We start from the raw sequence: 55,464 nt of genomic DNA on the forward strand, positions 1-55,464 counted from the left end.
GGACGGACCGACGCTGCTCGCGCGCCGTTTCCAGCCCGACGTGGTGCAGATGCCCTGCAATATCCTCGACCAGAGGCCGGTCACCGAAGGCGTTCTGAGCGACCTCGCCGGGATGGGCGTCGACGTCCATGTCTCGTCAGTGTTCGCGCGGGGCCTGTTGTTCACCAACCAGGAAAACCTGCCGCCGCATCTGGCCGATCACGGCATCGCCCTGTCGCGCACCCGGCGGCGTCTGGCCGAGGCGCGGATCGATCCGATGCAGGCGGCGCTCGCCTTCTGCCTCGGCCTGCCGCCGGCCGCCGCCGTGGTCGCGAGCGTCGCCTCGGCCGCCGAGCTGCGCGCGGTCCTGGCCGCCGCCCACGCCCCGCGCCCCGACCTGGACTGGGACGCCCTGGCCTTCCAGGAGCCGGCGGTGCTGAGCGCGGGATACCGCCAGCGGGTCGCGGCCTGATCCTGCCCCGACGGGGGAGGAATAGCTTGAGCCGACGCGGACGATCCGTCACCCTGACGGGACGTCATGAACGCCCCCCTCTCCCATCCGCCGAAGACCGAAACGAGCGCCGCTGATCAAGGCGCCGTCACGCCCTTCATGGCCCAGTATCTGGCGGCCAAGGCGTCGCAGCCGGATGCGGTGCTGTTCTTCCGCATGGGGGATTTCTACGAGCTGTTCTTCAGGGACGCGGAGCTGGTGGCGGCGGCCATCGGCCTGACCCTGACCAAACGGGGCAAGCATCTGGGCGAGGACATCGCCATGTGCGGCATGCCCCACCATGCGGCCGAGGGTTATATCGCCCGGCTGATCCGTCAGGGCTTCCGCGTGGCCATCTGCGAACAGATGGAGGATCCCGCCGAGGCGAAGAAGCGCGGCTCCAAGGCCATCGTCCGGCGCGACATCGTGCGGGTGGTGACGCCGGGCACCCTGACCGAGGATTCGCTGCTGGACGCGCGCGGCGCCAACCGGCTGGCGGCCGTGGCGATCCGGCGGGGTCGGGCGGCCGTGGCGGTGGTCGAGCTGTCGGCCGGGGCGGTGGACTGCGTCGCCTGCGACCTCGGCGACCTCGGTGCGACCCTGGCGGCCTTCCGGCCGTCGGAGGTGCTGGTCACCGACAAACTCTATTCCGATCCCGGGCTGAAGGGCGCGCTCGACGGGTCGGGCGGCGTGGTCCAGGCGCTGGCGTCCGCTGTCGCCGAGCCGGCGGCGGCGGGCGGTCGGGTGGCACGCCTCTACGGCGTCGCCTCGCTGGACGGATTCGGGGCCTTCGAGGAGGCGGAGGTCTCGGCCCTGGGCCTCATCGCCGCCTATCTGGAGACGACCCAGGCCGGCAAGGTCCCGGCCCTGTCCCCGCCGCGCAGGTCGGGCGAGACCGGCTTCCTCGCCATCGATCCGGCGACGCGGCTGAGCCTTGAGATCGACCGGACCCAGAGGGGCGAGCGCGAGGGCAGCTTGCTCGCCTGTCTCGACCGGACGGTGACCTCGGGCGGGGCGCGGGCCCTGGCCGAGCGGATCGCCCGGCCGCTGCGGAATCCGGTCGAAATCAATCATGGACTGGATGCGGTCGAATGGCTGCTGGAGCGGCGCGCCCTGCGCCGTGATCTGCGCGACGGACTGAAGGCCTCGGCCGATGTGGCCCGCGCCGTGTCGCGACTGGCGCTCGGACGCGGCGGCCCGCGCGATCTGGCAGGAATTCGCGCCGGATTGACCATCGCCGAGGCGCTCGCCGGCCTGTTCACCGTCTCGCCCGACCCGTTGACGGGGCCGCCCGCGCGGATCGTCGGCTGTCTCGACCGGCTGACCCTGTCGCCCGATCTGGCCCGGCTGATGCTCGATCTGGCCGAGGGGCTGGCCGAGGACCCGCCGCATCTGGCCCGCGACGGCGGCTTCGTGAAGCCGGGCTTCCGGCCGGAGCTGGATGCGGCCCGGACGCTGCGTGACGACAGCCGCCGCGTCGTCGCCGATCTGGAGGCCCGGGCCGTGGCCGACAGCGGCGTGCCGTTCAAGGTCCGGCACAATGCGGTGCTCGGCTATTTCCTCGAGACCACAGCCAAACACGCGGAACCCCTGTTCCGGGCGGGGCCGGAGAGCCCGTTCATCCACCGTCAGACCCTGGCGGCCCAGGTGCGGTTCACCACGGTCGAACTGTCGGAGCTGGACGCGAAGATCAGCCAGGCCGGACACCGGGCCCTGGCCATGGAGGGCGAGACCTTCGAGGTCTGGTGCCAGACTGTCCAGTCACTTGCCATGCCGTTGCAGGCCGTGGCCGACGCCCTGGCCGAGCTCGACGCCACAACCGCCCTGGCCGAATGGGCGGAAGAGGTCGGGGCTGTGCGGCCGGTGGTGGACGATTCGAAGGTCTTCGTGGTCGAGGCCGGGCGTCACCCTGTGGTCGAGGCGGCGGTGAAGCGGGCGGGCGATCCGTTCACGCCCAACGACTGCAAACTGGACGGGGACGGCGTCGGCTGCGCCCGCCTTTCGATCGTCACCGGGCCGAACATGGCCGGCAAGTCGACCTTCCTGCGCCAGAACGCGCTTCTGGTGGTGCTGGCGCAAGGGTCCTGTTTCGTGCCGGCGAAATCGATGCGGCTCGGCGTTGTCGACCGGCTGTTCAGCCGGGTGGGCGCCGGAGACGATCTGGCGCGGGGCCGCTCCACCTTCATGATGGAGATGGTCGAGACGGCCGCCATCCTGACCCAGGCGACGCCGCAGAGTTTCATCGTCCTGGACGAGATCGGGCGCGGCACGGCCACCTATGACGGCCTGGCCATCGCCTGGGCCTGCGCCGAGGCCCTGCACGACGTGAACCGGTCCCGCACCCTGTTCGCGACCCACTACCACGAGCTGGCCCGGCTGGAGGAGCGGCTCGACCACGTCTGCAACCTGTCCATGAAGGCCAAGGAGTGGAACGGCGAACTGGTCTTTCTGCACGAGGCGGCGCCGGGGGCGGCGGACCGGTCCTACGGCGTCCAGGTGGCCAAGCTGGCAGGGGTGCCTCCGGCCGTGGTCGCCCGCGCGCGGGCCGTGCTCGACCGGCTGGAGACGGAGAAGGCGGCGCAGGGGCGGCTCGATGACCTGCCCCTGTTTGCCGTGATGGAACCGGCGGCCCCGGCGCTGAAATCCGCCGTGGATGAGGCGGTGGCCGCGCTGGATCCGGATGCGCTGACGCCGAGGGAGGCGCTCGAGGCACTCTACCGGCTGAAGGGACTGGCGACGTGACCCTCTCCTTTGCCTTCGTCATCCTCCGGCAAGCCGCTCTTGCAGCGCGGACCGGGGGAGGCGCCGAAGGCGATCTTTTCAGCCACGATGCCGGCAGCGTTGTCCGCGACAGGTTCGCGCTCTCGCGCGCCGGAGGATGACGACAGTGGGTGACGCCCTCGACGCCCGTCTCAACGCCATCGTGTCCGGCCCGGGCGTACGGCCCGCCGTGGCGGCGGTGCTGAAAGCCCACTACGACGCAGCGCGCGAGAAGATCGCGACGAAACTGGCCAATGGCCTGCCGGGTGTGGAGGTGGCGCGGCTGTATTCGGCGGCGGCCGACGAGCTGCTGACCGCCCTGTGGCGGTTCACGACCGAGACCCTCTATCCGTCGCACAATCCGACCGAGGCGGAGAAGCTCAGCCTGATCGCCGTCGGCGGCTACGGCCGGGGGGTGCTGGCGCCCTTTTCGGATCTCGACCTCGTGTTTCTGCGGCCGTGGAAGACGACGGCCCGGACGGAGACGGTGGCGGAGTTCATGCTCTACGTCCTGTGGGACCTGGGGCTGAAGGTCGGGTCCTCGGCGCGGTCGGTGGACGAGGCCCTGAGCCTGGCCCGGTCCGACATGACCATCCGCACGGCCCTGCTGGAGGCGCGGCCCCTGGCGGGCGACGACAGGCTGACCGAGGACTTCCTCTGGCGCTTCCGGGGCATGGTCACCAACGCCGATCCCCGCCCCTTCATCGCCGCCAAGATGGAGGAGCGTGAAACACGCCATTCCAGAACGGGCGCGGTCCGTTATCGCGTCGAGCCGAACATCAAGGACGGCAAGGGCGGGCTGCGCGACCTCAACACCCTGTTCTGGATCGCCCGGTCCCTGGCGCCCGAGAGCCCGCTGGGCGCGCGGGTGCTGGACGAGCTGCTGACGCCGCGCGAGCGACGGACCTTCGAGGAGGCGTTCGACTTCCTGTGGCGGGTGCGGGCGCATCTGCATCTGGCGGCGGGGCGGGCCGAGGAGAAGCTGACCTTCGACCTCCAGCCGGAGGTGGCGCGGCGGATGGGCTGGCGCGGTCGCGGCGACGAACCGGCGGTCGAACGGTTCATGCGCCGATATTTCCTCGTCGCCCGCGACGTCGGCGCCCTGACCCGGGCGATGAGCGCGACCCTGGAGGCGCGCCAGCAGAAGAAGACGATGAGCCTGTCGCGGCTGATCCCGGGCCGGAAGCGGAACCTCGGCGTCGAGGGATTCATCGAGGACGGAGGGCGGCTGTCGGTGACGGGACCCGAGGTGTTCGCCGGGGACCCGGTCAAGCTGCTGACCCTGTTCGTCTGCGCCGATCAGCACGACCTCGACGTCCATCCGCACGCCTTCTCAGCCGTCACCCGTTCGCTGGCCCTCGTGACGCCCAGGCTCAGGCGCGATCCGCGCGCGACCGCGGCCCTGTTGCATGTGCTGGCGCACGGCCAGAGGCCCTATCGTGCCCTGACCATCATGAACGAGGCGGGACTGCTGGGCCGGTTCCTGCCGGAATGGGGCCGGATCGTCGGCCAGACCCAGTTCAACATGTACCATGCCTATACGGTCGACGAGCACACGCTCCAGGCCATCGGCATCATCAACGACATCCAGCGCGGCAAGCTCAAGGACGACCATCCCCTGGCGACCGAGGTGATCCATCTGATCGCCGACCCGGAGGCCCTGATGCTGGCCATGTTGCTGCACGACGTCGGCAAGGGCGGGGAGCGGGGGCAGCTGGAGGACGGGGCCATCGCCGCGCGCAGGGCCTGCGAACGGCTGGGCGTCGATCCGCGGCGGATCGAGATCGTGGTCTGGCTGGTGCGGCACCACCTGGCCCTCAGCGACTACGCCCAGAAGCGGGATATCTCCGATCCGGCGACGGTCCAGGCCTTCGCCGAGCTTGTCGGTGATCCGGAGCGGCTGCGGATGCTGCTGGTCCTGACCGTGGCCGATATCCGGGCCGTGGGGCCGGGGGTGTGGAACAGCTGGAAGGGTCAGCTGATGCGCAGCCTCTATGCGGCCGTCGAGGCCCTGTTCCGGGGCGAGGACATCCAGACCGTCGATCCCCTGGCCGAACACGCCGACCTCGTCGCCCGGGCCCTGGAAGGCGGGGCGGCGGTGGAGGCCCGGACCTGTGTCGCCGGGCGGATCGAGGAGACGACGGAGATCGCGCTGGCGGCCCGTGACCGGCCCGGCCTGTTCGCCGATCTGGCGGCGGTCCTGGCGGCTGCAGGCGCCGATGTGACCGGTGCGCGGGTCGCGACGGCCGCCGACGGCACGGTGCTGGACGTCTTCCAGGTCCAGGACGGGGCCGACCAGCCCTATGGCCAGGCCGAGCCGCGGCGGCTGAAATCCCTGATCGCGGCGCTGGAAGCGGCGGCGAGGGGAGAGACCCCCGTCCAGCCGCCCGCCATGCCCCGGTCCTCGCCGCGCCGGGCCGTGTTCGATGTGCGGCCGGTGGTGATGATCGACAATGCGGCCTCGGCCGACGCCACGGTGATCGAGGTCTCGGGCGCCGACCGGCCGGGCCTGCTGGCCGAGCTGTCCCGCACCCTGTCCGACCACGACCTGTCGATCCGCTCGGCCCATGTCGCCGGCTTCGGCGAACGGGCGGTCGACAGCTTCTATGTCACCGATCGCAGCGGCCGGAAGCTGAAGTCCGACGGCCTGCTCGACGACGTCCATGCCGCGCTGGAGGCCGTGCTGGACCGCGCGCCCGAAGCGCCCGAGGGACGCCGGATCACCGCCGCCCGGGCCAGCGCGCGCGACGTCTCGGACCTGCGGCCGAGGAAGCCCGTTTCGCCCGCGCCGGAAGCGCGCTAAGCGCAAGGTCTCCCCGATGTCCTGCGTGAGCGCCCGCCTGTGAGTCTCGCCCGAAACGCCCTCGTGCAGGCGACCCTGACCCTGGGCAGCCGCATCCTGGGGTTCGCCCGGGATCTGGCCCTGTCGGCCAATTTCGGCCAGGGCGCGATGATGGACGTCTGGTCCACGGCGCTCATGCTGCCCAACATGTTCCGCCGGCTGTTCGCGGAGGGGGCCTTCGCCCAGGCCTTCGTGCCGATCTACGGCGGGGTGCGGGCCCGCGAGGGCGAGGAGGCAGCCGCCGTCACGGCCTCGGAGGCGCTCAGTTTCATTTTCGCGGTCGTGGCCGGGTTCTGCATCCTGGCCCAGATCGCCATGCCGTGGCTGATGCCCTGGTTGCTGTCGGCCTATCGCGACGATGCAGGGGTGATGCATGTCGCCACCGTCGCCGCCCAGCTGACCATGCCCTACCTCGCCTGCATGACCATCGCGTCTTTGCTGTCGGGCGTGCTGAACACCTCGGGCCGTTTCGCCCTGTCGGCGGGCGTCCCGGTCTTTCTCAACCTCTGCACCCTCGGGCCGCTCGTGGCCCCGCTGGTCCTCGACATCGACGAGACGGCGCTGATCTATGCGGTGACCCTCGCCGTCACCGTCTCCGGCGTGATCCAGGCGGGTCTGCTGTGGTGGGGCGTCCGGCGCCTCGGCATCCGGCTGAACCTCTCCCTGCCCCGGATGACGGAGGGCGTTGCGCGGACGCTGAAGCTGGCCATCCCGGGCGTGCTCGCCGGCGGCGCCCTGCAACTCAATTCCGTCGTCAGCCAGCTGCTGACCGGCTCGAACGAGGGCGCCCGTTCGGTGCTCTACAATGCCGACCGCCTGTACCAGCTGCCGCTCGGCCTCGTCGGCGTCGCCATCGGCCTGGCCCTCGTGCCCCGGCTGACCCGGGCCTTCGTCTCGGGCGACCACGAGGGCGGACGTCGCACGCTGGACGACGGCATCACCCTGTCGATGGCCTTCACCCTGCCGGCGGCCGTGGCCCTGTTCGTCATCCCCTTCTTCATCATCGACGCGACCGTGACACGCGGCGCCTTCACCAGCGCCGACGCGGCCCGAACCGCCGACGTGCTGCGCCAGTTCGCCTGGGGCGTCCCGGCCTTCGTCCTCGCCAAGGTGCTGACCCCGCCCTTCTTCGCCCGTCAGGACACGCGACGGCCGATGATCTTCTCCGTCGCCTCGGTCGGGGTGACCGTGGCCCTGGGCTCGGCCCTGTTCTTCGGCCTGCAGGCCGCGGGCATGGACGGGGTGCTGGGTCTGGCCGTCGCGACCAGCGTCTCGGCCTGGGTCAATGTCGGCCTTCTGGGCGGGACCCTGCTGCGCGAAAAGGCGTGGAAATTCTCCGGCCGGTTCATATCGAAATTCCTGCGCGTGCTTGCGGCCAGCGCCGTCATGGCCGCCGTGCTCCTGCCCGCCAGCCTCTGGTACCGCGACCTGAGCCAGCTGCTTCTGGCCAAGGAGATCGCCGTGATCGCGGTCTGCGGGGTCGGCGCCCTTGTGTATGGCCTCTGCCTCGTGCTTTTCCGCGCCGTGAGCGTCTCCGAGCTGAAGGCGACGCTGAGACGTGAACCCGGGGCCTCGACCCTCGCCGGACTGGATTGATGACTGACGCCTCCCCGACCGTTCCCGCCTACAGCGGCCCGCGCCGCATCCTCAGCGGCATCCAGGCGTCCGGCGCCCTGCATCTGGGCAACTATCTGGGCGCCCTGAAGCGGTTCACGGCGCTGCAGGAGTCGGGCGCGCCCTGTTTCCTGTTCGTGGCCGACATGCACGCCATCACCGTCTGGCAGGATCCGGCCCTGCTGACGGCCCAGACGCGCGAGATCGCGGCCGCCTATATCGCCTCGGGTCTCGATCCGGCGACGTCGACCATCTTCCCCCAGTCGGCCGTGCGTGCGCATGCCGAACTGGCCTGGGTCTTCAACTGCGTCGCCCGGCTCGGCTGGCTCGACCGGATGACCCAGTTCAAGGAGAAGTCGGGCAAGCACAAGGAACGGGCCTCGGTCGGCCTCTACACCTACCCCGTGCTCCAGGCCGCCGACATCCTGCTCTACAAGGCGACCGAGGTGCCGGTCGGCGAGGACCAGAAACAGCATCTGGAGTTGACCCGCGACATCGCCGGCAAGTTCAACACCGATTTCGACGCGCCCGGCTTCTTCCCCCTGCCCGAACCCCTGATCCAGGGCCCGGCCACGCGGGTCATGAGCCTGCGCGACGGCGCGGCCAAGATGTCCAAGTCCGATCCCTCGGACCAGTCGCGCATCAACCTGACCGACGACGCCGACACGATCGCCGCCAAGATCCGCAAGTCCAAGACCGACATGGGCGTCATGCCCGAGCCCGGCGAGAGCCTGGACGACCGGCCCGAGGTCAAGAATCTGATCGCCATCTACGCCGCCCTGTCGGACCAGACGCGCGAACAGGTCACGGCCCAGTTCGCCGGCCAGGGCTTCGGCGCCTTCAAGCCGGCCCTGGCCGATCTGGCCGTGTCGTCGCTGGCCCCGGTCACCGCCGAGATGCGTCGCCTGATGGACGACCCGGCCGAGATCGACCGTGTCCTGAAGGACGGGGCCGAACGCGCCACCGCGATCGCCGACCCGGTGGTGGCCGAGGTCAAGAAGATCGTGGGCTTCTGGCAGGGCTGAGGTCAGCGGGTTTCGGACCCGGCGTCGCGGGCGGGGCTGACCCGAAATCGCCGCTGCGCTAAGGCGTGACCATGAGCCATCCGCTGGACCGCGCCGTGTGGAACGCCCTGACGACCCGGTTGTCGGGCTTCGTCACGGCCGACAGCGACGTCCGCGCCGTGCGCATCGATCCGGAGGTGGGGATCTTCGTCTCGGGCGCCGATGCGGGGTCCGGGACGGTTAGGGCCATGGCGGACCTGGCCCTGCGCCATCCGGGGGCGGGGATGGTCGAGCGGACCGGCGGCCCTATGGACGCTTTGGACCTGCCGGGCGTGGAGGTCATGAACCGTGTTCCTCTGGTCCAGATGGTCTGTTCGGCCCTGACGGCAGGCGGTCCCGACCTTGTTTTCGAGACCCTGACCGAGGCCGATGCGCCCGAGATGCTGGCGCTGGCGATCCTGACGAAGCCGGGTCCGTTCCGGTCGAGGACGCGACGGCTCGGACCCTTCATCGGGGTCAGGCATGAGGGGCGGCTGGTCGCGATGGCGGGGCGGCGGTTGCGGGTCGACGGCTTCACCGAACTGAGCGGCGTCTGTACCCACCCCGATCATCGCGGCAGAGGCTATGCGGCCGGTCTGTCGCGGGCCGTGACGGGAGAGATCCTGGCGACAGGCGAGGGGGCCTTCCTGCACGCCTTCGCCGGGCACGATGCGACCATCGCCTTCTACCGCTCCCTGGGCTTCGAGGTCCGGGCGCCGATGACCTATACGATTCTCAAATAGCGGGAGGGCGACATGACCTACGACGCGACCATCGAGTGGACCCGGGGCGATCAGGCCTTCGTCGACAACAAATATTCGCGGGCCCACGTCTGGCGCTTCGACGGCGGGGCCGTGGTGCCCGGCTCCTCGGCCCCGGCCAGCGTACCCCTGCCCTTGTCCGACGCCTCGGCCGTGGATCCGGAGGAGGCCATGATCGCCTCCCTGTCCAGCTGCCACATGCTGTGGTTCCTCGCCCTGGCCGCCAAGGCCGGGTGGGTGGTCGACCGCTATGTCGACGCGGCCTCCGGAGAGCTGGATCGCAATCCGGAGGGGCGGCGCTATCTGGCGCGGGTGGCCCTTCGTCCGGTCACGACCTTCACCGGGACCGCGCCGGCCCAGGACGCGCTCGACGCCCTGCATCACGCCGCCCACGACCACTGCGAGATGGCCCATAGCGTCCGCGCGACGATCACGATCGAGGCGACGATCGGCTAGATCAGGTCCGGGCCTTCAGGAAGCCGACGAAGCGGCGGATCGCCTCCGTCGTGGCGTCGGGATCGTAGCGGACCTTCGGATGGGTCAGGCCCGGTTCGTCGAAGGCGTGGGTGGCGTCGACGATCCATTCCTCGATCTCCGAGCCGGCCTCGCGGGCGCGGTTCAGGACGCGTTCGTAGTCGGCGCGGCGGGCCAGATGATCCCGCGTCGGGAGGATGACCAGGGCGTCGAGGGCGCGGCGCCAGCGGAACCAGCGGCTCCGGGCCGGGAAGGCGACATAGGGATAGGGCATGAAGGCCCCGACGACGCCCGACAGGTCGGCGTTCGCCGGATCGGCGATCATCGCCTCTCCCCGCCTTTCGAGCTTCCCGGTCATCAGGTCCATGATGGCCCAGGCGCCATGGCTCCAGCCCGCCAGGACGATCCGGGCCGGATCGGCATCGGGCAGGGCCTTCGCAAAGGTCGCCGCGGCCATCACATCCCCTGCCCGCCTTCCGCCGCGCAGCAGAAGCCCGGTGCAGACGAAGGTGCGGACGAAGGCGTCCGACCAGCCGCGGGCGATGAAGCTCTCGACCGTCACCGCCATCCAGCCGACCCCGGCCGCCGCCTCGGCATAGCGATGCAGGTGGGATCGCACCCCGCCGCAGCCCGGGAAGATCAGGACGACGGGAAAGGGGCCTGATCCCTCGGGACGACGGATGACGAGCGACGGCTTCAGGCGGGCCCAGCGCTCCGCCAGGGTGTCCATCAGGCGGCGGCGGGAACCGGGCGGGGCGCGACGGCGACATCATCCAGCAGGGCGCGGAAGCGACGGATGGCTTCGCCGGTCAGGTCGGCGTCGTATTTCATCGGCAGGGCCGTCATCGGCTCGTCGAAACTGTGGGTGCCGGGCGCGATCCAGGTCTCGACCTCGGTGCCGCAGTTCCGGACCATGTCGTGGACCCGCTCGGCATTGCGGACAGTGGTCAGGTGGTCGTTCCGGGAGATGACCGCCAGCGTCTTCGGGCAGTGCCGCCAGGGCCGCATCCGGTTCAGGGCCGCCACCCCGACATAGGGATAGGCCAGGTAGGTCGCCTTCACGCCCGACAGGTCGGCGGTCTCCGCGTCCCTGACGCCCAGCGCCTTCGCCGGACCCGGATCACAGCTCATCGCCTCCATGATGCCCCAGCCGCCGTGGCTCCAGCCGGCGAGGACGATGCGGGTTTCGTCCACGTCGGGCCGGGCCGAGACGCCCTGGATCGAGGCGACGACGTCGCCGCCCCGCTCCCAGCCGCGCAGCATCAGGCCGGTGCAGACCGTGGCCATGGCGAACTCGCGCGACCAGCCGCGCGGGGCGTAGGAATCGACGATCACCGCGCGCCAGCCGGCCTCCCGGGCGGCTGCGGCGTACATCGGCAGATGACCACGCAGGCCGCCACAGCCGTGGAACAGGAGGACCGTGGGGCGCGGCCGGTCGTCGTCCGGGCCGACGACCTGGATGAAGGGCTCGAGCCTGGCCCAGCGGTCGGAGAGGGTGTCCATGAAGGCACCTTAAGCCGTCCCCTCTCCCGTTGGGAGAGGGCTTGAGCCTCCGGGAGCGCAGCGATCGGCCAGGCGAAAGGGTGAGGGTCGTGCGTCACCGGCGAGATCCGACCCTCATCCGTCTCGCTGCGCTCGCCACCTTCTCCCAACGGGAGAAGGAAAGCGACTTCAGTGCCGGAAGACGCGGACGCCGGTGAAGGCCATGGCGATGCCCTGTTCGTCGGCCGCGGCGATGACCTCGGCGTCGCGCATCGAGCCCCCCGGCTGGATCACCGAGGTGGCGCCGGCGGCGACCGCTTCCAGCAGGCCGTCGGCGAAGGGGAAGAAGGCCTCGGAGGCGCAGGCTGAACCCTCGGCCAGGGAATGGGCCAGTCCCTTGGCCTCTCCGGCCTCGCGGGCGCGGATGGCGGCGATCCGGGCGCTGTCGCGACGGTTCATCTGGCCGGCGCCGATGCCGGCGGTCTGGCCGTCCTTGGCGTAAACGATGGCGTTCGACTTGACATGCTTGGCCACGGTGAAGGCGAACAGCATGTCCTCGATCTCCTGCGGCGTCGGCTGGCGGCGGGTGACGATCTTGAGGTCAGAGGGCCGGATCAGGCTGCGATCGCGCGACTGGACCAGGAAACCGCCCGCGACGCTGCGGAAGACCTCGCCCGGGCCGTGCGGGTCGGGCAGGCCGTCGGTGATCAGCAGGCGCAGGTTCTTCTTGGCGGCGAAGACCTCCTTCGCCTCGTCGTCGGCGCCGGGGGCGATGACCACCTCGGTGAAGATCTCGGTGATGGCGCGGGCGTCGGCCCCGTTCAGCAGGCGGTTGACGGCGATGACGCCGCCGAAAGCCGAGACGGCGTCGCATTCCAGGGCGCGGGCGTAGGCCTCGCCGAGGTCCTTGCCGACGGCCACACCGCAGGGGTTGGCGTGTTTGACGATGACGCAGGCCGGGCTCTCGAATTCGGCGACCAGTTCATAGGCGGCGTCGGCGTCGGCGATATTGTTGTAGCCCAGCTCCTTGCCCTGGATCTGGGTCGCGTGGGCGACGCCGGGGCGCGCCTCTCCGGTGCGGTAGAAGGCGCCCGTCTGGTGCGGGTTCTCGCCGTAGCGCAGGGTCTGGGCGAGGCTGCCGGCGATCGATTTGCGGGCCGGGGCGGCGTCTTCCAGCTGTCCCGCGAACCAGCCCGAGACGGCGGCGTCATAGGCGGCGGTGCGGGCGAAGGCGCGGGCGGCCAGCTGCTTGCGCAGGGCCAGGGACGTCGACCCTGAGGCCTTCAGCGCCTCGACGATCAGGCCGATGCTCTCGCCGTCGACGGCGACGGCGACATAGCCGTGGTTCTTCGAGCCCGAACGGATCATGGCCGGGCCGCCGATGTCGATATTCTCGATCACCGCGTCGAACCCGGCGCCCGAAGCAACGGTTGATTCGAACGGGTACAGATCAATCCACACGATATCGATCGGGCCGATGCCGTGTTCGTCCATGGCCGCCCTGTGCTCGGCCGCGTCACGCACCCCCAGCAGGCCGCCGTGAACGACGGGGTGCAGGGTCTTGACCCTGCCGTCCATCATTTCGGGGAAGCCGGTCAGGTCGGCCACGTCCTTCACGGGCAGGCCGAACCCGGCGATGGCGGCGCGGGTGCCGCCGGTCGAGACCAGCTCCACGCCCGCCTCGTGCATCGCGCGCGCGGCGTCCTCGAGCCCGGTCTTGTCCGAGAGCGAGATCAGGGCGCGGACGGGCTTCACCGCGTCGGGGGCGGGGGGAAAGTCGGGGGCGGCGGGCATGGGGCGAATCCTGGGGGAGGGCGGATGCGCGCGCGTCTAGCACCGGTGACGCTGCGGGTCACCTTCGGTGACGGGAAACTAGACCCGGATGTCCAGAAGCTGGCCGAGGCGGGGCAGGCGGGGCGTCTCCGGCTCGCTGGTCCGTGCGGCCTGGCCTGTCGGGGCCTGGGGGCCGGGCGTTGTGGCCTGCACCTCGCTGAGCGCGGCGCGGAAGAAGGCGGCCTGGGCGGCCTTCACCTGCGCCGTCTGGCCGGTCGGCGTTGTGGCGGGCAGGGTCTGCGGAATGTCGGGCCGAATCGCGCTCATGCGAACAGGGTTAACGAAACCTGTCGAAAAAGGGTTAACGGGAAGGCCTTCAGCCAAGGCAGGGCTTCGGTGCGAAATCCAGGCCGCCTGCACTGGGGATCTGGACCCCGGCCTGCGCCGGGGTGCACGGTTGCAAGATTAGTTCGCGGCGTTGCGGCGGGCCTGGGCGTCTTCCAGTGTGGTGGCGGTCGGCAGGGGGCGCAGCGGCGCGTTCAGGGCCGAGGTCAGGCGCGCGACGTCCTGGTCGGTGAGCAGGGGGCCGGAGGCCTTGGCGACGATCCGGCCCATGGCGTCGACGGCGAAGCTCTCGGGGACGCCCGAGACGCCGAGGTCGAGGCCGGCGCGGCCCTCGCGGTCCACAAGGACCATGGCGAAGGGATCGCCCAGTTCGTCGAGGAAGGCCTGGGTCGCCTCGGGCTCGTCCTTGTAGGCGACGCCGACGACAGCGATCCCCTGCGCCTTCAGGGCCAGAAGGCGTGGATGCTCGAGGCGACAGGGCGCGCACCAGCTGGCGAAGACATTGACGATCATCGGCCTGCCCACGCCGGCAGTGCGGATGTCGACATTCTGAGGCCCGGCGACGCCGTCCTGAAGAATGGGCAGGACGGTTTCGGGCACGGTCTGGCCCACGAGGGCATCCGGTTTGAACGCGGGATCACGCTTAAGCGACCAGCCGATGAACAGGGCGGCGAGCGCGACCAGCACGACCAGCGGGATCACGGTCAGCCACCGGCTCATTGTGCCTGCCCTGCGGCGCCTTGCGTGACCTGAGGCCCGGCCTCGCCGTTGTCCTCCAGCCGCTTCAGCTCGGCCTTCCATCGGCGTGACGCCACAACGGCGCGGGCGACGACGGCGCCGAGCACGAGGACGCTGATGCCCCAGGCGGGCCAGACGAAGGCGGCGTAGGGGCTCATGTCGAGGTCGGGCATCGGCTAGGCCTCCATCGCCCTACGGGCGCGCAGGGTCTGGACCCGACGGCGGGTGATCTCGGTGCGGATCGCGGTCAGCCAGACGGCCAGGAACAGGGCCCCGTAGGCCGCCATCATGGTCAGCAGGGGGGCGAGGAAGACGGGATCGAGGCTGGATCCGCCCGCGCGCAACAGGGAGGCGGGCTGGTGCAGGGTGTTCCACCAGTCGACCGAGAACTTCACGATCGGCAGGTTGATCAGACCGACGAGACCGAGGACGGCGGCGGCGCGGGCGGCCTTCTGCTCGTCGTCAAGCGAGGCGCGCAGCGCCATATAGCCGAGGTAGAAGAGGAACAGGACGAGCACGCTCGTCAGCCGGGCGTCCCAGACCCACCAGGTTCCCCACATCGGCTTGGCCCAGACAGCGCCTGTAAACAGGGCGAGCGCTGTGAAGGCGGCTCCGGGCAGGGCGGCGGCGCGGGCCGCGGCGTCGGCCAGCGGATGGCGAAAGACGAGGGCGAAGAAGCTTGAAACGCCGAGCGCCGCATAGGCCGCGAGACCCAGGGTCGAGGCCGGCACATGCACGAACATGATCCGGACCGTGTCGCCCTGCTGATAGTCGCCGGGCGCCGCGAAACTGAGCCAGGTCCCGACAGCCAGCAGAACGGCCGCGATCGCCCACAGCACCGGCGTCAGCGGCCGGGTGAAGCTCATGAAACGGGCGGGATTGGCGAGGCCGAACATCGTCCGCGCGATTACGCGCCGCGGCGGGATGGAGCAAGCGCACGCCGGGTCGCGCCAACGAAAACGGGGCCGGGGCTTGCGCCCCGACCCCGTCAATCACTTGAAAAATCCGTGAAGGACTATTCAGCGGCCTTCAGCTGGCCGGCAGATTCCTTGCCGGTGCGACGGTCGCGTTCGACTTCGTACGAGACCTTCTGGCCTTCGTTCAGGCCGTTCATGCCTGCGCCTTCAACGGCCGAAACGTGCACGAACACGTCCTTGCCGCCGTCCGAGGGCTCGATGAAGCCGTAGCCTTTGGTGGAGTTGTACCATTTGACAGTGCCGGTAGCCATTTTAAGGACCTCCGTTAGCAGTTTGCATCAGGCAAGAGCGCCTGAAGCCTGTCGGGTCTGAATGGGATCGGCCAGAAACTCGGTGCGTTCGCAAAGAGAGAGGGCGTTACGCAGAGAGATCGACAGACGTCATATGGGCGCAAAACGCCCTGTGCACAACCTGAGTCTTGAGTCGCCCCGATTCAGGCCGGTCCCGGTCCGTCCTCGTCTTCGCTCCCATCCCCGGAATCGGTCGGGGCGGGCGCGCCCGCCTCGCCTTCCGGCGCGACATAGTGGGCGACGCAGAGCTTGCGCAGGGCGGAGGTCAGGGATCCGCCGTACAGGCGATCCTGGACGCGCTCATGGCCTTCCTGCTGCAGTCGGGCCTTGATGTCGCCGACGGTGCGGCACTCTCCGCTGCGGGCGAGTTCGTAGGCGCGTTCGAGGGTCGTCAGACGAAAGTTGTTACTCATGGTCAGGGAGATAGGCGCACCGACGCGGTTTTGCGAGACGGGTCGGACACGTCAGGCGTCGTGGCCACGCCTCAGCCTCCGGGCCACCGTCGTCGCCTGTCGCCGCGTGAAGGCGACGAGCTCGCGACTGCCCTGGGGCGCGCCTACCGTATCGGCCATGGTCGCGCCGCGCGCACCGATCGGCGCCCCGCGTTTCACGGTGGTGTCGATCGCCGTCTGATGCTCGATCTCGGCGTTCAGCTTGGCGCCCATCAGCACGACCTGAACCGACAGCCAGACCCACAGCAAAAAGCCCATCGCCGTCGCCAGGGGACCGTAGGAGTCCATGCGAACGAAGTTGGTCAGATACCAGCTGAAGGTGAAGGAGATCAGCACGCTGACTGTCGCGGCGAAGAGGGCGCCGGGGAACAGCCACCGCACCGTCGCGCCCGCCCGGCTGGGGCCGAAGCGATACATGGTCACCAGCGTCAGCACGTAGATGGCGAACAGCATCGGCCATCGCAGCGGAGCCAGGCGCTCCCAGTCGTCGGCCAGACCGAACAGCCCCAGCACGATCGGCACGCCGACCACGAGGGCCGCGCTGACCAGAACCGCTGCCAGGCCCGACAGGGTGAAGGCGAAACACAGCAGATTGTACTGGATGATGTCGCGCTTCTCGACCTCGTGATAGGCGACGTTGATGCCGTGAAACAGTGTCTTGATCCCGTTGTTGGCCGTCCACAGTGACAGGCCCAAAGTCCAGATCAGGGTGAAGGTCAGGTCCCGCGTCGAGCCTGCGGCCAGCCGGGTCATTTCCTGGGCCAGGAAGCTCGCGACGCTGGACGGCAGGAGGGCGTAGAGGAAGGCGACCCGCGCGGAGGCGTCGGCCGGGTCGGCGAACAGGCCGTAGACCGTGACGAAGGCCGCCAGGGTTGGAAACAGCGACAGCAGCATCAGGAAGGTGACGCCCCCGGCGACGAAGCCCACCTGATCGGTGAAATAGCCGTTGCCGACCCGCCAGCCGATGTCGAGCCAGCCCTTGTGCGGGATGTGTGCGGGACGTCGCGCCAGTCGCCCCCGACCCGGGTGCATGCTGTCGAACTCTTCGGGCGTCGGGGGTTGGGGCGGAGCCGCCCCGGCGCGTTCCGGCCGGAGCTCCAGGCCGAATCTGTGTCCCTGCGAATAGATCAGATGCGCGGCGCCCGCGCCGGCGGCCAGTCCTCCGATGATCGCGCCGATGAAGGCCCAGGGGCCAGAAAAAAGGGGGCGGCGCGCGGACGATCGGATCGGCGAGGGAAATTTCATCGGCGGGTCAACGGTCCAGCGGCGGGCCGTGTTCCGGCTGCAGTTCACCTTGCCTGAATTCGCGCGCTGGGGCACTGACCGGCCGTGGCCGAGACTTCTTCCGCATCCGTCGCCGCCCTGTACCGCCATCCGGTCAAGGGTTTCACGCCCGAGCCGCTGGAGCGGGCGGTGTTGACGGCCGGCCGGGCCTTTCCCGGCGACCGGCTGCGCGCGGTCGAGACCGGGCCGTCGGGCTTCGATCCCCGGGCGCCGGCCCATATCTCAAAGATGCGGTTCACTGTGCTGGCGCGCCTGCCGGAGATCGCGCGGGTCCGCACCCGGTGGGACGAGACGACCGATACGCTGCATGTGTCGAGCGAGGGCGCGCCGGACCTGTCGGTGAAACTCGGCGATCCCGGGGACGAGCGGCGGCTGGAAGCCTGGCTGACGGAATTCCTCGGCGAGGAGGCGACCGCGCCGCTGCGCCTGCTGGACGGAACCGGCCACCGGTTCATGGACGATCCCGCAGGGTCGGTTTCGGTGCTGAACCTGGCCAGCGTGCGCGACCTGTCCGGACGGCTGGGCGTGAGGGTCGACCCCTTGCGGTTCCGGGCCAATGTCTGGGTCGAGGGCTGGCCGGCCTGGGCCGAGAACGACTGGACCGGGCGCGACCTGACCCTGGGCGAAGCGAGGCTGACGGTGATCAAGCCGATCGTTCGCTGTGTCGCCACCCATGTGGACCCCGAAACCGGAAGCCGGGACATCGATGTGGTTTCCGCCCTTCAAGAGCTTTACGGCCACCGCTGGTGCGGCCTCTATCTTTCGGTCGGAACCGGCGGGACGCTGACCGTCGGCGACCGCGCGGAGCTTTGCTGAATGACGGACACCCACACCCTCGTCGCCGCCTGGAAGGCCGCCCAGGGCGAGCTGAAGGCTGCCCGCATCGACAGTCCGGCCATCGACGCACGCCTGCTGCTCGAGGCCGCGACCGGCGCCAGCCGGCTCGAGATACTCACGGACCCCCACCGGCCCCTGACGCCGGACCAGTCGGCGACCCTGGCCGGCTATGTCGAACGTCGCCTGCGCCGCGAGCCCGTGTCGCGGATCCTGGGCCGCAAGGGGTTCTGGAAGATCATGCTGAACGTCACCCCCGACGTGCTCAGCCCGCGTCCGGACACCGAGACCATCCTCGACGTGGCCATGCTGGCCTTCGAACCGGCCCAGGCCTTCAGCGTCATCGATCTGGGGACCGGATCGGGCGCCATCCTGCTGGCCGTTCTCGGTGACCGGCCGGCCGCGCACGGCGTCGGCACCGATATTTCGTCCGAGGCCCTGGCCGTGGCCAGGGAGAATGCCGCCAATCTCGGGCTGGATAACCGCGCGACCTTCCTGAGGACGGAGTGGGCCGCCGGGTTCGGCGACCACAGCTTCGATCTGGTGGTGTCCAACCCGCCCTATATTCCGTCCGACGACATTCCCGGTCTGGATCCGGAGGTGCGCGAGCATGATCCGATCCTGGCCCTGGACGGCGGCCCCGACGGTCTGCAGGCCTATCGCGACCTCGCCCCCGAGATCGCCCGCATCCTCAAGCCGGGCGGCACCTTCGCCGTCGAGATCGGCTGGGACCAGGGCGAGGCGGTCAAGGCCCTGTTCGAGGCGGCGGGGCTGGAGGAGGTGAAGGTGGTCAAGGACCTCGGCGACCGGCACCGTGTGGTCACCAACGGTCCGGATCCAAGAACGACGCCGATCCGCCAGTCCTAGTCCGGGGCTGATCCGAACAAACCCCTTGGAAACCGCCCCGGCGCGCGCTAAGTCCTTGGTTGTCTCCCTCCCTTCCGCATCTCGCTGAACCGCTCCAGGTCCAGCGACGCTCGGCCGGGACGCGCGTGAAGGTCGGCGGTGTCACTGCCAGCGGACCACGACGGGCGACAAAGGTCCTTCCGATCACATCGCCGCCGGGGATTGGCCCCCAAGCGAACCGGAACCACAGACAACCGGCCTGACACCCTCGCCATGTTCGCGCAGGGACACGCCAAACCAGCACGGTAAGCCTCGATGCGAGATTTCAAGGGCATGAAGCGTCAGCGCGGCCGCAACCGGAAACCCGGTGGCGGCGGCGGCAACGCGAATGCGGCGAACCCCAACCGTTCATGGGACTCGCAAGGGCCCGAGAACATCAAGGTCCGCGGCAACGCCCAGACCGTCTACGAGCGCTATCAGCAGCTGGCGCGCGACGCCGGCTCGTCGGGCGACCGGGTGCTGGCCGAGAACTATCTCCAGCACGCCGAACACTATTTCCGCGTCCTGCGCGCCCTTCAGCCGCAGCGCCCGGTGTCCGAGATCGCCGCGCGCGAACTGTCGAACCAGGGCTATGACATCGATTTCGAGGATGAGACCGGGGCCCAGGCCGCCGCCTTCCTTGCCGCGCAACAAGCTGCCGACCGCATCCAGCAGCAGAGCGACGCCCGCGATGCCGAGGCCGCCCAGGGCGCCCAGCAGCCGCGCGAGCCGCGCGAATGGACTCCACGCCCGCCGCGTGACGAGAACCAGAATCGCGACGGCCAGAACCGCGATCGCGAATGGACCCCGCGTCCGCCGCGCGACAACCAGAACCGCGATGGCCAGGACGGCCAACCCCGCGCCGAGGGCGAAGGCCAGGGCGAGGGCGGTCGACGTGAGACCCGTCGCGAACGCTGGGAGCGTCGTCGCGAGGAACGCAACCGTCGCTTCGAGGCCGAGGGCGGCACGCCCGACACCCGCACCTACGAAGAGGCCGAGGGCCGGTTCGAGAGCCGTTCCGACAGCGGTCGGCCGGAAAACGTCAGGGAGGGCGGCGACTTCATCGCCTCCACCGCGCCCGTGACCTATGTCCCGCCCGCAGAAGCCGCGCCGGTCGAGGCTGCGCCCGCGCAGGAAGAACGCCCCGCGCGCCGGACCCGCACGCCGCGCGCCGAGGCTCCGGTCGACACGACCCAGGCCCTGCCCGGCTTCCTGACCCGCTCGACGGCCCCGACATCGGCGCCCTCGGATGACGGCGAAACGCCCGCGCCCAAGCGCCGTGCGCCGCGCAAGAAGGCCGAGACTTCCGCCGACGGCGAATAGTCTTCCGGCTAGGGACAAACGCCGTCTGGCATTGGCTCTGGCCGGGCGCCGGATCGCGCCCTGGCCGACCGGGACAGCCGGCTAGGCTCGATCCAGCCGGGCGACGAAGAAGCCGTCGAGGCTTCCGGCCTCCGCCCACATCGAGGGCAGGATGCGGAGCCAGCCTTCGGGTGTCAGGGCCTCGGCCGGCGCGCCGACGGCGGCCGGATCGGCGGGCGTGGTCCGGAAGCCCGGATTGCGGCGCAGGAAGGCGATGACCTGGGTTTCGCCCTCTTCCCGCTCCAGCGAGCACACGCAATAGACCAGACGACCGCCGGGCGCGACGCGGTCGGCGGCCGCGTCGAGCAGCCGGTGCTGGACGTCGGCCAGTTTGGCGACCTCGGCCGGCTTGGTGGCGCGCAGGACTTCAGGATTGCGGCGCAGGGTGCCGGTCGCGGTGCAGGGCGCATCGAGCAGAACGGCGTCGAAGGTGCGATCGTCCTCCCAGTCCTCGCCGGGCGTGACGACGATCTCGGCCGTCAGCCCCGTGCGTTCCAGGTTCTGGCGCAGGCGACGCAGGCGCGGCTCCGAACGGTCGAGGGCCACGACGGTCGCGCCGCTGGCGGCCAGTTGCAGCGTCTTGCCGCCGGGGGCCGCGCACATGTCGAGCGCGGTCTCGCCGGCCTTCGGGGCCAGCAGGCGGGCGGGGACGGCCGCGGCCGCGTCCTGGACCCACCAGCCGCCGGTCTCGTATCCGGACCAGGTCGCGACGTCGCCCCGCACGCCCGAGCGGACAGTCCCGCCGGGCAGGACCGTGCCGTCGATGGTGTCGGCCAGGGCCTGGGCGTCCTCGCCGGGCTTGAGACTGAGGTCGGTCGGCGGTTCGTCGCGGGCCGCCAGGGCGATGGCGGCCAGGGCGGCCTCGCCATAGGTCTGTTTCCAGCGCGCGGCGATCCAGTCGGGGAGGTTCGACTCCGCCGTGGTCATGCCGGGGCCCTCGCGCTCGATACCGCGCAGGACGGCGTTCACGAGCGCCTTGTAGGGACGGGTCTTGGCGTCGCGTTCAGCCAGTTTCACGGCCGTGGAGACGGCGGCGAAGGCGGGAGTCTCCAGCACCAGGGTCTGGGCCAGGGAGACGCGCAGGATCGTGCGGACGGCTTCGGGCGGCGATTTCTGCAGGCGGCGGTTCATGATGGCGTCGATCTCGCCGAGACGACGCAGGGCGGCCATCGCCACGGCGCGGGCGAAGGCGCGATCCGGACCGGGCAGGCTCTTCAGTTCGGGCAGGGCCATGGCCTCGTCCAGCCCGTTGCGGCGCTCAAGGGCGGCGTTCAGCAGGACGCCGGCGGCGATGCGCGCCTCGACCCCGATGTCGGCTGCGCCGTCCGGCTCGGCAATCCGGGCGATCGGTTCCCGGCGGGGACCGCGCGCCTTGTCGGCCATGCGGCGCCCGCGGGCCCCGGAGTTCTTGCCCTTGGGGGTTCCCCCGCTCAAACCGAGACCTGCGTTCCGAGCTCGACCACGCGTCCGGGCGGGATGTGGAAGAAGTCGGTCGGGTTGGCCGCGTTGCGCATCAGGAAGATGTAGAGCTTGTCCTGCCACAGGGGCATCCCCTGCGACGCCGACGGCACGACCGAGCGGCGGCCGAGGAAGAAGCTGGTCGACATGATGTCGAACTTCACCCCCTGCTTGCGGCACTGGCTCAGGGCGCGTGGAACAACCGGGCTTTCCATGAAGCCGTAGCTGAGCGTGATCTTCTTGAAGTCGTCATTGATCGGCTCGATCAGGACGCGCTCGCTGTCGCTCACCCGCGGCCGGTCGGTGGTCCGAACGGTCAGGATGACGTTCTTCTCGTGCAGCACCTTGTTGTGCTTGAGATTATGCATCAGGGCGACCGGGGCGACGTCCGGGTCCGAGGTCAGGAAGATGGCCGTGCCGGGTGAGCGGTGCGGCGGTCGGGCGCGCAACATCTCGATCAGATCGGTCAGGGGCAGGCTGTCCTTCTTGGACTTGGCCGAGAGGATCTGGGACCCGCGTGTCCAGGTCCACATGATCAGCACCAGCACCGCGCCCAGCACCAGCGGCAACCAGGCGCCGTCGGGGATCTTGAGCAGGTTGGAGGTCAGGAAGACGCTGTCGATGAAGCCGAAGGGAACGAGGGCACCCAGGGTCGCCCACAGCGGCCATTTCCATTTCTTGGTGATGACCGAATAGGCCATCAGGGTGTTGATCAGCATGACCCCGGTGACGGCGACGCCATAGGCGGCCGTCAGGTTGTGCGAGCTCTGGAACACGAACAGCAGGGTGAGGACGCCCAGCATCAGGAAGGTGTTCACGGCGGGCACGAAGATCTGGCCGGCCTGGGTCTCGGACGTGAACCGGATGTCGATACGGGGCAACAGGCCCAGCTGGACGGCCTGCTGGGTCACCGAGAAGGCGCCCGTGATCACGGCCTGGGAGGCGATGACCGTGGCAATCGTGGCCAGGGCCAGCATCGGCCAATAGGCGAACTCCGGCACCATCGACCAGAACGGGTTCAGGGCCGCTCCGGGGTTGTCGAGGATCAGGGCGCCCTGGCCCAGATAGTTCAGGGTCAGACAGGGCAGGACGAAGCACAGCCATCCGGCGCGGATCGGCGCCTTGCCGAAATGGCCCATGTCCGCATAGAGCGCCTCGGCGCCCGTGACCGCCAGGAAGACGCTGCCCAGGATGATGAAACCCAGGAAGCCGTCATTAAGCAGCAGCATGACCCCGTAGTGGGGCGACAGGGCGCGCAGCACCGAGATGTCGTCGAAGATGTGGTAGAGGCCGAGCGCCCCCAGCGACAGGAACCACAGGGCCGTCAGGGGGCCGAAATACTTCGACAGACTGGCTGTGCCGCGCGACTGGACCAGGAACAGACCGATCAGGATGGCGGCGGCGATCGGGACGATGAAGGCGTCGAGCCGCGTGCCCACGCCCGGGGCGTCCTTGACGCCCTCTATCGCCGACAGCACGGAAATCGCCGGCGTGATGATGCCGTCGCCGTAGAACAGGGCCGCGCCGCAGACGCCGAGAATGAAGATCCAGGCGGACCGGCGGCCGATCGCATGGGTGGCGAGGGCCATCAGGGCCAGGGTCCCGCCTTCGCCCTTGTTGTCCGCCCGCATGAGGAAGATGACGTATTTGAATGTCACCACGATCATGAGGGCCCAGAAGGCCAGCGAAACCACGCCGATCACGGCCAGTTCGCCGCCGACGCCCGACTGGGCATGGGCGATGGCCTCGCGCAGGGCGTACAGCGGGCTGGTGCCGATGTCGCCGAACACGACGCCGATCGCGCCGATGGTGAGCGCCCAGAATCCGGCCTTGCCGGGCCCGTGGGGCACGGCATGGCCGTTGGATGCGGCGGTGATCTGATCAGGCGAGGCGGGGGGAGCGCCGTCACCGGGGGAAGCGTCCCCAGCCATGAATATCCTCCGGGCGCCGCAGTCGGCGGGCCCATCAAAGCGGAGGGCCTTTAGGCCCATTCCGCGGCTGGTTCAATCGCATGGAATCGGTTTGAGTTGCACCGTGTTCGTCGAGCCGACAGCCCGGATTTGTGAATCGCCTTCCCAGTGCCTACCTTGGGAACTGGAACCGGACGAAAATGTCAGACAGCCAACGCTTTCCCGTCGCCGCCCACGCCCTGGCCTATCTGGCCCACAAGGGCGCCTATGACGCTGCCCGGGCCTGTCCCAGCGCGATTCTGGCGGCCTCGGTGCCGACCAACCCGGTGGTCATCCGCCGGGTGACCGCCCTGTTGTCCAAGGCGGGCCTGATCGCGACCCGTCCCGGGGCCTCCGGCGGCTCCTGGCTGCTGCGCCAGCCGCAGGACATCCGCCTCGACGAGGTGCTGAAGGCGGTCAACGGTTGCGCCCACCTCGGCTCGCCGCCCGCCGGCGCCAAGGGCTGTCCGGTCGGGGAGCATATCCCCCGCCAGGTGGCCAAGGTCCTGACCCTGGCCGACGAGGCCGCGTCTGCGGCCCTGAGCAGGATCACCATCGCCGACCTGCTGGCCGAGACATCGACCGCCCTGGACGGGCTCGCGCCCCACCCGGCCTGTACCGAGGCCATCCGCGCCGCCGGCGCCGTGGCGGTCTAGATTTCGGGCCTGACGTGAGCCGGCGCACCCTTCTGATCACCGGCGCATCGGCCGGAATCGGGGCGGCCCTGGCCCGGGTCTATGCGGAAAGGGGCTGGGACGTGATCCTGACGGCGCGGCGTGAGGCGGCCCTGACCGCCCTGGCCGCAGAGATCACCACCACATGGGGCGTCACCGCGACCGTGATCCCCGCCGACCTGGCCGATCCCGATGCCCCCGCGCGACTGGTGGAGGCCATCGTGGCGCGCGGCCTGACGGTCGACGGGCTGATCAACAACGCCGGCTTCTCGCGGACCACAGGCTTCCTCGCCACCGACCCCGAGCAGCATAGGGCGATGGTCCAGGTCATGCTGTCGGCGCCGGTCGCCCTGTCGCGCCTGTTGCTCCCGGGCATGGTCGAGCGCGGGTTCGGGCGGATCATCAATGTCGCCTCGCTCGCCGGTCAGATGCCTGCGACCGGCGGCGACACCCTGTACGGCCCGATCAAGAGCTTCCTGATCAAGGCGTCCCAGGGTCTGTGGCTTGAGACGCGCGGGACCGGCGTCCACGTCACCGCCCTGTGCCCCGGTTACACATTGACCGAGTTCCACGACGTCAACGGCTCGCGCGAACAGGTGTCGTCCGCCTATCCCTCATGGATGTGGCAGACGGCGCGGCACGTCGCCCAGGTCGGCTATGTCGCCTGCGAGGCGGACCGGGCAAGGGTCACGCCGGGGTTCATGAACAACGTCCTCGCGGCCATGGGCAAGCTCTTGCCCGACAGCCTGGCCCTGAACATGGTCGCCGGCCATGCGAGGCGGCTGAAGCGGATCTAGGCTGTAACGCCGTCCGATCAGCCGCCCGCGTGTCGATCAGTGGGCCGGGGCCATCTTGTCGGCGGCCGGAGCCATCTTGTCAGCGGCAGGGGCCATGGCGCTGTCCGCAGCCGGAGCCATCGCGCCGTCGCCCGCAGGCGCCATCGCGTCGGCGGCCGGGGCCATGGCGCCGTCGGCCGCAGGGGCCATGGCGGAATCCGCAGCCGGCGCCATCGCGCCCTCGGTGGTCGGTTCGGTCTTGGTTTCAGCGGCAGGCTGGCAGGCGGCGGCCAGAAGCGCCACGGCGGCGACGGCGGTGCAGGTGACGACGGAACGGATGGACATGGAAACCCCTGAGATAAATGCCGGGGATCGATCCCCTGAGCCGACTACGACGCAACCCCGCCGGGGGTTACAGGGCGATGGGCAGGCCGTTGCCCGACAGCCCGGAGCTGAACAGGGTCGGCGGACATGCGGGGCTCTGAGCCGGATCTGACCGCTTCTGCTTGAGGCCGGACCCAAATCAGGCGCTAGCTTCGGCGTCATGACCTCATCAAGGGCGATCTTCGGACTGGTCGGCGCCGGCGGGCACGGTCGCGAGACCATGCCGTTCGTCCGGACCCAGATCGCCGCCCGGCCCGATCTGGGGGTCGACCCGGACCGGATCGTCTTCGTGGATCGCGAGGCCGGGCCGGACGTCGGCGGCCATCGTGTGATCAGCGAGGCGGAGTTCGTCGCCCAGGCCGGCGAGCGGCTGTTTGCGGTCGCCATCGGCAGGCCGGAGACCCGTCTGGCCGTCGCCGGGCGGCTGGAGGCGGCCGGCTGCCGCGCCCTGACCGTGACGGCCGCGACGGCCACGATCCTGGACAGCGCCCGCGTCGCCCCCGGCGCCCTGATCGCCCCCTACGCCCTGATCAACGCCGACGTTTCGGTCGGCCGGCACCTGATCGCGAACGTCCAGTCCAGCCTCGCCCATGACGCCGTGATCGGCGACTTCGTCACCCTGGGTCCGCGCGCCTGCGTCAACGGCGGGGTGACGATAGGCGACGAGGTCGAGATCGGTGCCGGCGCCCTGATCCGGCAGGGCCTGACGATCGGTGCAGGCGCGGTGATCGGCATGGGGGCGGTGGTCGTGAAGGATGTGGCGGCCGGTGCCGTCGTGGTCGGCAATCCGGCGCGGGAGATCACGCGATGAGCGTCTTCTTCATTGCCGAGGCCGGGGTGAACCACAACGGCGCGCTTGATCTGGCCCTGAAGCTGGTCGACGTCGCCAGGGCCGCGGGTGCCGACGCGGTGAAGTTCCAGACCTTCCGGTCGGGCGCCATCTCGGCGCCCGAGGCGCCGATGGCGGAGTATCAGAAGGTGCGCGACGGCGCGGTCAGCCAGTCGGAGATGCTGAGGCGGCTGGAACTGCCCGACGCCGACTTTGCCCGGATCGCCGATCACTGCCGTGCGACCGGCATCGAGTTCATGTCCTCGCCCTTCGACATCGACAGCGCCGCCATGCTGGCCGGGCTCGGCATGAAGCGATTCAAACTGGCGTCGGGCGAGATCACCAATGCCCCCTTCGTCCAAGGCGTCGCCCGTCTGGCGCATGAGGCCGGGGGCGAGGTCATCCTGTCCACCGGAATGAGCACCCTGGACGAGGTGGCCGAGGCGGCCGGCTGGATCGAGGCGGAGGGAAACCCGTCCCTGACCATCCTGCACTGCGTGTCCAACTATCCGGCCCCGGCGAAGGACGCGAACCTCAGGGCCATGGATACGCTGGCGCAGGCCTTCGGGCGGCCCGTCGGCTGGTCGGACCATACGCTCGGCGACGCCGTCTCCCTGGCCGCCGTGGCGCGCGGCGCGACGGTGGTCGAGAAACATTTCACCCTCGACAACGACCTCGCCGGTCCCGACCACGCCATGTCGATGGACCCGGACGGCCTCGCCCGGCTGATCGCAGGCATCCGGACAGTGGAGGCCTCCCTGGGCGACGGGATCAAACGGCCGGTCGAGGCCGAGCACGAGATCATGACCGTCGCCCGCCGCAGTCTTTTCGCGGCGCGGGACATCGCGGCGGGGGCGGCGGTGACGGCGGATGACCTGATCGCCCTGCGCCCCGGCGACGGGATCTCGGCGGCGCGGCACGCGACGGTGGTGGGCCGGACGGCCGCGCGGGCGGTGCGGGCCGGGACGAAGCTGACCGACGCCGACCTCGCCTGACCCTCAGTGGCCGCCGCTCGGGTACGGCGTCGTCACCGAGCCCGCGAACATGCCGGGCAGGGCCTCGCCCAGGCCCATGAGGATGAATTGAATCGCCAGGGCGCACAGGATCAGGCCCAGGACCCGCACAATGATGGCCAGGCCGACCTCGCCGAGGATGCGGCTGATCGGACCGGTCAGGGCGAAGCTGACGAAGGACACCAGGGCCGCCGCAGCGATGGCGATGAGGGAAGCGACCGTGCCCGCCGCGCCGATCTTTTCGGCCTCTCCGGCCTGGATGATGATGGCCGAGATCGCGCCAGGGCCGATCATCAGGGGTATGGCGAAGGGAACGACCAGCCGCTGGAACCGCCGGCGCGCATAGCCGCGCACATCCTTCAGATCGAGGGCCGCGTCCTTGTCGGCGAAGGTGGCGAGGAAGTCCTCGCGCGCCATGTCCAGACCCAGGAGCAGGAGCAGCACCCCGCCGGCGATGCGGAAGGCCGCCAGCGAGATGCCGAAGAACTGCAGCAGCCCCAGGCCCGTGAAGAAGAAGAAGGCGAGGAAGACCGCCGCGAACAGACAGATCAGGGCCGAGACCGAAACCCGCTGCCTCAGGGTCGCGCCTGCCGTGGCCGCCGCGAAGATCGGGATATTGCCGATGGGGTCGAGCAGGGCGAACAGGGTCACGAACAGGTTGACCCCCAGATCGAGCGCGTCCATTGCCTGTCCCCTAATTCACATCGCCAAACGCCGGTTCGCCGACGCACCCTGTGCGCCGGGTCTAGCCGGTCACGCGGAGCCCGTCGATGACCTCGCCTCTCCTGTCCGACCCGCGCCTGATCGTCGGGCTCGATCTGCCGTCAATCGAGGCGGCCCGCATGCTCGTCGAGCGGATCGGAAACGGGGTCGAGAGCTACAAGGTCGGGCTGACGCTGCTGGCCCGTCCCGGCGGCGTCGCCTTCGCCCACGAACTGCGCGCCATGGGCAAGATGGTCTTTCAGGACTGGAAGCTTCACGACATCGGCGCCCAGGTCGAGGGCGCGGCCCGCTCGGTGGCCGAGGGCGGCTGCGATCTGCTGACCGTCCACGCTGAGCCCCAGGTCATGCGGGCGGCGGTGAAGGGTCGGAGCGGCCATGCGACGAAGATCCTGGCCGTCACCGTCATGACCAGCCTGTCAGACGAGGACCTGAGGGAGATCGGCTATTCGGCCAGGGCCGCCGACCTCGTCGAGGCGCGCGTGCGTCAGGCGCTGGACTGCGGCGTCGACGGGGTGGTGTCGAGCCCGCTGGAGGCCGCCCGGGTCCGGGAGATCGCCGTCGAGGCGGGGCGTCCGGACTTCCTGATCGTCACGCCCGGCGTGCGTCCGGCCGGCGGCGACCTGGGCGATCAGCAGAGGGTCGCGACGCCCGCCGCTGCCCTGCAGGCCGGAGCGACCCATCTGGTGGTGGCCCGGCCGGTCATCGCGGCGGACAACCCGGTGATGGCGGCGGCCCTGATCGCCGCCGAGATGGACGGCGTCCGCTAGACCCTAGCCGCGCTCGCCCGGCTCCTGGCGATAGGGATAGCCCTCGCCGGTGTCGCCCGGAGGCAGATCGCCGTAGTAGTCCAGCGGTGCCTGGATATAGACCGGAGCCGGCTGATAGACCTGCGGCTCGGTATAGGTCGGTTCCGCATAGGCCGGCTGGCTGTACTGGATCTGCGGCGGGGCATAGACTTGGCCGTAGCCGCCCTGCTCGTAGGTGACAGGCTCCAGTGGCGCGGCGTGATAGGGGATGGGCGTATAGCGCGGGCCGTCGTCGCGACGTTCGGAGTAGCGGTCGCCGCCCTGATGGCTGTTCGAATAGCCGCCGGTGCTGCTTTCGCTGTAGCTCTCGTAGCTGCTGTAGGTCGAACCGCTCCGGCCACCCGAATAGCTCTGCTGATAGCCGTAACCACCCCCCTGGATGTCGGCATGGCCGTCATGCCCGTGCCCGCCCTGGCAGTTGCAGGAGGGGCGAGGCGGGGGAGGGGGCGCGGACGGTCGTCTGCCGCCGCAGTTGTCGTAGCAGGGCGCCGGGCGCAGGCCGCAGCACCGATCCGTGGTCACATAGCGGCGACCGAAGCCCTGGGCGACATAGCCGAACGGCCGGCTGGGGCCATAGCCGGGGCCGCGCACGACGACCGCATAGCCGGCGACGTAGCCATAGCCGCCACCCATGTCGACGCCGCCGCTGCCGTGGATGACCGAGCCGCCGTATCCGCCGCCACCCCGGATCGCGCCGACGTCATAGCCGCGGGCATTGATGTAGGCGCCGGCCCCCGCGCCGGCATAGGCGCCGGCGTTCGCATTGGTGTTTGCGTTGACGTTCACATTGATGTTGCCGCCGTAGTGGCCGCCGCCGGGATGACCGCCACCGCCCCCGGGATGGCCGCCACCGCCGCCGCAGCCTCCGCCGCAGCCTCCGCCTCCGTGGCCGCCGCCGTGCTGGCCCCCGCCGCCGTTTTCGCTCGCCAGGGCGGGCGACACGCCCAGCAGGACGAGGGCGGTCAGGATCGAGATGAGGGATTTCACAGGGCGGACTCCGGGACGTTCAAGTCCACCGTAGGCCGTCTCGCGTGGAAGGGTTCCGGATGCTCCAGAGGCGGGAGCAATCCGTTCAAGACGTGGTTAAATCTCGCTTTTCTGGCGTGAAGGTGGGTTCAACGGTCGTAGAGATAGGGCCCGGTGCCGCAGGAACAGTCTCGATCCGGATAGCGTCCATGGTCGGCGCCGCGCGGGGCGCGGTCGTCGTTATAGCCATAGACGTCATGGTAGCCGCGTCCGGGCGGACTGGACCAGCGGGTCCATTGGCCCGAGCGGTTGCTGTAGCCGTAGCGGCCGCCGCGATCATGGGTGTAGCCGTATCCGCCGCCATACTGGACGGGCGGTCGATAGGCGCGCGGGTCGCCGTAGCCGGAGCCGCCTTCGTAGCCCTGGCCGTAGCCGCCATATCCATGGGCGACCGGCCCTCCGTAGGGCTGTCCGTAGGGCGCGGGCCGGGCGGCATGGACCGGCTGGCCCCAGGTCTGGGCGGCGGCCGCGCCAGGAAGCGCGCTGGCGGCGAGAACGATCAGGGCGAGACGATGCATGAAACCCTCCGGCTGTACGAAAAGGTTAACACTGTTCGCCGGGATTCGTTCGCGTCTCAGAAATCGACGGCGAGGCCCTTCTTCTCCCAATCGCCGTATCGGGTCGGTTCGGGTCCGGTCGGGCCGCCGTGCTCGGTCGCAAGCTCGAGCGCCTCGGCGGCCGCACGGCGCTCGGCCGCCTCGGCCAAAGCGCGTTTCGCCGCCTCGCTCAGGACCCGTTCGGGCGCGGCTTCGACGGGGGCTTCGGGCGGCGTTTCAGGCGTGTCGGGCATGCGGACAGACATAATCCCGCCCGGCGCGTCGCGATAGGCCGCTCAACGCCACAGTCTCGCCCTTGCATCGCGGGGCGTCAGGCCCTTTAAGCGCCGCCAATCCCCGACAAACGCCGTCTCGCGAAGGACCTCCCCATGGCCAAAGCCTCCGACAAGCCCGTCAAGAAGGTCGTCCTGGCCTATTCCGGTGGTCTGGACACCTCGATCATCCTCAAGTGGCTGCAGACGGAATACGGCGCCGAGGTCGTGACCTTCACCGCCGATCTCGGCCAGGGCGAAGAGCTCGCCCCCGCCCGCGAGAAGGCCCTGAAGATGGGCATCAAGCCCGAGAACATCTTCATCGACGACCTGCGCGAGGAGTTCGTGCGCGACTTCGTCTTCCCGATGTTCCGCGCCAACGCCCAGTACGAAGGCGACTATCTGCTGGGCACCTCGATCGCCCGTCCGCTGATCGCCAAGCGCCAGATCGAGATCGCCCGCATGGTCGGCGCCGACGCCGTCTGTCACGGCGCCACCGGCAAGGGCAACGACCAGGTCCGGTTCGAACTCGGCTACTATGCGCTGGAGCCCGATATCCGGGTCATCGCCCCGTGGCGCGAGTGGGAATACCGCAGCCGCGAGGCCCTGCTGGACTTCGCCGAGAAGAACCAGATCCCGATCGCCAAGGACAAGCGCGGCGAGGCCCCGTTCTCGGTCGACGCCAACCTTCTGCACTCCTCCTCGGAGGGCAAGGTCCTCGAGGACCCGGCGGTCGAGGCCCCCGAGTTCGTCCACCAGCGCACCATCAGCCCGGAGGACGCCCCGGACAAGGCGACCGTCATCACCATCGGCTTCGAGAAGGGCGACGCGGTCTCCATCGACGGCGTGGCGATGAGCCCGGCCACGATCCTGACGAAGCTGAACGAACTGGGCCATGACAACGGCATCGGCCGTCTGGACCTGGTCGAGAACCGCTATGTCGGCATGAAGTCGCGCGGCGTCTACGAGACGCCCGGCGGCACCATCCTGATCGCCGCCCACCGCGGCATCGAGTCGATCACCCTGGACGGCGGCGCCATGCACCTGAAGGACCAGCTGATGCCGAAATATGCAGAGCTGATCTACAACGGCTTCTGGTTCTCGCCCGAGCGCGAGATGTTGCAGGCCGCCATCGATCTGTCGCAGCAGAAGGTCTCGGGCACGGTCCGGGTCAAGCTCTACAAGGGCAATGTCGCCGTCATCGGCCGCGAGAGCGCCAACAGTCTGTACGATCAGGATCTGGTGACCTTCGAAGAGGGCGTCCAGGCCTATGACCACAATGACGCCGGCGGCTTCATCAAGCTGAATGCGCTTCGCCTGCGGGTTCTCGCCAAGCGCGACCGGCGCTCCTGAGCCGGGCGCGCGCCTGACCAAAGGCGCCTCGAAGACGGATTCCGCGAACGCGATCTTGCGCGATGAAGGGTTCGGCGACATCGTCCGCCGGCCTTTCAGGGAGGGTGTCATGCGCAGGTTCGTGTTGCCGGCGGTCGCGGCCGCAATTCTTTCCGCCGCCTCGCCTACGCTGGCGCAGAACGGCCTCCCGGCCGTCATCCCGCCGGCGATGGAGTGGGTCGACATTCCCGCCCTCGCCCCGGCCGTTACGGACCGGGATACCCGCGCGCGCATGAACCAGGACATCGTCCAGGCGATCATCGACGCCGACGGCGACCAGGCCCGGGCCCGGGCCGCCATCACGGCCATCGTCGCCCGCTACCAGGAGAACGCCCAGGCCCAGGGCGCTCGCACGCGGCCCGGTCCGAAGTAGGCGTTTCAGGCTTGAGCCCCGCCCACTCTTGCGGGAAGGGCTCGGACTGTATCCAGGAGTGTCGTCATGATCCGTGTTCTCGCCCTCGCCTGCGCCCTGGCGTCGTCCGGCCCCGTCATGGCCCAGGACGCAGTCCCTGCGCCGGCCGCCCCGGCGGCGGCGACTGCCGCTCCGACGGCGGACGAGATCGCCGCCGCAGGCGACGCCTACTATGCCAGCCTTGACACCCTGCGGGCCGAGCTTCTCGCAGCCAGGGCCGCCGCCGGCGCCGATACCGCCAGGGCCGTCGCCGACGTCGACGCCATCGTGGCGACCTATCAGGCCAGGGCCGACGCCTTCGCCAAGCGTTTGCGGGCCTTTCTGGCGGCCAATCCCGGCATGGTCCCGCCGGAGGACGTGGAGACGGCCCTGACCCAGATCACACGCGCCCCCGCCATGGTGCGCCAGAGCGTCATGCAAGCTCCGCCGGAGGCGGCGCCCGCCAGCTGACGTCAGCCCGCGTCGTCTTCATCTATTTTCGACTTGTGAACGGGCGACGATTTCGCGAGACCGGGCAGTGTTCAAACGTGAGAGGCCCTGCATGACCCGTGTTTCCGCCGCCTTGCTCCTTCTGATTGCGGCCCTGTCGGTTGCGGCTCCGGGCCACGCCCAGGTCGCGCCCCCCGCTGAAACGCCCGCGGCGACGCCCGCGTCCGGCCAGGCGGAGTTCGAGGCCGCCGCCGAGGCCTTTGGAGCGAGGATCGAGGCCATGCAGCAGGAAATGCAGACGGCCGTCGCCGATCCGGGCGGCAACGCCGCCACGCGGGCCGCGGCGCTGGACGCCATCGAGGCGCGCTACCAGCCCGAGGCCGACGCCTTCGCCTCGGCGTTGGAGACCTTCCTGAACCAGCAGATGGCCGCGGCGCCCGAGACTGAACGGCCGGGCATGCAAGCCGGTCTGGCCGAGGCCCTGCCGCAGATTCGTTCGGTTCCGCGTCTGGTCCGGACCCAGGTCGAACAGGCGGCGCAAGCCGCGCCCACCGCCCCCTGAGACCGCCTTACCGCGATTTCACTTGAGCTGACCGACCGTCGGATCGACCTTGCGTGCGAACTCAAGGAACGCCCCGCCATGATCCGCGCCCTCTCGCTCTCCGCCGCCCTCGCTCTCCTGCCGCTGTCCGCCGCGCTCGCTGAAGAGCCCCAGACCGCGTCTGAAGCCGCCATCGAAGCCGCCGCCGAAGCCTTCGAGGCGCGGATGGAGGCGTTCGGCGAACGGGCCGAGGCGATCTCTGAAGACGAAAACCTGACCGAGACCCAGCGCGAGATGCAGATCGCGGCCATCTGGACCGAGTATCAGCCGGAGATCGCGGCCTTCACCACCGAGGTCAGCCGCCATGCCGGTCAGATCGCCCGGGAAGCCCTGGCCAATATCGACGTCGAGGCCCTGGTCGCCGATGCGATGAACGACCCTGAGGTGCAGGAGGCCCTGCGGACCGCCCCGGTGCTCGCCCAGGGCATGGTCACGAACGGCGCCTGGGCGGCGAACGATCCGGAACAGATGGTCACCTACGGCCTGATCGCCCAGTACGCTCTGGATCAGGCCACCGAGGTCGTCGTCTCCGAAGACGCCGAGACCGTAGAGGCCGAAGACGAGTCCGCCGAAGACTAGATCCTGCCGTCGCCTCTCCGTTCGCCAGACGGCGAACAGGGAGGCGACTTGACCGGCCCTATTGCAGCGCCGCGTTATCGAGGTTCAGCGCGGAGATCGGGATGACCTCGACGTTCGGGTGTTTGGCCCGCAGGGCGTCGATGAACTGGGCCGCGTCGCCCACGATGACCAGGCTGGCCCGGTCGACCGGAAGGTGTTCGGCGAAGGCCGACTGGACCGCCGCCCCGTCGATGGCCTCGACCTTTCCGACATAGGCCGCCAGTTCGCTCATCGGCAGGTCATAGAGGGCTAGGTTGGCGACGAGGCCGCCCAGACCATCCACGGTTTCCAGTGAGTCTCCGAACGCGCCGGTCAGGATGGCCTGGCGGGTGGTCAATTCCGATTCCGTCGGCCGGGTGGTCGACAGGCGGGTGATCTCGGCCAGGATCAGGTCGGAGACCTCGACCGCCGCGTCGTTACGGGTCTGAGCGCTGGCGGTGAACAGGCCATCGTCGCGGCGCACGCCCAGGGAGGAGCGGGTGCCGTAGCTGAGGCCGCGCTTGATGCGGATCTCCTGGTTGAGCCGCGAGGTGAAGCTGCCCCCCAGAAGGGTGTTGCCCAGGGTCAGCGGGAAATAGTCGGCCTCGGTCCGTGACACGCCGCGCAACGCCACCGTCACCGCCGCCTGTCCGGCGCCGGGCTGGTCGATGACGACGATCCGGGGCGGCAGGGGCTGGCCGGACGGATCGAACGCCGCCCCGACGGCCGAGGGGTTGGTCCAGTCGCCGAACGCGGCCTCGGCCAGCGCTCTCGCCTCGGCCTCTTCGATAGCGCCGGAGAACACCAGGGTCGCATCGATCGGGCGGTATCGCTGCTGGTGGAAGATCGCCACGTCTTCGCGGGTGATGGCGGGGATCGTGGTCAGGGTGCCCGAACCCGGGGCGCCATAGGGGGCATCGCCATAGATCACGCGGGCGGCGGCCTGGGAGGCGACCGGACCCGGGGTGGCCAGGGAGACGCGCAGGTTGTCCAGGGTCTGGTCGCGCTGGCGATCCAGTTCTTGCTGCGCGAAGGCCGGATTGCGCACCAGATCGGCCATCAGGGCCACTGTCTGCGGGAAGACGTTGGCCGGGGCGTTGGCGTAGACATTGGAGAAGTCGGGGCCCGAGCCGGCGCCGATGCTGGCCCCGAGCTGTTCGATCTCGGTGGCGATCTCGGGTGCGCTGCGGGTGGCCGTTCCCTGGGTCAGCAGGGCGGCGGTCATGGCGGCGACTCCGGCCTTGCCCGGCGCCTCGTTGGCCGAACCGGCGTCGAAGTTCAGGCGGGCGGAGACCAGCGGCAGGCCGTCCTTCTCGACGACCAGGACGCGCAGACCATTGTCGAGACGGAAGTCGGCCACCGGCGGCGTGGTCGGGGCCACCGGCTCGGTGGTGGCGGGCAGGGCGGCGCGCTCGGCCTCGGGCAGGAGGGTGAAGACCTGGCCGACCGGGGCCAGGTCGGCGACGGTGACCGGTGCGGTCACGGCTGTGGTCTGTTCCGTCACAGGGTGTTCGGCGTCGGCGTTGAGGTAGCGGATCGTCAGGCCGCGCTGGTCGGTCAGGTAGCGCCGGGCCACCCGCTGGATGTCGGCGGCGGTGACCGCCTGGATCTCGGCGATCTCGCGGTCGGCGACCGAGGCGTCATTGGTGTTGATGAGCGCGAAGCCGAGGACGTTGGCGCGGTCGTCGATGGTCTCGCGTTCGCGCAGGGCGTTGGCGACCATCTCGTTCTTGGCTTCGGTCAGTTCAGCCTCGGTGACCGGGGAATCGCGGAACTTCGCGATCTCGGCCCGGATGGCGGCGATGCCGGTCTCGGGCGTCTCACCGCCGGCCATGATGGCATAGGCGGCCAGGTAGCCGGCCTGCTGGGCGAAGTCGGGGCTGGACGAGGCCTGGGCCGCGATCTGCTGTTCATAGACCAGCGAGCGGTACATGCGGGAGCTCTCGCCCGTCGACAGAATGCCGTCCAGCACCGTCAGGGGAATCCGGTCGGCGTCGCGATAGGCCACGGTCGGCCAGGCTAGGACGACAGCGGGCAGGGGCACGTTCGGCGCATAGAAGGTCGCCTCGCGCGGGCCGGTCGGCTCGGGCTCGATGACGTTGTTGGCGGGCATCGGCCGGTCGGGGTTGGGGATCACCGCCATGTAGTCGTTGATCCAGCCGTCCAGCTGGGCCTGGTCGAAATTGCCGGCCACGATCAGGATGGCGTTATCGGGCCGGTAGTAGGTGGCGTGGAAGCGGCGAACATCCTCGATGGTGGCGGCGTCGAGGTTCTCGATCGAGCCGATGGTCGAGCGGCGATAGGGGCTTTCCTGATAGATGCTGCCCGGCACGAACAGGCTGAACAGACGGCCGTAGGGGTTGGCGAGGACGCCCTGGCGGTACTCCTCCTTGACCACGTCGCGTTCGCTCTCGAACACGCTCTCGTCGACGACCAGCGATGACAGGCGGCTGGCCTCGGCGAAGATCAGTCGCTCGAGGTGATTGGCCGGGATGGTCTCGTGGTAGGCGGTGACGTCGTCACTGGTGAAGGCGTTGTTGTTGCCGCCCACGTCCTCGGTCAGGCGGTCGAAGGTCTCGTCCGGGAAGTCCTTGGTCGCCTTGAACATCAGGTGTTCGAACAGGTGGGCGAAGCCGGAGCGGTCCTGGGGATCGTCCTTGGAGCCGACCCGGTACCAGACCTGGACCGTCACGTTCGAGGTCGTCGTGTCGCGCGCGGTGTAGACATCCATACCGTTAGGCAGGGTCCGCTTCACGAAGCCCAGCGGCGGCACCTCGATGCCGGCGGGTGCGCTCTGGGCCATGACAGGCGAGAAGGCCCCGAGGGCGGTGACGATGGCGAGGGCGGCGACGGCCGACTTCAGACGAGACTTCATGGAAGGGCTCCGGAGGATTTCGGGGGACCGTAACAGGGCTTGGCGGCGGCGTAAGTTACGGGCGTGTAATGTGGTCTAGCGGCCGAACACCTCGACGCCGATCTCGCCGTCCGGTGTCAGCCAGGCGCGCTTCATGCCCTGGCTGTTGAAGGGGTCGGCGCGATGGCCCTCCGCGTCGAGCGCGATCAGGCCGCCGTCGCCGCCCATCGCGCCTATGCCGGCGATGACCGCGTCCCCGGCCTCGGTGATGGAGGCGCCCGCCTCGACCCGCCAGTGCATCTGGGCAGCGGCGGCGGTGCGGATGAAATATTCGCCCTGACCCGTGCAGGAGACGGCGACCCGGTCCGTGGCCCAGACGCCCGCGGCCGGGATCGGCGTGTCGCCCACCCGCCCCGGCAGCTTGCCGAACACGCCGCCGGTCGAGGTGGCGGCGGCCAGCCGACCCTGAATGTCCAGCACGCAGCAGCCGACCGTCCCGTGGCTCAGGGCCGGACCCTGGCCCGGCGGATGGTTGTCCTCGCCCTGGCCGGCGCGGGTGAACCAGGCGTCGGGGTCGTCGATCGGCTCAAGACCCTGTTCGCCCGCGAACCGGGCTGCGCCGGACCCGGCCAGCAGGACGTGTGGACTGTGCTCCATCACGGCGCGGGCCGCCCGGATCGGGTTGTGATAGCCCTGGAAGGCGGCGACCGCGCCCGCGCGCCGGGTCGGGCCGTCCATCAGGCTGGCGTCCAGTTCGTACTCGCCCGCCAGGTTCGGCGAGGCCCCGCGTCCCGCGACATAGAGGCCGGAATCCTCGAGCAGCACCGTGGTCTCCACCGCCACGTCCAGGGCCGGGGTCCCGGCCTCCAGGCGCACCCGCATGGCCTCGACCACCTGGCGCATATGGGCGATCTCGGCGGTGTAGTCGCGGCTGCGGCGCGCGCCGGCGCCGCCGTGCAGGATGAGGGCGGGGCGGGTCATGGCATCTCCTGAAACCGTTCGGCCTCTTTCTTTCGAGCCGCCGCCTGATTAGCGTCCCGCCGACGCGTACGCCACATTCCAGCGGGGAAAGGCGACGCCAGGGAAAGAACTCATGCGCGCTGTGCTCTCGAAAACCGTCGGCGGACCCGACAGCCTGGTGGTCGAGGAGGTGCTGGATCCGACCCCGAAGGCGGGCGAGGTCATCATCGAGGTCAAGGCCGTGGGGGTGAACTTCCCCGACACCCTGATCATCGAGGACAAATACCAGTTCAAGCCGCAGCGTCCCTTCTCGCCGGGCGGAGAGGTCTCCGGCGTGGTCGAGGCCGTGGGCGAGGGGGTCAAGGGCGTGTTCAAGGGCGACCGCGTGATCGCCATGCCCGGCTGGGGCGGCATGGTCGAGCGGCTGGCCGTGCGGGCCGAGACCCTGATCAAGATGCCCGACGCCATGTCGTTCGAGGAGGGCGCCGCCCTGATCATGACCTACGGCACCTCCTACTACGCCCTGAAGGACCGGGCGCAGCTGAAGGCCGGCGAACGTCTGCTGGTGCTGGGCGCGGCGGGCGGGGTCGGCGCCGCCGCCGTCGAACTGGGCAAGGCCATGGGCGCCCAGGTCACGGCCGCCGCCTCGACCAATGACAAGGTCCAGTTCGCCCTGGAACTGGGGGCCGACAACGGCCTGATCTATCCGTCGGGTCCGATGGACAAGGCCGCCCAGAAGGAGCTGTCAGGCGAGTTCAAGCTGGCCTCGGGCCGCGACGGTCCGGACGTGGTCTATGACGGCGTCGGAGGCGACTATGCCGAGCCGGCCCTGCGGGCGATGGACTGGAACGGCCGCTATCTGGTGGTCGGCTTCCCGGCGGGCATCCCGTCCTTCCCGCTGAACCTGACCCTGCTGAAGTCGGTGTCGGTGGTCGGGGTCTTCTGGGGCGCAGGCGCCGCGCGCGATCCCGAGGGGCACAAGGCCAATGTCGCCGACCTGATGAAGTTCTGGGCCGAGGGCAAGATCAAGCCGCGCGTCAGCCGCACCTTCCCGCTGGAACGGGCCCACGAGGCCATCCAGGCCCTGTCGGACCGCACCGTCATGGGCAAGGTCGTGGTGACCGTGGAAAGCTAGCTGTCGCGCAGGCGGTCGAGAGCTTTCTCGGCCGCCTCGCGGTGGCGTTTGCGCACATTGGCCCCCAGGGTCGCGATGACCGCGGTGATCACCGCCGCGTCGTCGGTGAAGCCGATCCCGGCCAGGACGTCCGGGATGGCGTCGATGGGCATGACGAAATAGGCCAGCGCCCCCAGCATGATCCCCTTGGCCGCCATCGGCGTCTCCGGGTCCCGGGCGGCGTAGTAGACGGACACGGCCTGGTTCGCGAACGGGATGCGGGCGGCGACCCGGCCGATCTTGGGCCAGAAGCCGGCCTTGACCCGCACCTCATTGACCTTCTGCACAGAAGGGACCAGCGCCTTCGACGGATCGATGGCGTCCTCGGGCGTTATGGTCCCGGCGGCGGGTTTGGCTTTGGCGGTCATGGCGGCTAAATCCCCGCGGCAATCAGAAGTTCAGATCAGAACATAGGGACGATTACGATGAAACTCGACGGGTCGATCGCGGCAGTGGTCACGGGCGGGGCTTCGGGCCTCGGCGAAGGAACGGCGCGCGCCATCGCGGCGACGGGCGCCAGGGTCGCCCTGTTCGACCTCAACGCCGAGAAGGGCGAGGCGATCGCGAAGGAGATCGGCGGGATCTTCTGTTCCGTCGACGTCACCGACGACGCCTCGGTCGCCGCCGCCTTCGAAAAGGCCCGCGCCGCCCACGGCCAGGAGCGTCTGACCGTCAACTGCGCCGGCATCGCCACCGGCATGAAGACCGTCTCGCGCAAGCGGGACACCGGCGAGATCAAGCCCCACGACATGGCCCAGTTCGAACGGACCGTCCGCGTCAACCTGTTCGGCACCTTCCGCGTCCTGAGCCAATCGGCCGCAGGGATGTTCACCCTTGAGCCCATGGAGGACGGCGAGCGCGGCCTGATCGTCAACACGGCCTCGGTGGCGGCCCAGGACGGCCAGGTCGGCCAGGCGGCCTATTCGGCCTCCAAGGGCGGTGTCTACGCCATGACCCTGCCGATCGCCCGCGACCTGGCCCAGGAGGGCATCCGCTGCAACACCATCCTGCCGGGCATCATGTGGACCCCGATGATGGCCGGCATGGATCAGAAGATCCAGGACGCCCTGGCCGCCCAGATCCCCTTCCCCAGCCGTCTGGGCAAGCCCTCGGACTACGCCTCCCTGGTGCTGGAACTGGCCCGCAACGTCTATATCAACGGCGAATGCATCCGCCTCGACGGCGCCATCCGCATGGCTCCCCGCTGATCGGCAGCGCCGATCAGCGCCATTCTTGAGGGGCTATCGCCTGGCTCGCGGAGCCTCGCTGATTGAGCCGGAAGGTAATTTTCGAAAAGCCCCTTGCGGGACGTCGAGAGGGTCCGCTATACGGCCGCCTCTCGACGAGACGGATGCCTTCGGGTCCCGTTACGGAGTGCGGGCGTAGCTCAGTGGTAGAGCACAACCTTGCCAAGGTTGGGGTCGAGAGTTCGAATCTCTTCGCCCGCTCCAGTCGAACCAAGAGGCCCGGTCGTGAGACCGGGCTTTTTTGTTTTCTACGCCCGGGCTGCGTGAGTTTGCCAAGGTTGGGGTCGAGAGTTCGAATCTCTTCGCCCGCTCCAGTCGATTTGAAGAGGCCCGGTTTCGACCGGGCCTTTTTCAATTCCGCACCGTGCCGCGTGAGTTTGCCAGAGTTGGGGTCGAGCGTTGACCCTTTTCGCCCGCGCCTGTGTCATCAGTGGTCGCGGCACTCCAGGCGCGATTGCCCGCCGGACTCCCGCCCCGGAAGCGGACCTCAGCTGTGTCTGGGAGAGGTGGAGAGCGGACCCTAGGCTTACGAACTAACGGCCAATAGAGCGCGACCGATAGGCACTATCTCGCCTGAGGCGTCGAGGGCGAGGACCCTCGCGCCCCATGGTCCGTCCGAAGACTCAAAGCTTGTCGAGAGTCCGATAAACAGATTGCCTAAAACAGCGATCCCCGTGCGGTCTTGGATTGGCTCGCCTGTAAAAGCGAACTCGTAGGGATGGGATGTAATCTGTCCGATAGTCCACGTTCGGACGCTGACAAAATCGAGCTGAAAAGCTCGCCCGCGCAGATCAAACGTCGCCTCGTCGAATTCTTCGCTAAACGACAGCTGATATTGGCGTTTTGAGATCATGTCGGCTGAGGACTGCATCCTCGCAGGATGTGAAATGCCATGAATGTCCGCAAGGGGTCGCAGTGCGACTTTGGCGTACAGCTGAAAAGCGGACCTTCAAACAGGCCGACCGATCGGTGCGGGCTCGTTGACCGGATCATCCACGGCGGCGCTCCCGTCGATCGCCCGGCGGCCGGCGGCGAGACCGGGCTTTTTACCGCCGGCCTTCACCGCCGGGCTCCGGAATAGGGATTTCAGGAATTTATTCTTTCAGTGCCCTTGCGCAAGGTGGCCGGCCACCTATTTCCCAAACGGGTCTTTGACATCCGGCGTGGCCCGCCGACGCAATGTCCGCAACACGGCCTCGGTTGAACCGGCGCCGTTCAGGCAAGGGACTGATTTCATTGGCGGGGGAGGCGGATTTCGTCCGTTTCGTCCGTTTCGTCCGTTTCGTCAGGGTGTTTTTCGTCCGGACCGACGGACGAAACCGTCCGGCGCGGGGCGCGTCAGTCCTCGTGCGCCGCGTTCGGGTCGATCGCCTCGTCCACCAGCCTGCGCCAGTGGGGATCGGTGTCGTCGACCAGGTCGACGTCGTCCAGCAGGGCCACCACGGCGTCGCCGTCGGGCAGGATCAGGCCGAGGACCTCCATCGGCTCGCCGAAGGCCCCGGCGTGAACCTCCGCCTGCACCGCGACCGCCCCCTGTTCCCCGTCGTCGTCCCACCAGATGACCGGCTGGGGCAGGTCCATGTCGATGACCTGCGGGTCCTCTGAATCGCCGAGGGCGAACACCGCCCGGCGGGCCTGGACATCATCCAGGGTCGCGACCCGGCCGGTGAAGGGTTTCAGCCGCGACCAGTCGTCGGCGTCGAAGCCGCCGCCGTCTTCGGGGTCCAGATCATCGGGGCGCGGGTCGTTCGTCATTCCGCAGACTAGCGACCGGAGGCCTTCGGGATCAATCGAGACCGAGCGCCGCCTTGATCACGCGCCAGTCGATGTATTTGAAGTTCTGGGTGCCGACGTCGTTGACGTCGTCCTGGACGACCACGACCCCCTCGGGGAAGGCGTCCGAGACGCGGCCGCCCAGGGCCGCCAGACCGTCGGTGCCGGTGACCCCGTCCACGACCCCGTCCTCGACCACGAACCGGCCCTTGTACTCGGGGGCGGCACCGTCGATGCGCCAGACCGGGAAGGCGCTGTCGCCCTGGCTGGAGCCGATCAGATAGCGGGCCGCGCCGTCGGCGAGGACGGTCAGACCTTCCGCGTCGGCGACCAGTCGGTCGGTCTCGATCCCCTGGATCAGGGTGCGGGCGTCGCCCGAGGCCGGATCGAGGCCGTAGCGCCACAGGCCGACGTTCTCCTCGGCCAGATAGAGGGCGCCGGTCGCCTCGTCGGCGGCGCAGCCCTCGGAGATGGAGCCGATCTCGAATCGCCGGACCTCGCGCGAGACGGGCTGGCCGGCCGCGTCGGCGGTCAGGACGAACTGTCGCACCTCGCCTTCGTGCCCGACGAGGATGGCGTGGATCTCGGCGCCGCGACGGGCGAAGCAGAAGCCATAGGGCTCGACCACATCGGTGCGGATCGCGCCCCAGGGGCGGACGCCGTTCTGGCCGGTTCCGGCGGGGTCGAACAGATAGAGGGAGACGCCCTCCTTGCCGGGCGTCCGGTCGCTGGCGCCCAGCACCACCTGCGGACGGCCGGCGACGGCCAGGCCGTCGACGGCGTCGACATTGTTCAGCAGGCCCTCGGGCATGAACTGCAGCACAGCCCCGTCGAAGCCGTAGATATAGAGGCCGGCCTTCTTGTCGGTGCCGGCGACGAAGCCCGGAGTCTGTGTCCCCATGACCACGACCGGACGATTTCCGACCCAGACGGCCGGATCGTCGGCTGCGTCCTCGCCGCCGCCGGTGCCGACCGACGGGGTCTCCAGCGTCGCCTGGACCCGGACGCCCGCGCCGATCACGCCTTCGCCCTCGCCCTGGTAGTCGACCTCGTGGGTGGCGCAGCCGGCGAGCAGCAGGGCGGCGACGGCGGCGGTGCAGAGGGCGATCTGGCGCATGTCAAATCCTCGATTGTAAGGGCGTGGCGCGGCGGCGCAGACCACGTGGCAAACCGCCGGTCAAGCCCGTGCCACGAACCGTCACAAGGAGGCCTGGCGGTGATTTCACCGTCTACGGACGGATTGTCACATCACGTCCGACGAATCGCGACCGCAGCGTCGCACAAGCGTCGCCGTGACGTCGTCGCGGTGGCGTAGCAGCGAAATCCACAGCCGACGGCCCGGGGGGTCGATCGGACCATCGGGGATGTCTAAAATGAAACTCGCTCTTCTGCTGGGCGCCGCTGTGGCGCCCCTGCTCATCGGCAATGCCGCCTTCGCCCAGGATCAGGCCGCGGATCAGGTCGACGAAATCGTCGTCACCGGCCGCCGGCCGATCGCCGAATCCGAAGCCGCCGCGCTTCAGGTTCAGCGCAACTCCGACAGCCTGGTCAGCGTCGTCGCTTCTGACGCCGTCGGCCGCCTGCCTGACCAGAACATCGCCCAGGCCATCGCCCGCGTGCCGGGCGCCGCGGTCGAGAGCGACCAGGGCCAGCCCCGCTATATCTCGCTGCGCGGCGCGCCCAAGAACTGGACGACCCTGTCCATCAACGGCATCGGCATCGTCAGCCCCGAGGGCCGCGACACCCGTTACGACAGCCTGCCTTCGGCCATCGCCTCGCAGATCGTCGTCAACAAGGCCGTGACGCCGGACATGAACGGCGAGACCATCGCCGGCAACATCAACATCATCACCCGGTCGGCCTTCGACTATTCGGGCCTGCACGTCGCGGGCAAGGCCGGCGCGGGGATCGTCGAACTCGGCGATCGCAACGAGTACGAAGGCCAGCTGGTGGTGTCGGACCGTTTCGACACCGGCATCGGCGAGATCGGCATCCTGGCCTCGGGCTCGTACTACGAGCGCAACATGGTCACCGACAACTATGAGATCGACTGGGAAATCGTGCCCCAGGACGTCCAGCCCAGCGGCGGCGGAAACCGCCTGTGGGCGCGCGAGACCGAGAACAAGCTCTATCGCCTGACCCGCACCAACTATTCGCAGTCTGGCCGTCTCGACTGGCGTCCGAACGACACGAACCGGGTGTTCTTCGAGTCCATCTTCACCACCTTCCAGGACGACGAGGCGCGCGACAACTTCCTGTTCGACACGGACGATCGCCAGGCCGACCCCTCGGTCCCGCCGCGCTCGGCCGCTGCGCCCTGCACGGTCGTGCCCACGGGCATCGTGACCAACACCGGCTATGCCGACAGCTGCATCGGCAACACCTCGCTGGTCGGCACGGTCTACGGCATCGACATCAACCAGCGCGCCACCCTGCGCGCCTACGAGCAGTCGATCTTCACCAACACCCTGGGCGGCGAGCATGAGATCGGCGCCTGGAACCTGGACTGGCGCCTGAACTTCACCCGCTCGATCGACGATCGTTCGGTGGTCGGCGAAGCCCGCTACGAAAGCCCGTCGACCCGTAACCTGCGTCCGACGATCTTCTACGACTTCACCAATATCGACCGCCACAACATCGAACTCTACAACACGATCACGACCGGAACGGGCGCGGCCACGACCTACAGCCGCGGCGCCCGCGTCACCAACATCGACGACTTCCAGCGCAACCTCACCCAGCTGACCTCGCTGCGCGCGATCGACGAGACCGAGGCCTACACGGGCCGCTTCGACGCCAGCCGCGATCTGACCCTGTTCGGCGCCGATGCCCGCGTCACCCTCGGCGGTCAGTACGACCAGCGCACGAAGGAATCGAACGAGAGCCAGATGGCCCTGACCACCGCCGCCCAGTTCGCGGCGGCCGGGGTCTCGACCACCTATCTGCCGGTCTCGCTCAGCACGCCCTTCAAGGGCAAGATTCCGCTGGGCTACACCTTCCGCTACTTCGACCTGCAGGCCATGCGGGACCAGGTGTCGCGCGCTGCGGCTCTCAATCCCTACAACCCCGTCACCGCCAACTTCTACAATGTCGAGGAACAGGTCGCGGCGGCCTACGGCATGGTTCGCCTCGGCTACGACTGGGGTTCGGTCCTGGCCGGCGCCCGCGTCGAGCGCATCACCAACACTGGCCAGGCGATCGTCGCCCTCGCCGGCGTCAACACCCGGATCGAGGTCGAGAACGAGCAGACGCTGGTCTATCCGAGCCTGCACGTGAACTACGACATCGACGAGGACCGCAAGCTGCGTCTGTCCTTCTCGACCGGCGCGGCGCGTCCCGACTACGACCAGCTGCGTCCGAACTTCACCTTCAACGACGCCAACCAGACCGTGTCGGGCGGCAACCCGGACGCCAAGCCGGAACGCGCTTACGGCGTCGACGCCTACTATGAATGGTACGTCCAGCCGCAGGGCTTCTTCTCGGCGGGCCTGTTCTACAAGCGGGTCGAGGACGTGCTGTTCACCGATACGCGCGTGTTCAACTCGACCGTCCTGAACACCACGGGCACGGATCGTTCGCAGTATCGCCTGTCGACCCTGGTCAACGGCGGCGAAGGCTACATCTGGGGCTTCGAGGGCGCCTTCCAGCTGCAGCTGGATCCCTATGTTGAACAGCTGGAACTGCCGGAATGGATGGGCGGCTTCGGCTTTAACGTCAACGTCACCGCCAACCAGAGCCAGGCCACCGCGCCGGACGGCTCGCGGGTGTCGCTGCCGAACACCTCCGACGTCGTCTATAATCTGGCCGGCTACTACGAGAAGTACGGTCTGTCGGCTCGCCTGAACTTCCGCAAGCGCACGGCCTGGCTCGACGCCTATGGTCCGGTCGTGGACGGCGGTTCGACCTACTGGGCCGCAGATGACGAAATGGACGCTTCGGTCCGTTATGCGGTCACCGACAACTTCGAGGTCTATTTTGACGCCTCGAACCTGACCAACACTCCGGGCCGCCGCTACTCGCGCGAAAGCCAGTACACGATCGAGTGGGAACGGTTCGGCCGTCGCTTCGACGCGGGAATCCGCTTCAACTTCTAGGGCGGCGAACGCCTCAAGACGGGAAGGGCCGGGCGGCGATGCCCGGCCCTTTTTGCCGTCTTCGGCAGTCGTTCACCGGGATCGCGCGAATGCGACTGGACCCGCGCCGGGTCTGGCCCTAACCGGCTTGGGTCCGCGACGGCGCGGGGCTTGCAGGCGTCGGTCCGAACACTCTGACCCGTGCCAAGACAGGAAGACCGAACATGTTCATGGAAGGCGACATCGACTGGGTCCTGGTGCTGGGCGTCGTCGCCGCCGTGACCTCGGTCGTCGCCATCCTGGCGGTGATCTTCGCGGTGACCCACCGGACGCGCCAGGTCTCGACCTCGGACGAGCTGGGGGCCGTGTCCAAGGCCCGGGAGGCGGCCGAGACGCGGCTCTACGAGACCCTGAACGCCATCCCTGTCGCCTTGGTCCAGACCGACCGCGGCGGCAAATTCGTCTTCGCCAACCGCGCAGCGCATCAGTTGATGGGGCGCCGTGACGCCGAGCTGATCGGCCTGCGATTCCACTCGGCGACCTGGGGCATCACCTATCCCGACGGCCGTCCGGTCCCGCCGGACCTGCTGCCGAGCGCGCGCGCCCTGCGCGGCCAGACGGTCAAGGGCTTCCAGCACATCCTCGCCAACCCGTCGACGCGCCGGAAGATGCTGGTCTCGGTCACGGCCATGCCGATCGAGGACGCCCACGGCCAGATCATCGGTTCGACCGCCGCCATCGTGGAGACCGAAGGCCTGACCACGCCGGAAGTCCTTCCGCCCGAGAGCGCGCCGGTCGCGACCCATGACGACCTGACCCGTCGCGTGTTTGAGGCCGCTTCAAGCGCCCTGGTGGTGGTTTCCGCCCACGGCATCGTGCGCGAGGCCAATGCCCAGGCCCTGGCCCTGTTCGGGCGCACTCAGGACGTCATCGGCGCTGATTTCGCCGACCAGTTCCTCGGCGAGACCGAGCGGGTCGAGGGGCGCCAGACCCTGCGCGCGGCCATCCACGCCCGGCCCGGAGAGGCTGATCCGATCGTCTCGACGATGGGCGGCGATCATGGCGTCGCCTGGCGCATCCTGCCGCTCAATGCGCCCGGAGACCCGGTCGACGCCCTGCTGCTGGCTGGCGATGCGGCGGAGCCGATGATGGCGATCGAAGCGGACCCGGTGGTCGCCGTCGAGGCGCTCCCGGAGCCCGCGTCCGAACCGGAGGCCGATACAATCCCCCCCGCCGGGCCGGTCGTCGACCTCGCGCCGGAACTCGAGGCCGCCGCCGCGCGCGAGGCGCAGCTGCAGGCCGAACTGGAGGCCGCGCGCGCCCAGGTCGAGGCCGAACGGGCCGAGGCCTTGCGTCTGGCTGAACAGGCGAGGGCGGAAATTCTGTCCCAGGTCGAGACGGGCAACGAAACCTCGCGCCGGCTGGAGAGCGTCGGACGTCTGACCGGCGGCGTGGCCCAGGACTTCAACGCCCTGCTCGCCGTCATGACCAGCGCGCTCGACATGATGCTCAAGACAGCCGACGACCCCGCCCGGGTGCGCCGTCTCGGTCAGGCGGCTCTCGCGGCCGGACAAAGGGGCGAGGCCCTGACCCGTCGCCTGTCGGCCTTCTCACAGGGCGAGGACGCCCATGCCCAGGTGCTGGACTGCGGTGTGCTGCTGCTGGCCATGGAAACGCGGTTGCGCGCCATGGCCGGTCCCGGTGTCGATCTGATGATCGAAGGGCCGTCTCATGAGGCCCTGGTCCGCGTCGATCCGGTCGGGTTCGAGGGCGCGGTCCAGGCCCTTGTCCGCAATGCGGTCGAGGCGCAAGGGGGCGCCGGGTCTGTCGCGGTCCGGCTGGAGGCCCTGGCCGACGGCGGGGCCCGGCTGACGGTGCGCGATACAGGCCCCGGGCTGGATGCGGCCACGGCGGCGCGCGCGCTCGAGCCCTTCTTCACGACCCGGGACGGCGCCGCGGGTCTGGGTCTGGCCCAGGTTCACGCCTTCGCCCGCCAGTCCGGCGGCGCCCTGACCCTGACGGGCGCTGAGGGAGAAGGCGCCGAAGCGACCCTGACCCTGCCGGCCGCCGAGGCGCGCATCGAAACCGCCGCCTGAGACACGTCTTCGCGCCTTGGCCTGCCTCTCTGGCATGCTAGATTAACGAACATCGTTTCCCGTCGTCCGGAGCCTGGCCATGAAGATCCTGCGGTTCGTTCTGGTCCTCGCCGTGATCGCCTATGCCGGCTGGCTGGCCTGGCCCTTCCTCTCCCCCTTCCTCGAGGGCGCCGAGCCCGCCGTGGCGACCCAGCGGGCCTCTGCCATGGTCGAGGCCGGCGGCGGTATCCCACAGGCCGTCTTCTGGATCGGGGCGGTCGTCCTGTATCTGATCGCGGCCATCATGCTGGGTTCGGGCAATCCCCGGGCGGCGGTCGCCTATTTCCTCGGCTTTCTCGCCGACGCCGCCCTTCGCCTGGCCATCGAACGCTCCGGCGCCGGCGGGCCGGCGAACGCCTCGATCCAGGCCGAAACCTACGCCGGCGGGGGCGAGATCGCCCGGCGCTCGGCCGAGGCGGTGGCTCCGGCCGGCCTGCCCCTCGATCCGACCTGGATTGTTCTGGGCGTTCTGCTGGTGGTCGGCCTGATCATCGTGGCTGTGTCACGACGGAGGGTGCGACGGCGCGCCCCCGGCCATCTCGCCGCGTGAAGGGACCCCCTCGCCGAACACGGCCTTGCTTCCCATCTACGCCACAGCGGTTGACCCGTCCGGGTCAGGCGCTAGGACAGCGGCCGACTCCCCGTCCGTGACCGATACAGAGGTTTCCATGGCAGACGCCGCCCCCGCCGCAACCGCTTTCTACGACGTCGTGATCATCGGCGGCGGACCCGGCGGCTACAATGCCGCGATCCGGGCCGGCCAGCTGGGTCTGAAGGTCGCCTGCGTCGAGAAGGGTCAGACCCTCGGCGGCACCTGCCTGAACGTCGGCTGCATGCCGTCGAAGGCCCTGTTGCACGCCTCTGAACTGTTCGAGATCGCCAACAAGGAGTTCGGCACGCTCGGCATCGACGTGGGTACGCCCAGGGTGAACCTGCCGCAGATGATGAAGCAGAAGGCCGAAAGCGTCACAGCCCTGACCAAGGGGATCGAGTTCCTGTTCAAGAAGAACAAGGCCGACTGGATCAAGGGCACGGGCAAGATCGCAGGTGCGGGCAAGGTCGAGGTGACCGCCGCCGACGGAACGGTCACGACGCTGACGGCGAAGGATATCGTCATCGCCACGGGTTCTGAGCCCACCCCGCTTCCGGGCGTGGACTTCGTCGAGGGCAAGATCATCGATTCCACCGGGGCCCTGTCGCTCCCGGCGATCCCGAAGAAGATGATCGTGATCGGCGCAGGGGTGATCGGACTGGAGCTGGGCTCGGTCTGGCGTCGCCTGGGCGCCGAGGTCACGGTGGTCGAGTTCCTCGACAAGGTCGGCGCCGGGATGGACGCCGAGGTCGCGACTGCCTTCCAGCGCGGCCTGACGAAACAGGGCATGATCTTCAAGATGGGGACCAAGGTCACCTCGGCGAAGGCGGCCAAGGACGGTGTCGTCCTGACCCTGGAGCCGGCAGCCGGCGGCGCGACCGAGACCCTGACCGGGGACGTTGTGCTCGTGGCCATCGGCCGTCGTCCCTATACGGCGGGCCTGGGCCTCGAGAGCGTCGGGATCGAGACCGACAAGCGCGGCTTCCTCAACAACGACCACCTGAAGACCGGCAAGGACGGCATCTGGGTCATCGGCGACGTGACCCACGGCCCGATGCTGGCCCACAAGGCGGAAGAAGAGGCCGTCGCCGTCATCGAATACATCGCGGGCAAGGCGGGTCACGTCGACTACGACCTGGTCCCCAGCGTCATCTACACCGGACCGGAAGTGGCCTGGGTCGGCAAGACCGAGGAACAGCTGAAGGCCGCCGGCGTCGCGTTCAGGAAGGGCAAATTCCCCTTCACCGCCAACTCGCGCGCCAAGATCAACCACGAGACCGAGGGCTTCGTGAAGGTCCTGGCCGACGCCGCGACCGACAAGGTCCTGGGCGTGCATATCTTCGGCCCTGCGGCGGGCGAACTGATCGCCGAGGCCTGTATCACCATGGCCTTCGGCGGCTCGTCGGAAGACATCGCCCGCACCTGCCATGCCCACCCGACCCGCTCGGAAGCCGTAAAACAGGCGGCCATGGGCGTCGATGGCTGGACGATGCAGGCCTAAGGGTGGACCTCGGCCTCACCGGCAAGAGGGCCCTCGTCTGCGGGGCCTCCAGCGGCCTCGGTCGGGCTGTCGCCGAGGCCCTGGCGGCGGAAGGCGTCCATGTCGCCCTGCTGTCGCGCGATGCTGCGAAGCTGCAGGTCGTGGCCGACGGCATCAATGCCGCGGCGAGCGGCCGGGCCGTGGTCGTGCCCGCCGATCTGGCGGACCATGCAGGCCTGCTGGCGGCGGTCGATACGGCCGAGGATCTGCTGGGCGGACCGATCGAGATCCTGCTGAACAACACCGGCGGGCCGCCGCCTTCGGGCGTGGCGGGGCTGGACCCGGATCTGTGGCGGGCCCAGTTCGAATCCATGGTGCTGTCGGTCTTTCGTCTGACCGACCGGGTCCTGCCCGCCATGCGGGCTGCGGGCTGGGGACGGATCCTGAACGTGGCGTCGTCCACCGTGATCGAACCGCTCGGGATCCTGGGCGTGTCCAACACCCTGCGGGCCGGGGTGGCCGCCTGGGCCAAGACCCTGGCGACCGAGGTCGCGGCCGACGGGGTGACGGTCAACACTCTGTTGCCCGGTCGTATCGATACGCCGCGCGTTCAGAAGCTCGATCAGGCCCGGGCCGAACAGACCGGCGTCACGGCGGAAGCGGCCCGGGCGACGTCGGTCGAGAGTATTCCCGTCGGGCGGCTGGGCGATCCGGCCGAGTTCGGGGCCGTGGCGGCCTTCCTCGCCAGTCCGAAGGCGGCCTATGTGACGGGGTCCCTGATCCGCATCGACGGCGGAGCCATCCGGGCGATCTGACAAGGGTCGCGGCTGTTCCGGAATTCAGCCTCAGGGTGTAGACTGACACTCTGAACGGAGGTCCCGATGCTGTCGATGCTGTTCCTTCTCGCCGCCGCGCCCCAGTCGGTGATCCCGCCGATGCCGCCGGCGCCCCTCCCCGGAGCGCAGGGCGCCATGCGCGTCTTTGGCCAGCCCGGACCCGGCTGCAACTCGCTGACGATGCCCACGAATGATCTGGACGGCGGCGGAAGCCTGCTGTGGCGAGAGGGTCAGGACCGGGTGGGCCATTACCTGTTGCTGGAGCGGCGAGTGAACGGCTGTTCGGTCCCGATCGTCGTCAACTACCGTGTGCCGGGCTCGAACGCTGTCGGCCGTGAAGTCGGGCGCTCGACTCAGCGCTCGTCGACAATCATCCGCCCCTAGGCCCTTGGATGGGCCGCTGCGTAGGCGCCCAGCAGGTGGGCGGCGTCGACCGCGGTGTATTTCTGGGTCGTCGACAGGCTGGCGTGGCCCAGCAGTTCCTGGATGCTGCGCAGATCGGCGCCGGCGCCCAGCAGATGGGTGGCGAAACTGTGCCTGAGCGCATGCGGCGTGGCGCTGGCCGGCAGGCCGAGGCGGCCGCGTAGCTTCTGCACCGTGGCCTGGACATGGCGGGCGCCGAGCGGACCGCCGCGCCGGGCGCGGAACAGGGCGTCGGACGGTTGCAGCGGGAAGGGCTGGGCCGCCAGGGCGGCGTCGACCGCCGAACGAACGGCGGGCAGGACCGGGACGATCCGGGTCTTGCCGCCCTTGCCGTTGATGCGCAGGCTGTCGGGGAGGGGGACGTCGGCCCGGGTCAGGCCCAGTGCCTCCGAAATCCGCAGACCGCAGCCGTAGAGCAGGGACAGGACGGCGGCGTCGCGCAGGGCTTCCCAGGGCTCGGCGTCGGGGTCGAGGGCGGGTTCGGCCAGCAGGCCCCGCGCCTGATCGGCGGTCACCGGCCGGGGCAGGGACGGCTTGACCCGGGGGCCGCGCACGAGGGCCAGCTGGGGTGCAGGCGTGTCGCAGCGGCGATCGAGGAAGACGTGGAAGGTGCGGATCGCCGACAGGGTCTGGCTCAGCGAGCGGGCGTTCAAGGGATGATCGCCCGAGCGTCTCTCGGCGAGGTGGGCGCGCAGCTCGGCGGCGGTGACGGTTCCAAGATCGGCAAGGCTCTGGGGCTCGCCGCGATGGCGATCGAGGAAGGCGAGGTAGAGCCGGCCGATATGACCGTAGGCTTCCAGAGTCCGGGGCGACAGGCGGCGTTCGTGCGCCAGATGCTCGAGCCAGGCTGTGAGGGCCCCGGACGCCGTCAATTCAGGATGGGCCAACGCTCGGCCGTGCGTTCGACGACCCGGGCGATGAAGGCGACCAGTTCGCAGCCCATGCCCGGGGTAAAGCCTTCTTCCTCGGGCGAGGCGAAGGCGCAGAGGGCGGGGCGGGCTTCCTCGGGGCGTTCGCCGCCGAGGTGGGGGGCCATGCGGATCAGGGCGATCGAGCGGGCCTGGTCCGTCGAAGGGCCGAACAGGTCGAGGCCCTCGAACATCGGGCCCAGCCAGGTGAGGCCATGGTCGCCGAGCAGGGCGTCGACGCCGCCGACCTCCAGCCCGCGCCATCCGAAGGGCACGCCGCCGGGTTTCTCGATGGCGATGGCGGCGCCGGCCAGACCGAACCGGCCCTGGGCCACGGCGTCCAGCCTGCGGGCGAGGTCGGAGTGGTTGCGCGACTCCATCAGGTCCAGGGCCGCGACATGGGTCTGGGTCTGGGCGGCGAAATTGGCGCGGGCGACCGATTCGATCCGTTTCCTGGCGTCGGCCTCGCGCTCGGCGGCTTCCTCGAGCCGGGTCAGGGCGGCGCGGCCGAACTCGACGACGTTGCGGCCGTGCGGCTTCAGACCGACCTCTTCCAGCAGGGAGCGGTCGTCCAGAAGGGTCTGGGGATTGGCCTGCAGCCAGACGCGGACGTCGGGCCAGTGAAGCTCCCTCGAGCCCTGGTCCATGGCGGCGAACAGGTCTGCGGTCTGGTCCCTGGACGTCACGTCGGCGCTCCTCCCGGAACGCCGGGTCGTAAACTACAGGATGGAGCTCTTCTGTTGGTCGATCCTCTAGAGGATCGACTGGCCGGTCTTGCCCCAGTCCGCCAGGAAGGCATCAAGCCCCTTGTCGGTTAACGGGTGCTTGATCAGGGCCTTGAAAGTGTCGGCCGGCAGGGTGGCGGCGTCCGATCCGGCGAGGGCGGCGGCCGTGACATGGGCCGGGTGGCGCAGGCTGGCGGCCAGGATTTGGGTCTCGAACCCGTGGATGTCGTAAAGGGTCCGGATCTCTTCCAGCAGGTCCACCCCGACGGCGCCGTGGTCGTCGAGGCGGCCGACGAAGGGTGAGACGTAGGTGGCGCCGGCCTTGGCGGCCAGCAGGGCCTGGGCGGCGGAGAAGCAGAGGGTGACGTTGGTCTGGATGCCCTTGTCGGCGAAGGCGCGGGCGGCGCGCAGGCCGTCCCAGGTCAGGGGCAGTTTCACCACCACGTTCGGGGCGATGGCGGCGAGCTTGTCGCCCTCCTTGACCATGGTCTCGAAATCGGTGGCGACGGCTTCGGCGGAGATCGGACCCTCGACCAGGGCGCAGATTTCAGCGATGACCTCGGCGATGTTGCGCCCGGACTTTGCGATCAGCGTGGGATTGGTGGTCACGCCGTCCACCATCCCGGTGGGCAGCATGTCCTTGATGACGGCGACGTCGGCGGTGTCGAGGAAGAGTTTCATGAGCCGGGTTCTAGCTGAGCGGACCTGTCGGTGAAAGTCGCCTCGGTTCTGATTCCCCTGCCGGTGCACGAGGCCTTTGACTATGAGGTCAGCGAAGGCATGGATCTGGCGCGCGGCGATCAGGTCGCGGTCCCCCTGGGGCCGCGGCTGATGCGGGGCATTGTGGCCGAGGTGCGGGAGACCACGGGGTCCAACCGGCGACTGAAGGCGGTCGAGGCGAAGCTGGACGATCCGCGCCTGCCGCCGGGGACGGTGGACTTCGTCGAATGGGCGGCCCGCTGGACCCTGAGCCCGCCGGGAGAGATGGCGGCGACGGCCCTGAAGGGCCTTCGAGCCCCGAGGCCCCGGCCGGAGCGGCGGCTGCGGCACGTCGGGGATCGGGTCCCGGCGAGACCGACGGCCGGACGGTCTGCGGTGCTGGAGGCGCTGGGCGCGGCGGCGATGCCGGGGCCGGACCTGGCCCGACGGGCGGGGGTCTCTTCGGCGGTGGTCAAGGGGCTGGTGGACGAGGGAGTGTTGGAGGTCATCGAGATCGAGGCCGAGGCGGCGTTCGACCGGCCCGATCCCGACCATGCCCCGGCGAGGCTGAATGCGGACCAGGGGGCAGCGGCGGACGCCTTGTCGGCGGCGACGCTGGCAGGCGGATTCAAGCCCTTCCTGCTGGACGGGGTCACCGGGTCGGGCAAGACCGAGGCCTATCTGGAAGCCGTGGCGCGGACGCTGAAGCGCGACCCCTCGGCCCAGATCCTGATCCTGCTGCCCGAGATCGCCCTGACCCAGGCGCTGATCGAGCGGATCACCAAACGGTTCGGGTCGGCGCCGGCGGAGTGGCATTCGGGCGTGGCCCCGCCGCGTCGGCGGATGGTGTGGGAGGCGGTGGTCGCGGGCCGCTGCAGCATCGTGGTCGGGGCGCGGTCGGCCCTGTTCCTGCCCTTCCCGAACCTGAAGCTGATCGTCGTCGACGAAGAGCACGACGGCTCGTTCAAACAGGAGGACGGGCTGGTCTATCACGGCCGCGACCTGGCCGTGGCCCGCGCCCGGATCGAGGGATCGGTGGTGGTCCTGGCCTCGGCGACGCCGTCGCTGGAGACTCTGTGGAACGCGCATCAGGGACGCTACGCCTGGCTGAAACTGTCGAGCCGGCACGGGGCGGCGGTCCTGCCCGAGATCAGCCTGCTGGACCTGAGGCAGAGCCCGCCCGACCCCCAGACCTGGCTGTCGCAGCCGCTGCGGGAGGCGATCGGGGAGACCTTGCTGGCGGGGGAGCAGACCCTGCTGTTCCTGAACCGGCGGGGTTATGCGCCGGTGGTGTTGTGCCGGGCCTGCGGGCACCGGATGACC

54 protein-coding genes and 1 tRNA gene (2 of these 55 cut by a window edge) are annotated in these 55,464 nt (G+C 69.3%); 30 read left to right on the forward strand and 25 right to left on the reverse strand.

All coding sequences use genetic code 11. The features are described 5' to 3' along the window. From Q0044_RS02125 to Q0044_RS02155, 7 genes are all read left to right on the forward strand, one after another. Positions 1-451 carry the 3' portion of an aldo/keto reductase gene (locus Q0044_RS02125; protein WP_298158916.1) on the forward strand. 440 nt of this gene lie to the left of the window's left edge, so 451 of the gene's 891 nt are visible here — the last part of the coding sequence; the start codon falls outside the window, past its left edge; its stop codon occupies positions 449-451. 66 nt (positions 452-517) lie between these two features. Next, complete coding sequence (mutS, locus tag Q0044_RS02130; RefSeq protein WP_524536146.1) at positions 518-3,211, forward strand: DNA mismatch repair protein MutS; 2,694 nt, start codon at positions 518-520, stop codon at positions 3,209-3,211. A gap of 136 nt (positions 3,212-3,347) precedes the next feature. Beyond that, on the forward strand, positions 3,348-6,032 hold the full coding sequence (gene glnD / locus Q0044_RS02135) for a [protein-PII] uridylyltransferase (protein WP_298158919.1): 2,685 nt from the start codon (positions 3,348-3,350) through the stop codon (positions 6,030-6,032). A gap of 39 nt (positions 6,033-6,071) precedes the next feature. Beyond that, positions 6,072-7,667, forward strand: coding sequence for a murein biosynthesis integral membrane protein MurJ (gene murJ / locus Q0044_RS02140; RefSeq protein WP_298158922.1), 1,596 nt, complete (start codon positions 6,072-6,074; stop codon positions 7,665-7,667). Continuing rightward, positions 7,667-8,710, forward strand: coding sequence for a tryptophan--tRNA ligase (gene trpS, locus Q0044_RS02145; protein WP_298158924.1), 1,044 nt, complete (start codon positions 7,667-7,669; stop codon positions 8,708-8,710). The genes murJ and trpS overlap by 1 nt, the downstream gene beginning before the upstream one ends. 71 nt (positions 8,711-8,781) lie before the next feature. Beyond that, positions 8,782-9,471 carry a GNAT family N-acetyltransferase gene (locus tag Q0044_RS02150; protein ID WP_298158926.1) on the forward strand — a complete coding sequence of 230 codons (690 nt, stop codon included), beginning with the start codon at positions 8,782-8,784 and terminating at the stop codon, positions 9,469-9,471. 12 nt (positions 9,472-9,483) lie between these two features. Further along, on the forward strand, positions 9,484-9,945 hold the full coding sequence (locus Q0044_RS02155; RefSeq protein ID WP_298158928.1) for an OsmC family protein: 462 nt from the start codon (positions 9,484-9,486) through the stop codon (positions 9,943-9,945). A gap of 1 nt (position 9,946) precedes the next feature. Here the strand turns inward: Q0044_RS02155 and Q0044_RS02160 are convergent, their stop codons facing one another. The 10 genes from Q0044_RS02160 to Q0044_RS02205 all read right to left on the reverse strand — a co-directional run bounded on the left by Q0044_RS02160 (position 9,947) and on the right by Q0044_RS02205 (position 17,265). Continuing rightward, positions 9,947-10,693 carry a dienelactone hydrolase family protein gene (locus tag Q0044_RS02160; RefSeq protein WP_298158930.1) on the reverse strand — a complete coding sequence of 249 codons (747 nt, stop codon included), beginning with the start codon at positions 10,691-10,693 and terminating at the stop codon, positions 9,947-9,949. Then, the gene (locus Q0044_RS02165) at positions 10,693-11,466 is read right to left on the reverse strand and encodes a dienelactone hydrolase family protein (RefSeq protein ID WP_298158933.1); all 774 of its coding nucleotides are present in this window, start codon (positions 11,464-11,466) and stop codon (positions 10,693-10,695) included. The genes Q0044_RS02160 and Q0044_RS02165 overlap by 1 nt, the downstream gene beginning before the upstream one ends. 168 nt (positions 11,467-11,634) lie before the next feature. After that, the gene (gene purH, locus Q0044_RS02170) at positions 11,635-13,239 is read right to left on the reverse strand and encodes a bifunctional phosphoribosylaminoimidazolecarboxamide formyltransferase/IMP cyclohydrolase (protein WP_298158935.1); all 1,605 of its coding nucleotides are present in this window, start codon (positions 13,237-13,239) and stop codon (positions 11,635-11,637) included. A gap of 78 nt (positions 13,240-13,317) precedes the next feature. Further along, entirely contained in the window at positions 13,318-13,545 is a 228-nt protein-coding gene (locus Q0044_RS02175; protein ID WP_298158938.1) for a hypothetical protein, read from the reverse strand. Between the two features lie 138 nt (positions 13,546-13,683). Then, positions 13,684-14,283, reverse strand: coding sequence for a DsbE family thiol:disulfide interchange protein (locus Q0044_RS02180; protein WP_298158940.1), 600 nt, complete (start codon positions 14,281-14,283; stop codon positions 13,684-13,686). After that, positions 14,280-14,474, reverse strand: coding sequence for a heme exporter protein CcmD (ccmD, locus tag Q0044_RS02185; RefSeq protein WP_298158941.1), 195 nt, complete (start codon positions 14,472-14,474; stop codon positions 14,280-14,282). Before ccmD ends, Q0044_RS02180 begins: the two co-directional genes overlap by 4 nt. A gap of 3 nt (positions 14,475-14,477) precedes the next feature. Continuing rightward, positions 14,478-15,197: a heme ABC transporter permease gene (locus Q0044_RS02190; RefSeq protein ID WP_298158943.1), complete on the reverse strand. Its 720-nt coding sequence runs from the start codon at positions 15,195-15,197 to the stop codon at positions 14,478-14,480. Between the two features lie 119 nt (positions 15,198-15,316). Then, positions 15,317-15,529, reverse strand: a complete 213-nt coding sequence (locus Q0044_RS02195) for a cold-shock protein (protein WP_298158945.1) — start codon at positions 15,527-15,529, stop codon at positions 15,317-15,319. A gap of 182 nt (positions 15,530-15,711) precedes the next feature. Beyond that, positions 15,712-15,981, reverse strand: coding sequence for a hypothetical protein (locus Q0044_RS02200; protein WP_298158948.1), 270 nt, complete (start codon positions 15,979-15,981; stop codon positions 15,712-15,714). 51 nt (positions 15,982-16,032) lie between these two features. After that, on the reverse strand, positions 16,033-17,265 hold the full coding sequence (locus Q0044_RS02205; RefSeq protein WP_298158951.1) for a YihY/virulence factor BrkB family protein: 1,233 nt from the start codon (positions 17,263-17,265) through the stop codon (positions 16,033-16,035). Positions 17,266-17,349: 84 nt separating this feature from the next. Here Q0044_RS02205 and Q0044_RS02210 point away from each other — a divergent pair, with 84 nt between their 5' ends. The 3 genes from Q0044_RS02210 to Q0044_RS02220 all read left to right on the forward strand — a co-directional run bounded on the left by Q0044_RS02210 (position 17,350) and on the right by Q0044_RS02220 (position 20,346). After that, positions 17,350-18,120, forward strand: a complete 771-nt coding sequence (locus tag Q0044_RS02210) for an MOSC domain-containing protein (protein WP_298158954.1) — start codon at positions 17,350-17,352, stop codon at positions 18,118-18,120. Beyond that, entirely contained in the window at positions 18,121-19,005 is an 885-nt protein-coding gene (prmC, locus tag Q0044_RS02215) for a peptide chain release factor N(5)-glutamine methyltransferase (RefSeq protein ID WP_298158957.1), read from the forward strand. It begins immediately after the preceding gene. 312 nt (positions 19,006-19,317) lie between these two features. After that, on the forward strand, positions 19,318-20,346 hold the full coding sequence (locus Q0044_RS02220; protein ID WP_298158960.1) for a DUF4167 domain-containing protein: 1,029 nt from the start codon (positions 19,318-19,320) through the stop codon (positions 20,344-20,346). 81 nt (positions 20,347-20,427) lie between these two features. Here the strand turns inward: Q0044_RS02220 and Q0044_RS02225 are convergent, their stop codons facing one another. Both Q0044_RS02225 and Q0044_RS02230 read right to left on the reverse strand, forming a co-directional pair. Further along, the gene (locus Q0044_RS02225; protein WP_298158962.1) at positions 20,428-21,768 is read right to left on the reverse strand and encodes an RsmB/NOP family class I SAM-dependent RNA methyltransferase; all 1,341 of its coding nucleotides are present in this window, start codon (positions 21,766-21,768) and stop codon (positions 20,428-20,430) included. Positions 21,769-21,815: 47 nt separating this feature from the next. Next, positions 21,816-23,774 (reverse strand): potassium transporter Kup, encoded by a 1,959-nt coding sequence (locus Q0044_RS02230; RefSeq protein WP_298158964.1) that lies wholly within the window; start codon positions 23,772-23,774, stop codon positions 21,816-21,818. Between the two features lie 179 nt (positions 23,775-23,953). Between Q0044_RS02230 and Q0044_RS02235 the strand changes: the two genes are divergently transcribed. Beyond that, positions 23,954-24,448, forward strand: coding sequence for an Rrf2 family transcriptional regulator (locus Q0044_RS02235; protein ID WP_298158966.1), 495 nt, complete (start codon positions 23,954-23,956; stop codon positions 24,446-24,448). A gap of 14 nt (positions 24,449-24,462) precedes the next feature. Continuing rightward, on the forward strand, positions 24,463-25,263 hold the full coding sequence (locus Q0044_RS02240) for an SDR family NAD(P)-dependent oxidoreductase (protein WP_298158967.1): 801 nt from the start codon (positions 24,463-24,465) through the stop codon (positions 25,261-25,263). A 36-nt stretch (positions 25,264-25,299) separates the two neighbouring features. Here Q0044_RS02240 and Q0044_RS02245 read toward each other — a convergent pair whose 3' ends face one another. After that, positions 25,300-25,587: a hypothetical protein gene (locus Q0044_RS02245; RefSeq protein ID WP_298158971.1), complete on the reverse strand. Its 288-nt coding sequence runs from the start codon at positions 25,585-25,587 to the stop codon at positions 25,300-25,302. A 199-nt stretch (positions 25,588-25,786) separates the two neighbouring features. Here Q0044_RS02245 and Q0044_RS02250 point away from each other — a divergent pair, with 199 nt between their 5' ends. Both Q0044_RS02250 and neuB read left to right on the forward strand, forming a co-directional pair. Beyond that, positions 25,787-26,437 carry an acetyltransferase gene (locus Q0044_RS02250; protein ID WP_298158974.1) on the forward strand — a complete coding sequence of 217 codons (651 nt, stop codon included), beginning with the start codon at positions 25,787-25,789 and terminating at the stop codon, positions 26,435-26,437. Further along, entirely contained in the window at positions 26,434-27,450 is a 1,017-nt protein-coding gene (neuB, locus tag Q0044_RS02255) for an N-acetylneuraminate synthase (RefSeq protein WP_298158976.1), read from the forward strand. The genes Q0044_RS02250 and neuB overlap by 4 nt, the downstream gene beginning before the upstream one ends. 3 nt (positions 27,451-27,453) lie before the next feature. Here neuB and Q0044_RS02260 read toward each other — a convergent pair whose 3' ends face one another. Continuing rightward, positions 27,454-28,152 (reverse strand): MarC family protein, encoded by a 699-nt coding sequence (locus tag Q0044_RS02260; RefSeq protein ID WP_298158979.1) that lies wholly within the window; start codon positions 28,150-28,152, stop codon positions 27,454-27,456. 86 nt (positions 28,153-28,238) lie between these two features. Between Q0044_RS02260 and pyrF the strand changes: the two genes are divergently transcribed. Continuing rightward, on the forward strand, positions 28,239-28,958 hold the full coding sequence (gene pyrF / locus Q0044_RS02265) for an orotidine-5'-phosphate decarboxylase (protein ID WP_298158982.1): 720 nt from the start codon (positions 28,239-28,241) through the stop codon (positions 28,956-28,958). Between the two features lie 3 nt (positions 28,959-28,961). Here the strand turns inward: pyrF and Q0044_RS02270 are convergent, their stop codons facing one another. The 3 genes from Q0044_RS02270 to Q0044_RS02280 all read right to left on the reverse strand — a co-directional run bounded on the left by Q0044_RS02270 (position 28,962) and on the right by Q0044_RS02280 (position 30,813). Beyond that, complete coding sequence (locus Q0044_RS02270; RefSeq protein ID WP_298158983.1) at positions 28,962-29,984, reverse strand: hypothetical protein; 1,023 nt, start codon at positions 29,982-29,984, stop codon at positions 28,962-28,964. Between the two features lie 128 nt (positions 29,985-30,112). Then, complete coding sequence (locus Q0044_RS02275) at positions 30,113-30,541, reverse strand: hypothetical protein (RefSeq protein ID WP_298158986.1); 429 nt, start codon at positions 30,539-30,541, stop codon at positions 30,113-30,115. A gap of 56 nt (positions 30,542-30,597) precedes the next feature. Beyond that, complete coding sequence (locus Q0044_RS02280) at positions 30,598-30,813, reverse strand: DUF1674 domain-containing protein (protein WP_298158988.1); 216 nt, start codon at positions 30,811-30,813, stop codon at positions 30,598-30,600. A gap of 135 nt (positions 30,814-30,948) precedes the next feature. Between Q0044_RS02280 and Q0044_RS02285 the strand changes: the two genes are divergently transcribed. From Q0044_RS02285 to Q0044_RS02305, 5 genes are all read left to right on the forward strand, one after another. Further along, positions 30,949-32,184: an argininosuccinate synthase gene (locus Q0044_RS02285; protein WP_298158990.1), complete on the forward strand. Its 1,236-nt coding sequence runs from the start codon at positions 30,949-30,951 to the stop codon at positions 32,182-32,184. 109 nt (positions 32,185-32,293) lie between these two features. Beyond that, positions 32,294-32,596, forward strand: coding sequence for a hypothetical protein (locus Q0044_RS02290; RefSeq protein ID WP_298158993.1), 303 nt, complete (start codon positions 32,294-32,296; stop codon positions 32,594-32,596). Positions 32,597-32,662: 66 nt separating this feature from the next. Further along, a complete protein-coding gene (locus Q0044_RS02295) occupies positions 32,663-33,085 on the forward strand; it encodes a hypothetical protein (protein WP_298158995.1) in 423 nt (140 codons plus the stop codon). A gap of 91 nt (positions 33,086-33,176) precedes the next feature. Next, positions 33,177-33,626, forward strand: a complete 450-nt coding sequence (locus tag Q0044_RS02300) for a hypothetical protein (protein WP_298158997.1) — start codon at positions 33,177-33,179, stop codon at positions 33,624-33,626. 78 nt (positions 33,627-33,704) lie between these two features. Continuing rightward, complete coding sequence (locus Q0044_RS02305; protein WP_298158999.1) at positions 33,705-34,244, forward strand: hypothetical protein; 540 nt, start codon at positions 33,705-33,707, stop codon at positions 34,242-34,244. A 58-nt stretch (positions 34,245-34,302) separates the two neighbouring features. Here the strand turns inward: Q0044_RS02305 and Q0044_RS02310 are convergent, their stop codons facing one another. Together Q0044_RS02310 and Q0044_RS02315 are read right to left on the reverse strand one after the other, a co-directional pair. After that, positions 34,303-37,137, reverse strand: coding sequence for a M16 family metallopeptidase (locus Q0044_RS02310; RefSeq protein WP_298159001.1), 2,835 nt, complete (start codon positions 37,135-37,137; stop codon positions 34,303-34,305). A 75-nt stretch (positions 37,138-37,212) separates the two neighbouring features. Continuing rightward, on the reverse strand, positions 37,213-38,097 hold the full coding sequence (locus Q0044_RS02315) for an isoaspartyl peptidase/L-asparaginase family protein (RefSeq protein WP_298159004.1): 885 nt from the start codon (positions 38,095-38,097) through the stop codon (positions 37,213-37,215). A gap of 112 nt (positions 38,098-38,209) precedes the next feature. Here Q0044_RS02315 and Q0044_RS02320 point away from each other — a divergent pair, with 112 nt between their 5' ends. After that, positions 38,210-39,211, forward strand: coding sequence for an NADPH:quinone oxidoreductase family protein (locus Q0044_RS02320; protein WP_298159006.1), 1,002 nt, complete (start codon positions 38,210-38,212; stop codon positions 39,209-39,211). Here Q0044_RS02320 and Q0044_RS02325 read toward each other — a convergent pair. Beyond that, on the reverse strand, positions 39,208-39,618 hold the full coding sequence (locus Q0044_RS02325; protein WP_298159009.1) for a YkvA family protein: 411 nt from the start codon (positions 39,616-39,618) through the stop codon (positions 39,208-39,210). The two genes, Q0044_RS02320 and Q0044_RS02325, sit on opposite strands and share 4 nt — an antisense overlap. A 57-nt stretch (positions 39,619-39,675) precedes the next feature. Between Q0044_RS02325 and Q0044_RS02330 the strand changes: the two genes are divergently transcribed. Together Q0044_RS02330 and Q0044_RS02335 are read left to right on the forward strand one after the other, a co-directional pair. Next, entirely contained in the window at positions 39,676-40,458 is a 783-nt protein-coding gene (locus tag Q0044_RS02330) for an SDR family oxidoreductase (protein ID WP_298159012.1), read from the forward strand. A 168-nt stretch (positions 40,459-40,626) separates the two neighbouring features. Next, a tRNA-Gly gene (locus tag Q0044_RS02335) sits at positions 40,627-40,701 on the forward strand. 1,134 nt (positions 40,702-41,835) lie between these two features. Here Q0044_RS02335 and Q0044_RS02340 read toward each other — a convergent pair. After that, on the reverse strand, positions 41,836-42,252 hold the full coding sequence (locus Q0044_RS02340; protein WP_298159015.1) for a hypothetical protein: 417 nt from the start codon (positions 42,250-42,252) through the stop codon (positions 41,836-41,838). Between the two features lie 31 nt (positions 42,253-42,283). Next, positions 42,284-43,387, reverse strand: a complete 1,104-nt coding sequence (locus Q0044_RS02345) for a phytase (RefSeq protein WP_298159017.1) — start codon at positions 43,385-43,387, stop codon at positions 42,284-42,286. Positions 43,388-43,643: 256 nt separating this feature from the next. On the opposite strand from Q0044_RS02345, the gene Q0044_RS02350 reads away from it, so the two are divergent. The 6 genes from Q0044_RS02350 to Q0044_RS02375 all read left to right on the forward strand — a co-directional run bounded on the left by Q0044_RS02350 (position 43,644) and on the right by Q0044_RS02375 (position 51,770). Further along, positions 43,644-46,364: a TonB-dependent receptor gene (locus Q0044_RS02350; RefSeq protein ID WP_298159020.1), complete on the forward strand. Its 2,721-nt coding sequence runs from the start codon at positions 43,644-43,646 to the stop codon at positions 46,362-46,364. A gap of 203 nt (positions 46,365-46,567) precedes the next feature. Continuing rightward, on the forward strand, positions 46,568-48,439 hold the full coding sequence (locus Q0044_RS02355; RefSeq protein ID WP_298159022.1) for a PAS domain-containing sensor histidine kinase: 1,872 nt from the start codon (positions 46,568-46,570) through the stop codon (positions 48,437-48,439). Between the two features lie 79 nt (positions 48,440-48,518). Further along, on the forward strand, positions 48,519-49,028 hold the full coding sequence (locus Q0044_RS02360; RefSeq protein ID WP_298159023.1) for a hypothetical protein: 510 nt from the start codon (positions 48,519-48,521) through the stop codon (positions 49,026-49,028). 118 nt (positions 49,029-49,146) lie between these two features. Continuing rightward, the gene (gene lpdA, locus Q0044_RS02365; protein ID WP_298159026.1) at positions 49,147-50,571 is read left to right on the forward strand and encodes a dihydrolipoyl dehydrogenase; all 1,425 of its coding nucleotides are present in this window, start codon (positions 49,147-49,149) and stop codon (positions 50,569-50,571) included. 2 nt (positions 50,572-50,573) lie between these two features. Then, entirely contained in the window at positions 50,574-51,365 is a 792-nt protein-coding gene (locus Q0044_RS02370; protein ID WP_298159028.1) for an SDR family oxidoreductase, read from the forward strand. A gap of 66 nt (positions 51,366-51,431) precedes the next feature. Then, entirely contained in the window at positions 51,432-51,770 is a 339-nt protein-coding gene (locus Q0044_RS02375) for a hypothetical protein (protein ID WP_298159031.1), read from the forward strand. Here Q0044_RS02375 and Q0044_RS02380 read toward each other — a convergent pair. The 3 genes from Q0044_RS02380 to fsa all read right to left on the reverse strand — a co-directional run bounded on the left by Q0044_RS02380 (position 51,767) and on the right by fsa (position 54,123). Continuing rightward, on the reverse strand, positions 51,767-52,696 hold the full coding sequence (locus tag Q0044_RS02380; RefSeq protein ID WP_298159032.1) for a tyrosine recombinase XerC: 930 nt from the start codon (positions 52,694-52,696) through the stop codon (positions 51,767-51,769). The genes Q0044_RS02375 and Q0044_RS02380 overlap by 4 nt on opposite strands. Next, positions 52,678-53,364 (reverse strand): DUF484 family protein, encoded by a 687-nt coding sequence (locus tag Q0044_RS02385; RefSeq protein ID WP_298159528.1) that lies wholly within the window; start codon positions 53,362-53,364, stop codon positions 52,678-52,680. Before Q0044_RS02385 ends, Q0044_RS02380 begins: the two co-directional genes overlap by 19 nt. 105 nt (positions 53,365-53,469) lie before the next feature. After that, positions 53,470-54,123, reverse strand: coding sequence for a fructose-6-phosphate aldolase (fsa, locus tag Q0044_RS02390; RefSeq protein WP_298159034.1), 654 nt, complete (start codon positions 54,121-54,123; stop codon positions 53,470-53,472). Positions 54,124-54,153: 30 nt separating this feature from the next. Between fsa and Q0044_RS02395 the strand changes: the two genes are divergently transcribed. Then, positions 54,154-55,464 carry the 5' portion of a primosomal protein N' gene (locus tag Q0044_RS02395; RefSeq protein WP_298159037.1) on the forward strand. Its footprint extends 852 nt past the window's final position, so only the first 1,311 of its 2,163 coding nucleotides appear in the window; its start codon is at positions 54,154-54,156; its stop codon lies off the right edge, out of view.

The organism is Brevundimonas sp. (genome assembly GCF_027484365.1).
GTDB lineage: Bacteria > Pseudomonadota > Alphaproteobacteria > Caulobacterales > Caulobacteraceae > Brevundimonas.

What these genes read in the sequence shown, in the direction of transcription:
- Q0044_RS02285 (WP_298158990.1), top strand. Translation starts at nt 30,949, where the DNA reads ATGGCCAAAGCCTCCGACAAGCCCGTCAAGAAGGTCGTCCTGGCCTAT.
- Q0044_RS02150 (WP_298158926.1), top strand. Translation starts at nt 8,782, where the DNA reads ATGAGCCATCCGCTGGACCGCGCCGTGTGGAACGCCCTGACGACCCGG.
- Q0044_RS02385 (WP_298159528.1), bottom strand. Translation starts at nt 53,364, where the DNA reads ATGGACCAGGGCTCGAGGGAGCTTCACTGGCCCGACGTCCGCGTCTGG.
- Q0044_RS02230 (WP_298158964.1), bottom strand. Translation starts at nt 23,774, where the DNA reads ATGGCTGGGGACGCTTCCCCCGGTGACGGCGCTCCCCCCGCCTCGCCT.
- neuB (WP_298158976.1), top strand. Translation starts at nt 26,434, where the DNA reads ATGAGCGTCTTCTTCATTGCCGAGGCCGGGGTGAACCACAACGGCGCG.
- Q0044_RS02225 (WP_298158962.1), bottom strand. Translation starts at nt 21,768, where the DNA reads ATGGCCGACAAGGCGCGCGGTCCCCGCCGGGAACCGATCGCCCGGATT.
- pyrF (WP_298158982.1), top strand. Translation starts at nt 28,239, where the DNA reads ATGACCTCGCCTCTCCTGTCCGACCCGCGCCTGATCGTCGGGCTCGAT.
- Q0044_RS02155 (WP_298158928.1), top strand. Translation starts at nt 9,484, where the DNA reads ATGACCTACGACGCGACCATCGAGTGGACCCGGGGCGATCAGGCCTTC.
- Q0044_RS02235 (WP_298158966.1), top strand. Translation starts at nt 23,954, where the DNA reads ATGTCAGACAGCCAACGCTTTCCCGTCGCCGCCCACGCCCTGGCCTAT.
- purH (WP_298158935.1), bottom strand. Translation starts at nt 13,239, where the DNA reads ATGCCCGCCGCCCCCGACTTTCCCCCCGCCCCCGACGCGGTGAAGCCC.
- Q0044_RS02355 (WP_298159022.1), top strand. Translation starts at nt 46,568, where the DNA reads ATGTTCATGGAAGGCGACATCGACTGGGTCCTGGTGCTGGGCGTCGTC.
- Q0044_RS02245 (WP_298158971.1), bottom strand. Translation starts at nt 25,587, where the DNA reads ATGTCCATCCGTTCCGTCGTCACCTGCACCGCCGTCGCCGCCGTGGCG.
- Q0044_RS02275 (WP_298158986.1), bottom strand. Translation starts at nt 30,541, where the DNA reads ATGCATCGTCTCGCCCTGATCGTTCTCGCCGCCAGCGCGCTTCCTGGC.
- trpS (WP_298158924.1), top strand. Translation starts at nt 7,667, where the DNA reads ATGACTGACGCCTCCCCGACCGTTCCCGCCTACAGCGGCCCGCGCCGC.
- Q0044_RS02360 (WP_298159023.1), top strand. Translation starts at nt 48,519, where the DNA reads ATGAAGATCCTGCGGTTCGTTCTGGTCCTCGCCGTGATCGCCTATGCC.
- Q0044_RS02290 (WP_298158993.1), top strand. Translation starts at nt 32,294, where the DNA reads ATGCGCAGGTTCGTGTTGCCGGCGGTCGCGGCCGCAATTCTTTCCGCC.
- Q0044_RS02180 (WP_298158940.1), bottom strand. Translation starts at nt 14,283, where the DNA reads ATGAGCCGGTGGCTGACCGTGATCCCGCTGGTCGTGCTGGTCGCGCTC.
- glnD (WP_298158919.1), top strand. Translation starts at nt 3,348, where the DNA reads ATGACGACAGTGGGTGACGCCCTCGACGCCCGTCTCAACGCCATCGTG.
- Q0044_RS02190 (WP_298158943.1), bottom strand. Translation starts at nt 15,197, where the DNA reads ATGTTCGGCCTCGCCAATCCCGCCCGTTTCATGAGCTTCACCCGGCCG.
- Q0044_RS02165 (WP_298158933.1), bottom strand. Translation starts at nt 11,466, where the DNA reads ATGGACACCCTCTCCGACCGCTGGGCCAGGCTCGAGCCCTTCATCCAG.
- Q0044_RS02325 (WP_298159009.1), bottom strand. Translation starts at nt 39,618, where the DNA reads ATGACCGCCAAAGCCAAACCCGCCGCCGGGACCATAACGCCCGAGGAC.
- Q0044_RS02295 (WP_298158995.1), top strand. Translation starts at nt 32,663, where the DNA reads ATGATCCGTGTTCTCGCCCTCGCCTGCGCCCTGGCGTCGTCCGGCCCC.
- Q0044_RS02205 (WP_298158951.1), bottom strand. Translation starts at nt 17,265, where the DNA reads ATGAAATTTCCCTCGCCGATCCGATCGTCCGCGCGCCGCCCCCTTTTT.
- ccmD (WP_298158941.1), bottom strand. Translation starts at nt 14,474, where the DNA reads ATGCCCGACCTCGACATGAGCCCCTACGCCGCCTTCGTCTGGCCCGCC.
- Q0044_RS02375 (WP_298159031.1), top strand. Translation starts at nt 51,432, where the DNA reads ATGCTGTCGATGCTGTTCCTTCTCGCCGCCGCGCCCCAGTCGGTGATC.
- Q0044_RS02310 (WP_298159001.1), bottom strand. Translation starts at nt 37,137, where the DNA reads ATGAAGTCTCGTCTGAAGTCGGCCGTCGCCGCCCTCGCCATCGTCACC.
- Q0044_RS02260 (WP_298158979.1), bottom strand. Translation starts at nt 28,152, where the DNA reads ATGGACGCGCTCGATCTGGGGGTCAACCTGTTCGTGACCCTGTTCGCC.
- Q0044_RS02345 (WP_298159017.1), bottom strand. Translation starts at nt 43,387, where the DNA reads ATGCGCCAGATCGCCCTCTGCACCGCCGCCGTCGCCGCCCTGCTGCTC.
- Q0044_RS02340 (WP_298159015.1), bottom strand. Translation starts at nt 42,252, where the DNA reads ATGACGAACGACCCGCGCCCCGATGATCTGGACCCCGAAGACGGCGGC.
- fsa (WP_298159034.1), bottom strand. Translation starts at nt 54,123, where the DNA reads ATGAAACTCTTCCTCGACACCGCCGACGTCGCCGTCATCAAGGACATG.
- Q0044_RS02200 (WP_298158948.1), bottom strand. Translation starts at nt 15,981, where the DNA reads ATGAGTAACAACTTTCGTCTGACGACCCTCGAACGCGCCTACGAACTC.
- Q0044_RS02280 (WP_298158988.1), bottom strand. Translation starts at nt 30,813, where the DNA reads ATGCCCGACACGCCTGAAACGCCGCCCGAAGCCCCCGTCGAAGCCGCG.
- Q0044_RS02220 (WP_298158960.1), top strand. Translation starts at nt 19,318, where the DNA reads ATGAAGCGTCAGCGCGGCCGCAACCGGAAACCCGGTGGCGGCGGCGGC.
- Q0044_RS02350 (WP_298159020.1), top strand. Translation starts at nt 43,644, where the DNA reads ATGAAACTCGCTCTTCTGCTGGGCGCCGCTGTGGCGCCCCTGCTCATC.
- mutS (WP_524536146.1), top strand. Translation starts at nt 518, where the DNA reads ATGAACGCCCCCCTCTCCCATCCGCCGAAGACCGAAACGAGCGCCGCT.
- Q0044_RS02160 (WP_298158930.1), bottom strand. Translation starts at nt 10,693, where the DNA reads ATGGACACCCTGGCGGAGCGCTGGGCCCGCCTGAAGCCGTCGCTCGTC.
- Q0044_RS02300 (WP_298158997.1), top strand. Translation starts at nt 33,177, where the DNA reads ATGACCCGTGTTTCCGCCGCCTTGCTCCTTCTGATTGCGGCCCTGTCG.
- Q0044_RS02315 (WP_298159004.1), bottom strand. Translation starts at nt 38,097, where the DNA reads ATGACCCGCCCCGCCCTCATCCTGCACGGCGGCGCCGGCGCGCGCCGC.
- lpdA (WP_298159026.1), top strand. Translation starts at nt 49,147, where the DNA reads ATGGCAGACGCCGCCCCCGCCGCAACCGCTTTCTACGACGTCGTGATC.
- prmC (WP_298158957.1), top strand. Translation starts at nt 18,121, where the DNA reads ATGACGGACACCCACACCCTCGTCGCCGCCTGGAAGGCCGCCCAGGGC.
- Q0044_RS02320 (WP_298159006.1), top strand. Translation starts at nt 38,210, where the DNA reads ATGCGCGCTGTGCTCTCGAAAACCGTCGGCGGACCCGACAGCCTGGTG.
- Q0044_RS02305 (WP_298158999.1), top strand. Translation starts at nt 33,705, where the DNA reads ATGATCCGCGCCCTCTCGCTCTCCGCCGCCCTCGCTCTCCTGCCGCTG.
- Q0044_RS02330 (WP_298159012.1), top strand. Translation starts at nt 39,676, where the DNA reads ATGAAACTCGACGGGTCGATCGCGGCAGTGGTCACGGGCGGGGCTTCG.
- Q0044_RS02175 (WP_298158938.1), bottom strand. Translation starts at nt 13,545, where the DNA reads ATGAGCGCGATTCGGCCCGACATTCCGCAGACCCTGCCCGCCACAACG.
- Q0044_RS02195 (WP_298158945.1), bottom strand. Translation starts at nt 15,529, where the DNA reads ATGGCTACCGGCACTGTCAAATGGTACAACTCCACCAAAGGCTACGGC.
- Q0044_RS02250 (WP_298158974.1), top strand. Translation starts at nt 25,787, where the DNA reads ATGACCTCATCAAGGGCGATCTTCGGACTGGTCGGCGCCGGCGGGCAC.